Source organism: Stenotrophomonas sp. GW821-FHT01H02A (genome assembly GCF_059422145.1).
In genome coordinates, this window is the sequence record NZ_JBWKWI010000001.1 from 225,467 (window position 1) to 283,137 (window position 57,671).

The window sequence follows — 57,671 nt, forward strand, 5'->3', positions numbered from 1 at the left end:
GGCAGCTGTGCGAGAATCCAGCCTGACCTCTTACACCGGAATGCTCGATGCTCCGTGTTGCCATTGCGGCGCTCTTCGGCGCGCTCAGCCTGTCTGCCTGTGCGCAGCAACCGTCCGCCCCGGCGGCCAAGACCACTGCTGCGGCCCCGGCCACTGCCGGCGATGCCGACCAGCGCGTGCGCACCGCGCTGCAGCAGCTGGACCCCACGTTCAAGCCCGACTTCATCGGTGCGGCGCCGTTCGCGGGTTTCCGTGAAGTGCTGGTCGGCGGCCAGGTGCTGTACGTCTCCGATGACGGCCGCTACCTAATGCAGTCCCAGCCGTACGACATCCAGAACAAGGCGCCGGTCAGCAGCCAGGGCCTGCTCAGCTACCGCCGCAAGCTGCTCGATGGCGTGCCGCATAACGAGCGCATCGTGTTCGCTGCGCCGAACGCCAAGTACACGGTCAGCGTCTTCACCGACATCGAATGCGGTTACTGCCGCAAGCTGCACCAGGACATCGCCGAGCTCAACCGCAACGGCATCACCGTGGAATACCTCGCGTTCCCGCGCATGGGGCTGGGCAGCCAGGACTACACCGACATGATTTCGGTCTGGTGCGCCGCCGATCGCAAGCAGGCCCTGACCGCGGCCAAGACCGGCAAGGCGGTCACCCCGAAGAACTGCACCAACCCGGTGGCCATGCAGTACAAGCTCGGCCAGCAGATGGGCGTCAACGGCACCCCGGCGATCTTCGCCGCCGATGGCACCCAGCTCGGTGGCTACCTGCCCCCGGCCCAGCTCAAGGCCGCGCTGGAGCGCGTCTCGGCAGGCGGCAGCCGCTGAAACAGAACGCCCCGGCCAGGCCGGGGCGTTTTTTTTGCCATCCGCGGGGCAGCGGCCCGCGCGCTGGGTTTACTTCAGGCCATCACTGATCGCTTTGGTCAGGGTGCCCTGCGCATCGTCGCCACTGAACTCCCAGAAGAACGCACCGCCCAGGCCCTGTGTTTTCACATAGCCCATCTTCTCGGTGACCATCGCGGGGGTGTCCACGCTCCAGAACGTGGTGCCGTTGGAGATCCACGTGGCCTTGGCGACACTGTCGGTGTAGACCGGCCAGTTGAGGGTCTTCAGCACCTTCCAGTCTTCGATACCGGCCTCGTAAGTGCCCGGTGCCGCCCCGCTGGCGCTCTTGTAGAGCCCATTGTTGCCACTGGCGACGCCGGTCCAGCCGCGCCCGTAGTAGCCGATGCCCAGGTTCAACTTGCTGGCCGGCACGCCGCGGCTGAGGAAGGCCTCCATCGCATCATTGCTGTTGTAGAACTTCTGGTCGCCCGTGGAGGGATCGGCGGGTGAATCGAACAGCGCCGAGTGATGGTTGGTCTGCGGATCCCAGGCGCCGTGGAAGTCGTAGGTCATCACGTTGATGAAATCCAGGTACGGGTGGTAGCTGGCCGGATCGGTCACGCGGATCTTGTCCACGCCTGCGCCGACCGCGACCGTCAGCAGCAGGCCGGGCCGCACTGCGTCGAGCTGGCGACGGAACTCGGCCAGCAGCGCGGTGAAGTTGGCGTTGTCGGCCGGCGTGCCGCAGCTCAGCCCGCAGGCCACCGGGTACTCCCAGTCGATGTCGATGCCGTCGAACACGCCAAGTGCCGCACCTGTGCCCCCCGCACCATCGGCGACCGGCAGGTTGCCCTTGATGTAGGCGTCGATGCACGAGGCCACGAACGCCTGCCGGTTGGCCGGCTGCGCCGCGCTGGAGAAGCCGCGCGACCAGGTCCAGCCGCCGAGCGAGATCAGCACCTTGACGTTCGGATGTTTGGCCTTGAGCTGCTTGAGCTGGTTCCAGTTGCCACGCAGCGGCTGGTCCCAGGTGTCGGCCGTGCCGCTGACGCTGTCGCCGGCGCCGAAGGATTTGCCGTAATCGGCATAGGCATCGCCACCCACGCCGGTGTTCGGGTCGGAGGCCTGGGTCACGCCCACTTCGCAGCGGTTGTTGCGCACATTGCCGAATGCGTAGTTGATGTGGGTCAGCTTGGCTGCCGAGCCGCTGGTGTCGATGTTCTTGACCTGGTAGTTGCGGCCGTAGATGCCCCACTGGGTGAAGTAGCCGATCACCCGCTTGTTGCCGCCGCCGCCACCGCCGGCGGCCGTGGTCACGCTGATCGAAGCGCTCTGCGCCGAGGCATTGCCGGCGTTGTCACGTGCGCGCACCGTATAGGTATAGGCCGTGCTCGCGGCGAGGCCGCCGTCGGTGTACTGGGTGGCGCTCGGCGAGCCGACCAGGCTGCCGTTGCGGTACACGTCGTAGCCGGCCACGCCGCTGCCGCCGCTGTTGTCGGTGGCCGCGTTCCAGGCCAGGTTCACCGTGGTGGCGGTCCTGGAGGGCGAGGCCAGCCCTCCCGGCACGCTGGGCGGCGTGGTGTCGTTGCTGGGCGCGGTGACGGTCACGCTGACCGTGGCCGAGGAGGTCACCGCATTGTTGTTGTCCGTGGCCACCGCTTTGAACGTGTGGCTGCCGGCCGAGGCATTGCTCCAGACCACGCTGTACGGCGCGCTGGTGTCGATGCCCAGCGAGGTGCCGCCACGGAAGAACTCGACCTTGCTGACACTGCCGTCTGCATCGCTGGCGTTGGCACTGACCGTGATGCTGCTGCCGGCGGTGAAGCTGGCCCCGGCGGTAGGCGAGGTCAGTGAGACGCTGGGCGGCTGGTTGCTGCCGCTGCCATCGCAGGCGCCCAGATTGGTGTAGTAAGGCGCACCGGCCGGGTGGTCCGGCGGGGCGTTCCAGATGTCCTGGTTGGCGCGGTACAGCACGCCTCCCTTCTGCAGGGTCTGGCCGGCCAGATAGATGGCCGCGCCGTTCCATTCGGGCGCCCCGGTACAGTTCGCCGCCTGCACCAGGGTCGGCGTGCCGGCGGCAGCGGCCAAGGCCAGGGCGAGCAGCCAGCGCCGTCGGCGCAGGTTCGGGGCGGGGGAGGAAAACGATGTCACTGCACGGCGCGCAATCGGGTCTGGCATGGTCGGTCTCCGATCAGGTGGGCGCATGCCGCCGGGATGGCGACATGCGTGCAGCAGTTCCGGACGCCGGTGAGAGAGGCCGGCAACGACATGGGGGACGGACGGCACCTGGCCGTGGGCCAGGTGGTGATAACGTTGTCATGGAATCTGCGGCCAATCCGTGAACCAGCGCATGGTTCGGGTGTGAACAGGCCTGGCTGCGGCTCGGGCCGGCCGATCCCCCGGGCCGGGCCGCGGCGGCCGAGTTGGGTACAATAGTGGGCCCCGTTCCCAACCACGGTTCCCCGGACATGATGGTCCTCGAGGGCGCATCCGCCCTTTCGCCGTTCCGCCGCGAACGTCTTGAATCCCGCCTGCAGTCCCTGGCCGCCGATCTGCGCATCACCGGTGCCTGGCATGTCTACTTCATCCAGACCGAGGGCGATGCGGCCCCGGACCCGGCGATCCTGAGCCGGATCCTGGAAGCCCAGCCGGACCTGGCCGGGCGTGAGGACGGGGCGGTATCGCGCTTCGTGGTGCCGCGGTTGGGCACGTTGTCGCCGTGGTCGAGCAAGGCCACCGAGCTGGTCCGTGGTGCCGGGCAGCCGATCCGCCGCGTTGAGCGCGGCCTGCGCATCGACCTGGCGGGCTGGCCGGCCGACGCGGCTGCGCAGGAGGCGGTGATCCGCGTGCTGCACGACCCGATGACCCAGTCCGTGCTGACTGGGACCGGGCAGGCGCAGGCACTGTTCAGCGCCCCGGCGCGCGGCGAGCTGGAACGGATCGCCCTGGATGACCTGGAAGCGGCCAACAGCCGCCTCGGCCTGGCCATGGCCCAGGACGAGATCGACTACCTGCGCCAGCGCTTCGGCGAGCTGGGCCGCAAGCCGTCGGACGTGGAACTGATGATGTTCGCGCAGGCCAACTCCGAGCACTGCCGGCACAAGATCTTCAATGCCAGCTGGACCATCGACGGTGCCGAGCAGTCGCACTCGCTGTTCCGGATGATCAAGAACACCCACCAGCAGACCCCGCAGCACACGTTGAGCGCGTACAGCGACAACGCCGCGGTGGTCGCCGGTTTCCCGGCCGCGCGCTATCGCCCGGACCCCGCCAGCGGCCAGTACCGCAGCGAGGCCGTGGTCGATTCGGCGTTCTGCATCAAGGTGGAAACGCACAACCACCCGACCGCGATCGCCCCGTTCCCGGGAGCGGCCACCGGTGCAGGCGGTGAAATCCGCGATGAAGGCGCGACCGGCCGCGGCGGCAAGCCCAAGGCTGGCCTCACCGGCTTCTCGGTCTCGCACCTGCGCATCCCGACCCTGCCGCAGCCGTGGGAGGCGCCGCGCGCGCTGAACCCGCGCATGGCCCCAGCGCTGGACATCATGCTGGACGGTCCGCTCGGCGGCGCTGCGTTCAACAACGAGTTCGGCCGCCCGAACCTGCTTGGCTACTTCCGCAGCTTCGAACTGCCCGAAGGCGAGGGCCTGACCCGCGCTTACGACAAGCCGATCATGCTGGCCGGTGGCCTCGGCGCGATCGACCAGAACCAGGTCGAGAAGCTGCGCCTGCAGCCCGGCGATGCGGTGATCGTGCTCGGCGGCCCGGCGATGCTGATCGGTCTCGGCGGCGGTGCCGCCAGCTCGGTGGCCTCCGGTGAGAGCGCCGAAGACCTCGATTTCGCCAGCGTGCAGCGCGACAACCCGGAAATGGAGCGTCGCTGCCAGGAAGTGATCGACCGTTGCGTCGCGCTCGGTCTGGACAACCCGATCCGCTGGTTCCATGACGTCGGCGCCGGTGGCCTGTCCAACGCGATTCCGGAACTGCTGCACGACTCCGGCGTGGGCGGCGTGATCGATCTGGGCAAGGTGCCCGCCGATGACCCGTCGCTGTCGCCGATGCAGCTGTGGTGCAACGAATCGCAGGAGCGCTACGTGCTCGGGGTGCCGCAGGCGCGCCTGGCCGAGTTTGCCGCGCTGTGCGCACGCGAGCGCTGTCCGTTCGCCGCGGTCGGTGTCGCCACGGCCGAAGAGCGCCTGGTCGTTGCCTATGGCGCGACCGTGGGCAACACCCCGGCCGATGCCCCGATCGACCTGCCGATGGACGTGCTGTTCGGCAAGGCACCGAAGATGCACCGCGACACCGTGCACCCGCCGGCGCCGCGCTGGCCGGCGCTGAAGACCGCCGGCCTGGATCTGCATGAAGCCGGCCTGCGCGTGCTGGCGCATCCTTCGGTGGCCTCGAAGAACTTCCTGGTCACCATCGGTGACCGCAGCGTCGGTGGCCTGACCGCGCGCGAACAGATGATCGGCCCGTGGCAGCTGCCGCTGGCCAACGTGGCGATCACCCTGGCCGGCTTCGATACCGTTGCCGGCGAAGCGATGGCGATCGGTGAGCGTACTCCGTTGGCCCTGCTGGACGCGGCTGCGTCGGCGCGCATGGCGGTCGGTGAAGCGATCACCAACCTGTGCGCGGCCCCGGTCGATGCGCTGGAAACGGTGAAGCTCTCGGCCAACTGGATGGCCGCGGCTGGCCATCACGGCGAAGACGCGCTGCTGTATGACGCGGTGCGTGCAGTCGGCATGGAACTGTGCCCGCAGCTGGACCTGAGCATTCCGGTCGGCAAGGACTCGCTGTCCATGCAGGCGCAGTGGCAGGCCGACGGCCAGGCGCACAAGTCGGTGTCGCCGGTGTCGCTGGTGATCTCGGCGTTCGCGCCGGTGGCCGATGCCACCGGCCAGCTGACGCCGCTGCTCGACCGTGACGCCGACAGCGAGCTGTGGCTGATCGGCCTGGGGGCTGGCAAGCAGCGCCTGGGCGGCTCGATCCTGGCCCAGGTGCATGCCGACCATTCCGCATTGCCGGCCTTCGCCGGTGCCGTGCCGGATCTGGACGATGCACAGCGCCTGCGCGCATTCTTCGAACTGATCCGCGATGCGCGCCAGGCCGGCCTGCTGCTGGCGTACCACGACCGCAGCGATGGCGGTGCGTTTGCCGCGCTGTGCGAAATGGCCTTCGCCTCGCGTCTGGGCCTGGACATCACCCTGGATGCCTGGGGCGATGATCCGTTCCGCAGCCTGTTCAATGAAGAGCTGGGTGCGGTGGTGCAGATCGCCAAGGAAGACCGCGCGGCCTTCGCCGATCTGGTCGAGCGCCATGCGCTGACCGAATGCGCGCAGCGCATCGCGCGCCCGACCACCGCCCCGGTGGTACGTGTCTCGCTGCAGGGCGAAAGCCTGGTCGAGTGGCGCTGGGAAGCGCTGTTCGATGCGTGGTGGTCGGTCACCCACGCCATGCAGAAGCTGCGCGACAACCCGGACAACGCCGACCAGGAGCGTGCGATCGCGCGCAACTTCAACGCGCCGGGCCTGAAGCCCAAGCTGACCTTCGATCTCAATGAAGACGTGGCGATGCCCTTCATCAACACCGGCGCGCGTCCGCGCGTGGCGGTGCTGCGCGAGCAGGGCGTCAACGGCCAGATCGAAATGGCCAACGTCTTCGAACGCGCCGGCTTCAGCTCGTTCGATGTGCACATGAGCGACCTGATCGAAGGCCGCGTCGCGCTGTCCGATTTCACCGGCCTGGTCGCCTGCGGCGGCTTCAGCTACGGCGACGTGCTCGGTGCCGGCCGCGGCTGGGCTACCTCGGTGCTGGAGCGCAGCGCGCTGCGCGATGCCTTCGCGGCGTTCTTCGCCCGCGAGGACAGCTTCGCGCTGGGCGTGTGCAATGGCTGCCAGATGATGAGCCAGCTCAAGGACATCATCCCGGGGGCCGAGCACTGGCCGCAGTTCCGACGCAACCGCAGCGAGCAGTTCGAAGCGCGCACCGCGTTGCTGGAAGTGGTGGAATCGCCCTCGATCCTGCTGCGTGGCATGGCCGGTTCACGCCTGCCGGTCGCGGTGGCACATGGCGAAGGCCAGGCGGTGTTCGCCAATGCGGTCGATCAGGCGGCGGCGCGCGTGTCGCTGCGTTACATCGATGGCGACGGCAACGTGGCCACCGAGTATCCGTTGAACCCGAACGGCTCGCCCGACGGCATCACCGGCCTGACCACCACCGATGGCCGTACCACGATCATGATGCCGCATCCGGAACGCACCCCGCGTGCGATCAACCACAGCTGGCATCCGGACGAGTGGAACGGCGATTCGCCGTGGCTGCGGATGTTCCGCAACGCAAGAGTATGGTGCGGCTGATACGGCGCACCGCCTCGAATCCAATGCAGTGAAAATCGCGTGAAGAAACCGCCGGCTGGTCCGGCGGTTTTCTTTTGTATGCCCCACAAAATGATCGGCAGCAATGAGTTACATCGCGTTACAACGTGAAAACACGTTATGGCCATTGCTCACATGTATCTAACAACATCACGCGATAACACGTCGTTTTTGTGACGTACTGCGCGGTCATATGAATTTCAATGTCAAAGTCTTGACGTTGTTCAAACTGTACGTTAACACTGCATCCTCATTTCGACAGCGTTCAGTTCCACAGTAAGCGCATGGATGGCGTGCACGCTGTAGGTATCTGCCAGCCATTGCGCACAACGCAGTAAATCAAGCGAAAAACGCCCCCAGGGGACGTTGGACCACGCGGTCCGGCGTTGGCGTCGCTTTGCCTAAAACCAGCCTAATCAGGAGCCGCATCGATGAATCGGATTTATCGCAAGGTCTGGAACAAAGCACTGGGGCAGATGGTCGTCGCCTCGGAATTGGCCAGCAGCCAGTCCTCGGGTGTCGTCATCGATCAGCGCCGAACCTCTGGCGGACGCAACACCGCAGTGCTCTCCGCCGCCATCGCGTTGACGCTCGGGTTGAGCGCGGCAGGCACGCTGCAGACGGCGCACGCGCAGTCGGTGGAAGTCGGCGGCAACGCAAACTGCCTGGTCCTCAACAGCACCCTCGTCGACAGCTGCGTGGTCGATGGCAACGCCACTGCAACGGGCACCAACGCAGTGGCGATCGGCAGCAACAGCACCGCCTCGGCCGCCAACAGCGTGGCGCTCGGCGCAGGCTCGAAGGCCAGCCGTGCCAACACGGTGTCGGTGGGTGATGCAGGCAAGGAGCGCCAGGTGACCAACGTCGCCGCCGGCACCGCCGCTACGGATGCGGTGAACAAGGCGCAGCTGGACAAGGTGGCGGTCGCTGCCGAAGGGGCGACGCGCTATTTCAAGGCCGACGGTGACGGCAACGACGCCGACGCGGCGAAGATCGATGGTGACGGCGCATTGGCCGCCGGCGCCAGCGCCAACGCGGACGGCGACGGTGCCACCGCGCTCGGCAGTGGCAGCCAGGCACTCGCCAACGCGACCACCGCGGTGGGCAACGGCTCGATCGCCGCGGGCCTCGGCGCGAGTTCGTTCGGCCAGGGCAGCATGGCCTTCGGCGATGCCAGCATCGCGCTCGGCCAGAGTGCCGCAGCGTTTGGCCTCGGCGATGTCGCCCTCGGCGCATCGGCAGTGGCGGCCAGTGAAAACGGCGCGGCGACCGCCATCGGCGGCCTGGCCGAAGCCAGCGCCGACGGCGCCACTGCGATCGGCGGTGGTGCGTTGGCCATCGGTCCGGGCAGCACCTCGCTGGGTCGCGGCGCGGCAACGGCCGGCGAAGCCTCGGTGGCCGTCGGTGCGTTCAGCGTCGCGGTGGCGGATTTCAGCGCCACGCTTGGTGCGAATTCGGCGGCCGTGGCCGTCGGGAGCGTCGCGCTCGGTGCCGGTTCGTATGCCGATCGGGTCGACACGGTCTCGGTCGGCAACGCGGAAAACGGCCTGCGTCGCCAGATCACCAATCTCGCCGACGGCACCGAAGAAAACGATGCGGTGAACAAGGCGCAGCTTGATGCAGTCGGCGCGGTCGCCGCCAACACGGACAAGCACTTCCAGGCCACCGGCAGCAGCGACAGCGATGCCGGCGCACTCGCGGCAGGCGACAACGCCACCGCGATCGGTGAAGCGTCCAACGCGCTGGCCAATGGTGCAACCGCGCTTGGCAGCGGCGCCACCGTCACCGCGCAGAACGCTACGGCGGTCGGCTACAACGCCACCGCCACCGGCCAGAACAGTGCAGCCTTCGGTACCAATGCGCAGGCCAATGGCCCGGGCAGCGTGGCCGTCGGCGGCGCCGCGGTGGATGCCGATGGCAACCCGCTGATCACCAATGGCGGGGTGCCGGTCGATACCGGTGCGACCAGCGCCGGTGTGGGCGGCACGGCGGTCGGCGCGAGTGCGGAAGCGTCCGGGTTTGCTGCGTCGTCGTACGGCGTCGGTGCGTACGCGGCCGGTGCGCAGGCCTCGGCGTTCGGTGCGGTCGCCAATGCGACCGGCGACTACTCCACTGCGGTGGGGACGCAGAGTGTGGCGACCGGCAACAGCAGCACGGCCATCGGTGGCCCAGCAGATCTGCTGCCGGGGCTGGGCTTCTTCGTGCAGACCCAGGCCAGCGGCGAAGCCGCTACGGCGGTGGGTGCAGGTGCGATCGCCAGTGGCGATTACGCGGTGGCCAACGGCACCCTGAGCGAAGCCTCGGGTACCGAGGCGACCGCCGTCGGCTATTTCGCCTACGCCCCGGGCGAGGGCGCCACCGCGCTCGGCGCGGAGACCTGGGCCAGCGGTGAGCTGAGCACGGCCGTCGGTTTCTACAGCACCGCGCGCGGCGCCAACAGCGTCGCCCTTGGCGCCAACTCCACCGCCACCCGCGACAACACCGTGTCCGTCGGTGACGTCGGCAATGAGCGCCAGATCACCCATGTCGCTGCGGGCAGCGAAGCGACCGATGCGGTCAACAAAGCACAGCTCGATGCAGTCGCGACGTCGGCGTCGGCGACCTCGGCGCAGTTCAAGGCGAACGGTGCGGCCGGCGGTGCCTTCGTGGACGGCGAGGACGCGCTGGCGGCCGGTGAGGCCAGCAACGCACTGGGTGCCGGTGCCACGGCGGTCGGCGGCGGCGCGACCGCAGTCGGCGACGATACCGTCGCGCTGGGCCGCAACAGCAGCGCCACCGGCAACGGCAGTGTTGCCATCGGTGGGCTGGGCCAGGCCTATGACGAATACAACCAGCCGCTGGTCGATGACCAGGGCAATGCGATCCTGATCGGTGCTACCGCCGCGCCGGACAGCGTCGCCGTCGGTGCCGGCGCGCAGGCCACGGGCACCACCAGCAATGCGTTTGGCAGCGGCGCACAGGCCACCGGCAGCAACAGCCTGGCCAGCGGCTACAAGGCGCGCGCGACCGGCGATTACAGCGTGGCGCAGGGCGACAACGCCTTCGCCAGTGGCGAAGAGACCACGGCGACCGGTGCGTATGCATGGGCGACTGCCGATGGTGCCACCGCCTTCGGTTCCAGTGCATGGGCAACCGAAGCCAACGCGACGGCGGTCGGCCAGTCGGCCTGGGCCAGTGGCACCGGGTCCACCTCGATCGGCTACAACAGCTGGGCGCGTGGCAGCAGCTCCACCGCGCTCGGCCGTGGTGCGTTCGGCTACGGCGACAACAGCGTCGCCGTCGGCTTCCAGGCCCTGGGCAACAGCATCAACAGCATCGCCATCGGCACCAACGTGGTGGCCGGTGGTGAAAGCGCGATCGGCATCGGGGCAGGCAGCAGCGCGACAGCCTCCAATGCGGTCGCGCTCGGTGCGGGTGCGGTGGCCGATCGTGCCTACACCGTCTCGGTCGGCAACGATGGCCGGCAGCGCCAGATCACCCAGGTCGCCGCCGGTACCGACGGCAGTGATGCGGTCAATCTCGATCAGCTGAGCGCCGCCACCGATCGGTTCCAGGCCAGCGGTGACGGTGTTGCCGTCGCCGGTGGCGAGGAAAGTGTCGCTGCCGGTGCGAATGCCGCGACCGCTGGCGACTACGCTACCGCGGTCGGTTCGAGCAGCTTCGCGGCCGGCACCGGCGCATCGGCTGTCGGCAGTGGTGCCTTTGCCTTGGCCGACAACGCCAGTGCCGTCGGCTTCAACGCCGTCGCCAGCGGTGCCAATGCAAGCGCAACCGGTGCCAACGCACAGGCGACCGCCGAATACGCAACCGCCAGCGGTGCCGAAAGCCTCGCCTCGGGTGAGCAGAGCACCGCGACCGGTGCGGCCAGCGTCGCCTCCGGTGCCGGCAGCCTGGCTGGTGGCGCGCTCTCCGACGCGGCCGGTGAAGAGTCGGTGGCCCTGGGCTACTTCAGCAGCGCCAGCGGTGATGGTGCGACCGCGGTCGGCGCGGAAAGCGTGGTCAGCGGCACGCTGTCGGCCGGCTATGGCTTTGCCTCCGAAGCGACCGCCAACTACACCACCGCGATCGGCGGGTATGCGGTGGCCTCGGCCTTCAACGCCACCGCGCTGGGCAGCTTCGCGCAGGCGACCGGCTCCAACAGCGTAGCGCTCGGTGGTGATGCCGAAGCCTCGGGTGCGTACAGCACCGCCACCGGCCAGGGCAGCCTGGCCAGTGGCATCAACAGCGTGGCCGTCGGTGGTGCGCTGTTCGGCCTGCTGCCTACCGAAGCGTCGGGCAACTACTCCACGGCTGTCGGTGGTGGGGCATGGTCGCCCGGCGTGAACAGCACCGCGCTCGGCAATGCAGCGACCTCCACCGGGGCGAACAGCGTGGCGCTGGGTGCGGATTCGATCGCCGACCGCGATGACAGCGTGTCGGTCGGCAGTGCCGACGCGCAGCGCCAGATCACCCACGTCGCCGCCGGTACCGATGGTACCGATGCGGTCAACGTGAACCAGTTGAATGCAGTGGCCGATGCGGCCGCCACCACCAGCAGGTACTTCCAGGCCAGCGGCAGCGCCGACAGCGATGCCGGTGCCTACGTGGAAGGTGATGACGCGCTGGCCGCGGGTGAGGCGTCCAATGCCATCGGCAACGGGGCCACCGCGCTGGGCAGCGGTAGCACCGTGCTCGCCAACGAATCCACCGCACTGGGCTTCAACGCCACGGTTACGGGTGACAACGCCGTGGCGATCGGCAGCAATGCCAGCAGCAGTGCTGCCGGGGCGGTCGCGATCGGCGATCTGAGCGCGGCATCCGGTGCAGCATCCGTCGCCATCGGCGGTGGTTCGCTGTCGCAGGGCTTCGGTGCGGTCGCGATCGGCGCTGGCTCGGAGGCGGCGGGGCTGGCCGCGACGGCGGTCGGGTACGGTGCGTGGGCGCTGGGCCGCGAGTCCACCGCGATCGGCAACTTCGCCACCGCCGACGGCTGGCAGGCCAGCGCGTTCGGTGCCAATGCCAGTGCTGCCTTCTTCGGCACCGCGCTGGGCAGCAACGCACAGGCAGCCGAGGTGGCCACCGCAGTCGGCCAGGGCACGCGTGCGGACATCGCCGGCGCCGCGTTCGGCGTGCAGGCCAATGCCGGCCAATATGGCGTGGCGGTTGGCAACAATGCAGCCACCGCCGAGGATGGCGTGGCCGTGGGCTTCAACGCGTTGGCCGGTGCGGATGCCGGCAGCGTGACCCAGGGCATCCAGACCACCGCCATCGGCAGCGAAGCGTGGGCGACCGAAGACGGTGCCACCGTAGTGGGCTACAACAGCTACGCGCAGGCAGTGAATTCCACGGTGGTCGGCAGCAACACCTGGACCACCAAGGACGCCGACAACAGTGTCGCGCTCGGTGCCGGTTCGCTGGCCGATCGGGCCAACGCCGTTTCGGTCGGCGCCGCACAGGCCTGGACCGATGCAGCGGGCGTGGTGCACGCGGCCATCGATCGCCAGATCACCAATGTCGGTGCCGGTACCGAAGACACCGATGCGGTCAACGTCGCGCAGCTGAAGGAAGTGGCGGCCACCGCCGAAGCCACCGGCAAGTACTTCCAGGCCAGCGGCAGTGATGACAGCGACGCCGGTGCCTATGTGGAAGGTGACAACGCGCTGGCCGCCGGTGAGGCCGCCAACGCCATCGGCAACGGTGCCAGTGCGCTCGGCAGCGGCGCCACCGCCATCGCCGACAACGCCACGGCCGTCGGCTTCAATGCCCTGGCGAGCGCCGAGGGCGCTGCGGCCTTGGGCAGCGACGCGCAGGCGACCGGCGAAGATAGCGTCGCCATCGGCAACGGTGCCAGCGCAAGCGAGATCGGTGCCAGCGCCATCGGTGCGGGCGCGCAGGCAGCGGGTGCGTATGCCACGGCCAGCGGCAGCCAGTCCACGGCAGCCGGCCAGCAGGCGACGGCCAACGGTTTCCGCGCCAACGCGTCGGACGCGGGAGCATCGGCCTTTGGCAGCTACAGCGAAGCGACCGGCCAGCTGTCCTCCGCGCTCGGTTATGGCGCAGTGGCCTCCAATGCCTATGCGGTGGCAGTGGGTGCGGCCTCCAACGCCTCCGGCTCGGGCGCGGTCGCGGTCGGTGAGTACTCCGAGGCCACCGGCGATGAGAGCGTGGCGATCGGTGGCACGACCTTCTTCGGGCTGCTGCCGTCGCGCGCGTCGGGTACGGGTGCCTCCGCCTTCGGCGCCGGTGCCTGGGCGACGGATGACTACGCCACCGCGATCGGCTGGAACTCCTGGGCCGATGCGGGCAATGCCACCGCACTCGGTGCCGGTGCCAGCGCGGAGGCCGTGAACAGCGTCGCGCTGGGTGCCGGTTCGGTCGCCGACCGTGACAACGCGGTGTCGGTCGGCACCGCCACCGCGCAACGGCAGATCACCAACGTCGCCGCCGGTACCGAAGGCACCGACGCGGTCAATGTCGATCAGCTCAATGCCGTTGCCGATGTGGCCGGCACCACCAGCCGCTACTTCCAGGCCTCGGGCAGTGCCGACAGCGATGCCGGCGCCTACGTGGAAGGCGACAACGCACTCGCCGCCGGTGAAGCCGCCAATGCGATCGGCAATGGCAGCACGGCCCTGGGCAGCGGTGCCACGGCGCTGGGCAACTATGCCACCGCGAGCGGCTACGGCAGCAGCGCGACGGCCGATTACGCCGCCGCGTCCGGCTATGGGAGTTCGGCCAGCGGTGACTCCAGCTTGGCCCTGGGGCGCGAAGCCTCGGCGCAGGGGGCGGGCAGCCTGGCGGCCGGTCAACTGGCCAACGCCAGCGGACCGCTGGGCGTGGCCGTCGGCGCACTCAGCCAGGCCGGCGCGAGCAGTTCGGTCGCGGTCGGTACGCTGGCCAGCGTGGGCGAAGACGGCATCAACGGCATCGCGGTCGGTACGCTGTCCGGCGTCAACAGTGGGGCGCAGAACGCCATCGCCGTGGGCACCTATGCAACCTCGACCGATGATCGCGCGATCGCGATCGGTGGCGTCTACGCTGGCGTCGTCGACGGTGCGCTGATCACCCGCAATACCGTCGCCGATGGCGTGGATGCGATCGCCCTGGGTGGCGGTGCGCGTGCCCGTTCGGACAACACCATCAGCCTGGGCGCGATGAGCACCAGCAGCGCCGACGGCGCGGTGGCGGTCGGCTTCAGCAGTGCGGCCACCGCCGCCGACAGCGTCGCCATCGGTACCGCCTCGGTGGCGGACCGCGCCCGCACCGTCTCGGTGGGTGCAGCCGGTTCGGAGCGTCAGATCACGAACGTGGCCGAGGGTGCCGAATCCACCGATGCGGTCAACAAGGCCCAGCTGGACCGGGTCGCCGCGACCGCCGACGCGGTCGGCAAGCACTTCCAGGCCACTGGCAGCGGCGTGGCCACGGCCAGCGGCAGTGATGCGCTCGCCGCCGGGTCCGGTGCCACCGCCAGCGCCACCCGCAGCAGCGCGCTGGGAACCGCCGCCGTTGCTTCGGCGACCGGGGCCACGGCCGTCGGCGCCGATGCCTCGGCACGCGGTGCCAACAGCACCGTGCTGGGCCGCCAGGCCTCGACCAATGCCAGCAACGGGGTGGCGATCGGCAACGGTGCGTTTGCCAGCAACGGCGCCAACAGCATCGCGATCGGCGCCGGCGCGGGTGTTTCCGGCGCCAACGCAGTCGCGCTGGGTGCCGGATCGCGGGCGGTCGAAGCCAACGTGGTCTCGGTCGGTGGCGGCAACGGTACGGATGGGCCGGCTACGCGCCGCATCGTCAACGTGGGTGCCGGTCGCATCGCCGCGGGCAGCACCGATGCGGTGACCGGCGGCCAGCTCAACACCACCAACCAGCGCGTCGGTGCGGTGGAAACCCAGGTGGGTGACATCGATACCCGCATCGGCTCGGTCGAGAACGTCGCCGCCAATGCACTGACCTACGACGACAGCAGCCGTGACACGCTGACCCTGTCGGGTCTGCAGGGCACCACCCTGGACAACGTCGGCAGCGGCTCGATCGCGTCCGGTAGTCGCCAGGCGATCAACGGCGGGCAGTTGTTCCAGTCGCTCACCGATGTCGCCACCTTCCTCGGCGGCGGTGCCAGCGTTGGCATGCAGGGCGTGTTCGTCGCGCCGAACTATGTGATCCAGGGCGCGACGTACAGCAATGTGGGCGATGCACTGGGCGCGCTCGACCGCAAGGTCAGCGATCTGGATCAGCGCGTTGCCGGCGGCAGCAGTGGCGGGGCACGGGCACGCACCGCCGCGCTCGCCACTGCCAGCGTCGCAGCGGAGACCAGTGTCATGAGCGCCAGCAGTGACGACGCCATCGCCTCGGTACAGGGCACGCCCACCGCGGCCAGCGTGGGCGGCAGCCAGCCGCTCAGCGCACCGGCAGCTGCATCCGCGGCAGTCAATGCGGTAGTGATGGGGGACGGCGCCGTGGCCAGTGGCGCGTCGGCCACGGCCATCGGCCAGGGCGCGACCGCCTCGGCGGCCAACTCGGTGGCGCTGGGCCAGGGCTCGGTCGCCGATCGTGCCGATACGGTCTCGGTCGGCAGCGTCGGCAACGAGCGGCAGGTCGCCAACGTGGCGGCCGGTACGCAGGCCACGGATGCGGTCAACAAGGGGCAGCTGGATGGCGGCATCGCCACCGCCAACAGCTACACCGACCAGCGCTTCACCTCGATGGCCGACAGCTTCGACATCTACAAGGGCGAGATCGACCAGCGCCTGCGTCACCAGGATCGTCGCATCGACCGCCAGGGCGCGATGAGCGCGGCCATGCTCAACATGGCCACCAGTGCCGCCGGCGTGCGGACGCAGAACCGCGTCGGTGTCGGCGTCGGCTTCCAGGGCGGCGAATCGGCCTTGTCGCTGGGCTACCAGCGTGCGCTCAGCGATCGCGCCACGGTGACCCTGGGCGGTGCCTTCAGCAGTGATGACAGCTCGGTCGGCGTGGGTGCCGGCTTCGGCTGGTAAGCCGTTCCATGGCGGGGCCGTCAGCGGCCCCGCCACAACGCAATGCAAGGCCTGAGGGGGCGGGTCACGGGAACCCTGGCCAGGGCCGGCCAGGGAGCTCGCATGGAGTGTTGGCCTGTACAGTCGTTTGATCCATGACCTTGAAGAGGACGTCAACGTGACCAGTAAGCAGAACCTTCGCATCAATGTGCTGGCAGCCGCCGTGCTGTCGTTGTCCGCAGGCGCCAGCGCCTATGCCGCGGGCCTGCCGGCCAAGGAGCCGGTGCGCCAGCCGGCTGCCGCCCAGGGCGCAGAGCGCATCATCGTCAAGTACCGCACCGGGAGCGCTGCGGCCACGGATCGCTCGGCCAAGCTGACGGCCGTGCAGTCGGCGGTCGCCCGCGCCAGTGTCGGTGGCTCCGCCGCCGGGCGTGCCAGTGCGGTGAACCCGCAGATCGTGCGCAAGCTCGGCGTCGGTGCCGATCTGATCCGCCTGCAGGGCCGCCTGAGTCCGGCCGAACTGCAGAAGGTGCTGGCCGAAATCAAGGCCGATCCCTCCGTGCAGTACGCCGAAGTCGACGTGAAGCTGCAGCGCACCGATGTGCGCCCGCGTGACGCCACCCCGCAGCTGGTGCCGAACGATCCGTACTACGCGCAGTACCAGTGGCATCTGAACAGCGCCACCGGCGGCATCAATGCACCGGCCGCGTGGGACATCGCCCAGGGCGAAGGCGTGGTGGTGGCGGTGCTCGATACCGGCATCCTGCCGCAGCATCCGGATTTCTCCGGCAACCTGCTGGCCGGTTACGACTTCATCAGCGACGCGGAAACCTCCCGCCGTGCCACCGATGACCGGGTACCCGGCGCACTCGACTACGGCGATTGGGTCGAGAACGATAACGAGTGCTACGCCGGTTCGTTGGCCGAAGACAGCTCCTGGCACGGGACCCACGTGGCCGGCACGATCGCCGAATCCACCAACAATGGTGTCGGCATGGCCGGTGTCGCGTACAAGGCACGCGTACTGCCGGTGCGCGTGCTCGGCAAGTGCGGCGGCTATCTCTCCGACATCGCCGATGCGATCACCTGGGCCTCCGGCGGCACCGTCGCCGGCATTCCGGCCAATGCCAATCCGGCCGAGGTCATCAACATGAGCCTGGGCGGTGGTGGCGCCTGCGACGCGCTGTACCAGGACGCCATCAACGGGGCGGTCTCGCGCGGCACCACCGTGGTGGTCGCGGCCGGCAACTCGGCCTCCAATGCGGCCAACTTCCGTCCGGCCAGCTGCGCCAACGTGGTGGCGGTCGGTGCCACCCGCATCACCGGTGGCATCGCGTACTACTCCAACTTCGGCCCGGTCGTGGATCTGTCCGGTCCGGGCGGTGGTGGCGGCGTGGACGGCAACCCGGGCGGTTATGTCTGGCAGTCCGGTTACAACGGCCTGACCACCCCGACCTCCGGTGCCTACAGCTACATGGGCATGGCCGGTACCTCGATGGCCTCCCCGCACGTCGCGGCAGTGGCTGCGCTGGTGCAGGGGGCGGTCGCCGCCGCAGGCAAGGATCCGCTCACCCCGGCCGCGCTGGAGGCCCTGCTCAAGCAGACTGCCCGCGCTTTCCCGGTCACCATCCCGACCGCTACCCCGATCGGCACCGGCATCGTCGATGCCAAGGCCGCCCTCGACAAGGCGCTGGAAGAAGAGTGCACGGAGAACTGCGGCCCGGTGGCCACCCCGCTGACCAACAAGGTGGCCGTGGGCGGCCTGGGCGGTGCCGGCGGCAGCGAAGTGCTGTACAGCTTCGAGGCCCAGGCCGGCAAGGTGCTGAGCCTGCTCACTTACGGCGGCAGTGGCAACGTGTCGGTCTACGTGAGCCAGGGCAAGGAGCCGACCGCGACCGCGTTCGACGCCAAGTCCACGCGCCCGGGCAACAGTGAAACGGTGCGCTTCACTGCGCCGGTGGCCGGCACGTACTACATCAAGGTCGTCGGCGAGTCCGCGTTCAGCGGCGTGAGCATCCTCGCCAACCAGTAAGGCGGTAAAAGCGCAGCGGGAGTCCGTCATGTGACGGGCTCCCGTTTTTGCGTCTGGAGCGCGCGCAATCCCGCGTACGGTCGCGGTGAACTGCTAAAGTCGCAGCGGTTGCCAGGAGAGCATTCTTGAACGCGGTTGCCCAGGATCCCACTGCAGAATCCACCGCCGAATCCCGTATTGTCGCGGTGTTGCTGGAGAAAGGTCGGCTCAAGGACAGCGACCTGGCCCGCGCGCGTGCGCTGCACCGGGAGTCCGGCGGCAGTCTGCTCGGCCTGCTGGTGCGGCTGGGACTGGTGTCCGAACGCGACCATGCACAGACCTGTGCGGAGGTGCTCGGCCTGCCGCTGCTGGATGCCAGGACGCTGCCGGAAGCACCGCCGGAGGCCCTGCTCGATGGTCTGCCGCTGACCCTGCGTTTCCTCAAGCAGTTCCATGCCTGCCCGCTGGCGCTGCACGACGACGCACTGGACCTGTGGCTGTCCGACCCGCAGGACCCGTATGCGGCCGATGCAGTGCAGTTGGCGGTCGGCCTGCCGGTACGCCTGCATGTCGGCCTGCGCTCGGAGATCGACGATCTGATCGAGCGCTGGTTCGGCCAGGGCCGCAGTGCGATGGGCGCGATCATCGAAACCGCCGATGGCGAAGGCGCGGCGGTCGATGACATCGAACACCTGCGCGATCTGGCCTCCGAAGCGCCGGTGATCCGGCTGGTCAACCTCGTGATCCAGCGGGCGGTGGAGCTTCGCGCTTCGGATATCCATATCGAACCGTTCGAGAATCGCCTGAAGGTGCGTTACCGCGTCGACGGCGTGCTGATCGAAGGTGAAAGCCCGCCGGTCAATCTCACCGCCGCGGTGATCAGCCGCATCAAGATCATGGCGCGGCTCAACATCGCCGAACGCCGCCTGCCGCAGGACGGCCGCATCATGCTGCGCGTGCAGGGCAAGGAGCTGGACCTGCGCGTGAGCAGTGTGCCGACCGCGCATGGCGAAAGCGTGGTGATGCGCCTGCTCGACCGCGACACCGTGGTGTTCGATTTCCACCGGCTCGGCTTTACCGACGCGTTCCTGCCGCAGTTCCGCAAGGTGCTGGAACAGCCGCATGGCATCCTGCTGGTCACCGGCCCGACCGGTTCGGGCAAGACCACCACGCTGTACACCGCGCTGAGCCAACTCAATACCGCCGACGTGAAGATCATCACCGTCGAAGACCCGGTCGAGTATCAGATCGAAGGCATCAACCAGATCCAGGCCAAACCGCAGATCGGGCTGGATTTCGCCAATGCGCTGCGCAGCATCGTGCGCCAGGACCCGGACATCATCATGATCGGCGAAATGCGCGATCTGGAAACCGCGCGCATCGCGATCCAGTCCGCGCTCACCGGCCACCTGGTGCTGTCCACGCTGCACACCAACAATGCCGCCGGTGGCATCACCCGCCTGCTCGACATGGGCGTGGAAGACTATCTGCTGACCTCCACGATCAATGGCATCCTGGCCCAGCGCCTGGTGCGCCGGCTGGAGCCGCAGCATGCACAGCGTTACCTGGCGTCACCCGAAGAAATCGAGAAGTTCGGTCTGCGCCGGCTGCAGCCGGAAGGCGAGATTTTCCTGTATCGCGCGCAGCCCTCGGCGATCGCGCCGACCGGGTACCTGGGCCGGACCACCATCGTTGAATTCCTGGTGATGAACGATGCGCTGCGCAGCGCCGTGATGCGTCGGGCCGGGATGGGCGAGATCGAGCAGATCGCGCGTGCCGCCGGCATGCGCACCATGTACGAGGATGGGCTGTCCAAGGCACTGCAGGGCCACACCACGCTGGAAGAAGTGCTGCGCGTGACGGAGGAATCCTGATGCGTGCAGATGGCCAGCACCCGGTGGGCAGCTGAGCATGCCCCAGTACCGCTACAAGGCCCTCAACGCCCATGGCGAACTGTTCGATGGCCAGATGGAGGCGGCCAGCGAAGCCGATGTGGTCGCACGCCTGCAGGACCAGGGCCACATGCCGATGGAAGCGCGGCTGGCCAGCGAAGGGGTCGCCAGTGCATCGTCGTGGATGGCGCTGCTGCGCAGGAAGCCGTTCGACGGCGGGGCGCTGGTGCAGTTCACCCAGCAGCTGGCCACGCTGCTGGGGGCCGGCCAGCCGCTGGACCGCGCGCTGAGCATCCTGCTGGAGCTGCCCGAAGACGAGCGCACCCGCCGGGTGATCACCGACATCCGCGACATCGTGCGCGGTGGCGCCCCCTTGTCGACCGCGCTGGAACGCCAGCACGGCTTGTTTTCTCGGCTGTACATCAACATGGTGCGCGCCGGTGAGGCCGGCGGCAGCCTGCACGACACCCTGCAGCGGCTCTCGGACTACCTCGAGCGCAGCGCCGAGTTGAAAGGGCGCGTGATCAACGCGCTGATCTACCCGGCGATCCTGCTCGCGGTGGTGGGCGGCGCCCTGTTGTTCCTGCTGGGCTACGTGGTGCCGCAGTTCGCGCTGATGTACGAGAGCCTGGATGTCGCGCTGCCGTGGTTCACCCAATGGGTGCTCACTGCCGGGCTGGTGGTGCGCGAAGGCTGGATCATCATGATCGTGGTGCCGGCAGTGATCGCGCTGGGGGTGGAACAACGGCTGCGGCAACCGGCCTCGCGCCTGGCCGTGGATGGCTGGCTGCTGCAGCGCAAGGGCATCGGCCCGCTGCTGGGCAAGCTGGAGACCGCGCGCCTGGCCCGCACGCTGGGCACGCTGCTGCGCAATGGCGTGCCGCTGTTGTCCGGCCTGGGCATCGCCCGCAACGTACTGAGCAACCGCGCCCTGGCCGCCGACGTCGATGCCGCCAGCGACGAGGTCAAGAACGGCAACGGCCTGTCGGCATCGTTGTCGCGTGGCAAGCGCTTCCCGCGGCTGGCGCTGCAGATGATCCAGGTCGGCGAGGAATCCGGTGCGCTGGACACCATGCTGCTCAAGACCGCGGACACCTTCGAGCAGGAAAGCGCCCGCGCGATCGACCGGCTGCTGTCGGCGCTGGTGCCGGTGATCACGCTGGTGCTGGCCTCGGTGGTCGGCCTGGTGATCGTGGCCGTGCTGGTGCCGCTGTACGACCTGACCAATGCCATCGGCTGACCGGCCGCTGCCAACATTCCCTACGATTCGATGCAAGGAGCCTGCCACATGCAACGCCGCCGCCTGATCCGCTTCTCGTCCGCGCGCCACCAGTCCGGCATGAGCCTGCTGGAAATCATCATCGTCATCGTGCTGATCGGCGCGGTCCTGACCCTGGTCGGCAGCCGCGTGCTCGGCGGCGCTGATCGTGGCAAGGCCAACATCGCCAAGGCCCAGGTGCAGACCATGGCCGGCAAGATCGACAACTACCAGCTCGATACCGGCAAGCTGCCGGCCAAGCTGGAGGATCTGGTCACCCAGCCCAGCGGCAGCGCGGGCTGGCTGGGTCCCTATGCCAAGCCGGCCGACCTCAACGACCCGTGGGGCCATGCGCTGGAATACCGCGTGCCGGGCGAAGGCCAGCCGTATGACCTGATCAGCCTGGGCAAGGATGGCAAGGTCGGCGGCAGCAGTTACGACGCGGACATCCGGTACGAGTAATCCGTCGTGGCAGCGCTGTCGCCCCTGCAGAGCAGACTGCCGCAGCGCGTGCGTACGGGCGCGCATGCGCGTGGCCTGTCGTTGCTGGAGATGCTGCTGGTGGTCGCGTTGATCGCGATCATCGGGGTGGTCACCGCCACCGCCATGAACGGCGGCATTGACGGCATGCGCCTGCGCAGCGCCGGCAAGGAGATCGCCACCCAGCTGCGCTATACGCGTACCCAGGCCATCGCCACCGGCCAGACCCAGCGTTTCCTGATCGACCCACGCGCACGCACCTGGCAGGCCGCCCACGGTCGGCACGGGCAGATCCCGGCCGCGCTGGACGTGCAGTTCCGCGGCGCCGGCCAGCTCGGCACCGCGCCCGGGCAGGGCGCGATCGCCTTCTTCGCCGACGGCGCTGCCAGTGGCGGCAGCATCGAGTTGAGCACGCGCGGCGCAGCGTGGGACATCCACGTGGGCTGGATCACCGGCGAAGTGCGTGCCGGCCCGCGTCGGGAGGGTCGATGAAGCGCCAGCGTGGCTATTCGCTGCTGGAGGTGATCATCGCCTTCGCGCTGCTGGCCTTGGCGTTGACCCTGCTGCTGGGCAGCCTGTCCGGCGCCGCGCGCCAGGTCGGGCAGGCCGACGTGCGCAGCCGCGCGACGCTGTATGCGCAATCGCTGCTGGCCAGCACCGGTGTGGAGGCGCCACTGCAGGAGGGCAGCACGCAGGGGGAGTGGGAGCAGGGCAGATACCACTGGCAATTGCAGGTCGCGCCCTACCAGGAACCACGCAGCAGCACCGGGCCGGTGACCGTGGACGTCGGCGGCCCGGTGCTGGCGCAGATCACGCTGCAGGTCAGGTGGGGCGACGGCAATGGCGAGCAGCTGCAGTGGCGCAGCCTGCGCCTGTTGCCACCGGTACCGGGCGCGCCGCGATGAGATTCCGCGCGCGCCGCGCCGGCGGCTTCACCCTGATCGAAATCCTGCTGGCGACCGCCCTGCTGGTCGGTGGCCTGGCACTGGCATCTGCCACCGTGCGCTCGGCCATGGCGATCAGCCAGCGTGGCGAGCGCATGGCGGCCCAGAACGAACGCATGCGCGCGGTCGAAGGCTTCCTGCGGCGGCGCCTGTCGACCGCACTGGTCATCGCGACCTCGCCGCCGGACCCCACCCGCGATCCGGTGTATTTCGTGGGCGAGCCACAGCGCATGCTGTTCGTCTCGGACCTGCCCGGCTATCTCGGTCGCGGCGGTCCCTATGCACACGAGCTGCAGGTCCGCCACGCCGGGGGGGCGGCGCAGTTGGAGGTCGGGCTGACCCTGCTGCAGAACGGCGAGGCGATCGACGAGGATCCGCCACGCCTGCCGGAGATGCTGGCTGACCAGCTGCGTGATGTGCGCTTCCGCTATCGCGGCACCGATCCGCGCACCGGCCAGCTGACCGAGTGGTTGGACCGCTGGGACGATACCCGCCGCCTGCCGCTGCTGGTCTCGATCGAGGTCATGCCGCTGCAGGGGCCGGCGTGGCCACCGATGATCGCGGCGCTGCCACCGGCACGCGGGGATCGCCCATGAGGTCGGTACGCGGCGCGGCCCTTGTACTGGTGCTGTGGCTGATCGCCCTGCTCACCGCGGTGATCGGGGCGTTCGCGCTGAGCGCACGCGTGGAGCACATGCAGCAGCGCGTGATCGGCGATGATGCCATCGGCCAGGAATACGCGCGCGCAGGGCTGGAATACGCGCTGCATCGCCTGCAGCCGCGCGCCGCGCAGCCGGCGTGGGTGCCCGATGGGCGCCGCTACCGGTGGACGTTCGATACGCGTCGGATCGACCTGGCGATCCTCGACGAGAACGGCAAGATCAATCTGAACCTGGCCGACGCGAGCCTGCTCGGCGCCTTCCTGCGCGCGATGGGGGAGGAGCCTGGGCGCGCCCAGCAGCTGGCCGGTGCCATCGTCGACTGGCGCGATGCCGACGGCCTCAAACAACCCGGCGGCGGCGCGGAGACGCCCGACTACATCGCCGCGGGCCTGCCCTATGGCGCACGCAATGCGCGCTTCGAGACCGTGGGAGAACTGCAGCGTGTCCTGGGCATGGACGCGGACCTGTATGCGCGGATCGAGCCGATGCTGACCCTGTACAGCCGCCAGGCGCGGCCCGACCCGCGCGTTGCGGCTGGCCCGGTGCTGACTGCGCTGGGGTTGGACGCAGAGCGCCTGCTGGCCGAGCGCGAGCGCGCCGCCGCCGCCGATGAGGCCGGTTTGCCGGTCACGCCGCTTGCAGGCGGCAGCGGCACCTATAGTATCGAGAGTCGCGCCACGGACGAACGCGGACGGATATCGGTATTGCGCGCCGTGGTGAGGATGGGGTCGGCAGGCACGCCGGGAACGGCATACACAGTACTTCGCTGGGAACAGGGAATGGCAGCAAGATGACGGCATGGCGTGACAGTCTGGTGCGGGCCCGCGGGCGTCTGTCGCCCGGCGTGGGCAGCAGCCTGCGCTGGTGGCGGCAGTCATTGCTGGCCTGGCTGCCGGTACGCTGGCAATGGGCGATGGGCTGGTCGCGTTCGCGGCTGCTGCTGCAGCGCACAGGGGACGTGCTGCGGCTGCAGCGCCAGACCGGCGACCAGATCGAGGCGATCGCCGAACTGCCGTGGCCGGTAGCACCTGCAGTGCTCGATGGGGTACTGGACGCGCGCCTGCGCAGCCTGCCCCGGCATTGGCTGCTGCCAGCCGGGAGCGTGCTGCGCCGCCCGCTGCGATTGCCTGCGGCCGCCGCCGAGCGGCTGCGAGATGTGGTCGGATTCGAAATTGATCGGCAGACCCCGTTCGATGCCAGCCAGGTCAGCTATGACGTGCGCGAGCTCGGCGCCTTGGCGGACGGCCAACTGCAGGTCGAGCTGGTGGTGATCCCGCGTGTGCAGCTGGAACAGTGGGCGCAGCAGGCCGGACCGTGGGCGCAGGCCGTGGCCGGCGTCGATGCGGTCGACGCCGCCGGCCTGCCGCTCGACGTCAATCTGTTGCCGGTGGCGCAGCGGCAGCCCTATCGCGACCCGATGGCACGCTGGAACGGGCTCCTGGCCGTCAGCACGATCGTACTGCTGGCGCTGGCCGGCCATCAGTTGCTGGACAATCGCCAGGCGGCCGCCGAGCAGCTGCGCGCGCAGGTGGATGACGCCGCGCGTGATGCGCGCCGGGTCGCGGCCGAGCGGCAGCAGTTGCAGGACCTGGTGGAAGGTGCCGCGTTCCTGGAAGGCAAGCGCACCGAGCATGCCAGTACCGTGGAGCTGTGGAACGAGCTGACCCGCCTGCTGCCCGATGGCACCTATCTGGAGAAACTCTCGGTTGAAGGCAACACGCTGCAGTTGATCGGGCTCAGCCGCGAAGCCTCGCAGCTGGTGCCGCTGCTGCAGGATTCGCCGCTATGGCGCAAGGTCAACCTGACCGGCGTACTGCAGGCCGATGGCGCAACCAGCGGCCGTGACCGCTTCACGCTCACCGCCGAGCTGCAGCCGCTGCCCGGTGCGACGCCGGCCGCGAAGGAGGTTGCCGATGGCAGCACAACCGACGCGCCGTGATCGCTGGCTCGCGCTGGCTCTGCTGCTGGCGGTGATCGCCGTGGCGTACCTGCTGCTGGTGCATCCATGGCTGACCCGCCCGCTGCTGGCGATCAATGCCGATGTCGCGGCCGTGCAGGAACGCCAGCAGCGCGTGGATGCACAGCTGGCACAGCGCGGGCAGATCGCCACCCAGCTGCGCGAGGTGCAGGGCGCGCTCGACGGCCGCCCCGGCTTCCTGCGTGAGGCCACCGCCGAATCGGCGGCCGCGGCGCTTTCCAGCCGCCTGCAGGATGCCGTGGCTTCGGCCAGCCCGGGCAACCGCAGCTGCACGATCAGCAACCGCACGCCGCTGCCCGACACCAACCGCGAACCGGCGTTCCCGCGCGTGGCCCTGCAGGTGCGCCTGCGCTGCGGCGTACCGGAAATGGCCGCCGTGCTGCACACGCTGGAGACCGGCAGCCCGCGCCTGTTCGTGGAGAACCTCACTCTGCTCGCGCAGCGCTTCCAGCAATCCCCCAGCGAAACCGGGACGGGGTTGGATGTGTCGTTCGAACTGGTCGGCTACCTCCGCCCGGGCGCCGCGCTGGAACCCGGTGCGCCAATGGCGGCACCCCTCTCATTGCCGCCAGAGCAGGGCGCCGATCCGGGTGCGGCACCGCCTATCGATGCGGCTGAACCCGCGCCTGCGCCGGCCGCCACCGAGGAGCTCGAGCATGAAGCTTGAAGCAGCCGGTCTGCGCACGTGGGCGCTGGGCGGGATCGCGCTGTGGGCGCTGGCGGTCTGGGTTGCCACCTTGTTCGGCCTGGGCAATCGCATCGCCCCGGCCTCGGATGGCGGGATCGGGCCAGCGCCGCTGCCGCAGTTGGCGCCCGCCGCACCCGAGCGCATGGGCACGGCCGGTACCTATGCGCAGATCGGCGCCCGCCCGCTGTTCGCTGAAGATCGCCGGCCGCGACCGTATCTGCTCGGAGGCACCGAGCAGGGCACTGCCAGCACGGTGTCGCTCACCGGTGTGCTGCTCACGCCTGGCTTCGGCATGGCGATCCTCACCACCGACCAACGGCAGTCGCTGCGGCTGCGCTTGAATGGCGAGGCGGTCAACGGCTGGCAGCTGCTCGCACTGGAGCCCCGCCGCGCCACCGTCAGCGGCCCGGGCGGCACCCAGACCCTGGAACTGCCCGTCTTCAACGGCCAGGGCGGCGAACCACCGACGGTGCTGGGGAGCACGCCGCTCACGACGGTTCCCCCCGCCGGGGCAGGCGCCCGCTCGATCAATGGCGCGACGGTTCCGATGCCGGTCCCCCCACCGCCGGCTGCACCGGCGCCGCAGGCGGCGACGCCGTCGAATGCGGCGGGCCCCGCGCAGAACCCGCAAGGCCCCACCGAAGACCAGATGAAGGCGATCCGCGAGCGCATCCAGGCGCGCCGCCAGCAATTGCAGCAGCAACAGCAGTCGCAGCAACCGCCCGCGGGCGGCTCCGGCCATAACCCTTAGAGTGACAGCATGACCCTGCGCCTTTTCCCCGTATCGTTCCTTGTCGCCCTGTTGGTGGGCTGCACCACCGTGCCTGCGCCGGAGGTCCGTCGCGACGCGGTGCTCGACAGCCATCAAGTGGTCGCCGGCGACGGGTCCCACGAGGGCATCGACGCCGAGCCATTGGGCAGCAGCGGCGCGCCGCAGGCGGTGATACGCCGCGGAACCGGCACCATGATCAACCGCAGTGCTGCGGCCGCCGCGCAGCCGTCGCTGGGCAACGCCTCCACCGGCAACGCCACCTTCAACTTTGAAGGCGAATCGGTACACGCGGTGGTCAAGGCGATCCTCGGTGATTTCCTCGGCCAGAACTATGTGATCGCACCGGGCGTGCAGGGCACCGTGACCCTGGCCACGCCCAAACCGGTCTCCTCGGCGCAGGCCTTGAACCTGCTGGAGATGGTGCTGGGCTGGAACAACACGCGCATGGTCTACAGCGCCGGCCGCTACAACATCGTGCCCGCCGACCAGGCCTTGGCCGGGACGGTTTCGCCGAGCACCGCCCCGCCAGCCAATGCGCGCGGCTTCGAAGTGCGCGTGGTGCCGCTGCAGTATATCTCGGCCACCGAGATGAAGAAGGTGCTGGAGCCGTACGCGCGCCCGAATGCCATCGTCAACGTCGACAACGGCCGCAACGTGATCACCCTCGGCGGCACCCGCAGCGAGCTGGAGAACTACCTGCGCACGGTGGAGATCTTCGACGTGGACTGGCTGTCGGGCATGTCCGTGGGCGTGTTCCCGATCCAGTCCGGCAAGGCCGAACAGGTCGCCGCCGATCTGGAGAAGGTATTCGGTGAGGAGAGCAAGACGCCCAGCGCCGGCATGTTCCGCTTCCTGCCGCTGGAGAACGCCAACGCGGTGCTGGTGATCACTCCGCAGGCGCGCTACCTGGACCAGATCCAGCAGTGGCTGGACCGCATCGATAGCGCCGGCGGCAGCGCCCGGCTGTTCTCCCAGGAACTGCGTTACATCAAAGCGCGCGATCTGGCCGAACGCCTCAGCGAAGCCTTTGCCAGCGGCGGTGACCGCAGCGGCTCCAGTCCGGGCTCATTGGCCCCGGGCGCCATCCCGTCCCAGCTGGGCAGCGACGGCGAACGCGGCATGGACGTAGGCAACAGCAGCAGTTTCAACAATTCCGTCGGCGGTGCAGGCAGCTCTGGCGGTGGCAATTCCGGCAGCTTGAACCTGCCGCAACGCCAGTCGGGCAACGTCAGCATCCGCCTGGAAGTGGAGGGCGATCGGGTGGGCGTGTCAGCGGTGGAGGAAACCAATACGCTGCTGGTACGTGCGACACCGCAGGCATGGCGGTCGATCCGCGAGGTGATCGAGAAGCTGGATGTGATGCCGCTGCAGGTGCACATCGAGGCACAAGTGGCCGAAGTCGGGCTGACCGGCGAGCTGAAGTACGGGGTGAACTGGTATTTCGACAATGCCGTGGCAGGCAGGGCGTTGACGGGGGCCCTTGCCGGGGTGACCCTGCCGGCAGCAGCAGGCGGTTCGTGGAACACCTTCGCCGGGGCCCTCACCGGCACCGATGGTGCTGGCTGGGCATTTACCGGCCATAACGGTGCGGCGGTGGTCAGCGCGCTGGACCAGGTCACCGATGTGCGTCTGCTGCAGACGCCGTCCGTGTTCGTTCGCAACAACGCCGAAGCCACGCTGAATGTGGGTGACAAAGTGCCGATCAACACCACCACGGTGAACACCGGCATCGGGACCGGCAGCTACAGTTCGGTGCAGTACATCGACACCGGCGTCATTCTCAAAGTGCGTCCGCGGGTGACTCGCGACGGCACGGTGTTCCTGGATATCGTGCAGGAAGTGAGTAGTGCCTCGGATGTGCCGAAGGACTGCAATCCACAGGAGCGCAACTGCAATCCGCGCATCTCCACCAAGAAGCTGGCCACCGAGGCTGCGGTGCAGAGCGGGGACACCATCATGTTGGCCGGCTTGATCACCGATTCGGCCACCGATGAGAGCAGCGGCATTCCCGGCTTGAGCCGGATTCCGGTGCTGGGCGCGCTGTTCGGCCAGAAAAGCCGCACCAGCCGGCGGTCGGAGGTCATCGTGCTGCTGACGCCCACCATCGTCCGCAACGGGCAGGAAGCACGCAACCTGACCGATGAGTACAGCCAGCGCTTCCGCGCGATGGAGCCACTGAGTCAACCTCGGCCGCCTGGGAAGTAATCTCGGTCGGCTGAGTGATGCCCAGCCGGTGCTACGCTGTGGCGACCGACAACCACGGAGGCGGAATGGGGGCGATCGTGCTGTTGCCGCTGGGCGTGGACGATGCCGCCCTGGACCGTTGCCTGGCCGCGCTCGATGCCGGTACCGCGCCAGGCACGGCGATCTGGCTGGCCGATGATGGGCAGGCCGGGCCGCGTGCCCAGGCCGTGATCGAGCACTGGCTCACGCACACGCCGCTGCAGGCCGAGTACACCCGCCGCGCCCGGGCCATCGGCGAAATCGCCCATCTGGATGAAATGCTGACCGCGTGCGCCGGCGCCGATGTGGTGGTGCTGGCACCGGACGCGATCCCGGCCCCGGGGTGGCTGCAGCAGTTGGAGGCCTGCCTGGCGCGTGACGCCTCGATCGGCTCGGCCACGCCCTGGTGCAATGCTGGCGAGACGGCGGCCTGGCCGCGCCTGGGCGAGATCAATCCGCTGCCCGATGACCTGGATCTGGCCCCGTTGGCGCAGGCCTGCGCGGCGATGCCGCCGCTGCATCCCGAACTGCCCTCGGCGGTCACGCATGCCGTCATGTTGCGCGGCAATGCGCGGCGCAAGGCCGGCGGGCTGGACATGCACAGCTATGCTTCGTGGAATGCGGCGCTGATCGACCTGAGCCTGCGCATGGCCGGGCTCGGCTGGCGCAACGCGCTGTGCGAGACCGCCTTTATCGCCCGCGTCGCCGAAGGGCTGACCGGCGAAGGCGACATGGAGGCGCTTGCCACGCGCTGGCCGGGCTGGCCGCCACGGTTGGCCGGCTTCCTGATGGCCGATCCCCTGCAGCAGGCGCGCCACGACCTGCAGCAGCATCATCGGCAGGCGATAATGCCCAAGGCGCAGGGCGATCTGTTCGCGCCCCCTGTCACTGCTGCCCCGGAGTCGCCCGCTTGAGCCCTGCCATCGCCGCCATCATCGTCAGCTACCAGAGCGCCAGCACGCTGGATGCCTGCCTGCTGCGTCTGCGCGAGGCGCGCGACATCGCCGAGATCCGCGTGGTCGACAACGATTCCACCGATGGCACCCTGGAGATCGTGCAGCGCCATGCCAGCGCCGACCCGCGGGTGCGCTTCATCGCCAATCCGGACAACCCCGGCTTTGCTGCGGCCAACAACCAGGGCGTGGCCGACAGCCAGGCGCCGTGGCTGGCCTTCATCAATCCGGACCTGATGGTCGGCCCGGATACCCTGGCCCTGTTGCGCGAACGCGCGCTGCCGCTGGGTGACTGCCTGCTGGGGGTCGAGCAGGTGGACGAGGATGGCCGCCCCGACGATGCAGTGCGCCGCCGCGATCCGGATTTCGCCGCGATGCTGCGCAGCCCCGGGCAGGGCGGCAAGCTGGCCATCCCGGTGGACCGCAGCCAGCCACTGCAGGTCGTGCCGGCCCTGTCCGGCGCCTTGCTGCTGATGCCGCGGGCGCTGTTCGACCGGATCGGTGGCTGGGATGCGGGCTACCGCCTGCACGCCGAGGATCTGGACCTGTGCCGCCGCGCACGCGAGGCCGGCGCGGTGATCGCGATCGCCAACGACCTGCGGGTCACCCATGTGCGCGGTGTCTCCAGCCGCTCGCGGCCGTTCTTCGTGGAGTGGCACAAGCACCGCGGGTTGTGGCGGTACTTCCGGAAATTCGAGGCAGCGCAGCGTGCCTGGCCGGTGCGCTGCGCGGTATGGGGCGCAATCTGGGCGCATGCGCTGGTGCAGGTCCCGCGCCTGCTCCGCCGCCGCTAGACGCCCGCGCACCCGGGTCCGCACCGGGGGCGATAGGTGCCGTGAACGCATTCCACGTCGAGCCCGCCGGCCGTTGGTCGTACACGGTGGCAGGCGCATAATCTTCAGCATGATCATCCAGTCCCTGCTCGACACTGACCTGTACAAATTCACCATGATGCAGGCGGTGCTGCATCAGTACCCCGGCGCGCAGGTGCAGTACCGGTTCAAGTGCCGGACCCCGGGCATCGACCTGGCGCAGTTCATCGACCAGATCAACGCCGAGATCGATCACCTGTGCAGCCTGCGCTTCAGCGCCGAAGAGCTGGACTACGTGCGCGGCCTGCGCTTCGTCAAACCGGATTTCGCCGATTTCCTCGGCCTGTTCCACCTGGACCGCAAGTACATCGCGCTGCGCCCCTCGACCACCGGCCCGGGCGAGATCGACCTGGACATCACCGGTCCGTGGCTGCACACCATCCTGTTCGAGGTGCCGCTGCTGGCGATCATCAACGAGGTCTGGTTCCGCAACACCACCGATTCGGACTTCAGCGAGGGCGAGCGCCGCCTGCAGGCCAAGACCGCGCTGCTGCGCGATACGCCCGGTTTCGAGCTGTGCCGGATCGCCGACTACGGCAGCCGCCGCCGCTATTCGCGCGAGTGGCACGGGCGCATGTTGCCGATGCTGCGCGACGCGCTGGGGACGCAGTTCGTGGGCACCAGCAACGTGCATTTCGCGCGGCTGTACGGCATGACGCCGCACGGGACCATGGCCCACGAATACCTGCAGGCGTTCCAGGCACTCGGCCCGCGGCTGCGCGACTCGCAGGTGGCGGCGCTGGAATCCTGGGCTCGCGAGTACCGCGGCGACCTGGGCATCGCGCTGTCCGATGTGGTCGGGCTGGAAGCATTCCTGCGTGACTTCGACATGTACTTCTGCAAGCTGTTCGATGGCGTCCGGCACGATTCCGGCGACCCCTTCACCTGGGGCGACCGCATGCTGGCCCACTTCCACAGCCGCCGCGTGGACCCGCGCAGCAAGGTGCTGGTTTTCAGCGACGGGCTGAACATCGAAAAGGTCATGCAGCTGTTCGATTACTTCCGCGGTCGCTGCCAGGTTGCCTTCGGGGTGGGCACGCACCTGACCAACGATCTGGGTCCGACCCCGCTCAATATCGTCATCAAGATGGTCCGCTGCAACGGCCAGCCGGTCGCCAAGCTGAGCGACTCGCCGGGCAAGAGCATGTGCGATGACCCGGGCTACCTGGCCTACCTGCGGCAGGTGTTCGAGCTGCCGGCCGAGGCCTGATCGCCGCGCCGGGTGGCACCCTTGGCCGCCGTCCGGCTCCGGCGCCGGGGCGGCCCGGTACGCACATCCGTTCAGCGAAGCGGTGGCGGGTGACGCGGCGGGTCAGGAAGCGACGCAGGGCGCTCGCTATGCAGGAAAGCCAGATGTGCCACAATATTGTGAGGCGTAGTTCACACTTTTGACCGACATCGATGCCGGTAATTGCCCGTATACCGCCTCTGCATCGGGGGTCGTCTAGGCTTTCCCACATGAAGTCATCAGCATTGCTCGATTACTACCGGACCCACGCGTGCTCACGCCAGTGGCGCGGCTTCCTGCTGGCGCTCTGCGAAGAGTTCGACAGTGCGTTGCCCGATGCCGAACTGTCGCGGTTGATGGCGCGTATCGGTGAGCGCTTCGGCCGTGACCATGCGCTGCCGGCGGTCGCCACACTGGAGGAACTGCAGCAGGCGGCCAATGCGGTGTGGTCCTCGACGGAATGGGGGCAGGTCGTGTTCGAGGAAGCCCCCGAACAGGTCCGCATCCACCACGCCGCCTCGCCGCTGTCAGCCGTCCTCGGCGCCGGGGACGGGTGGGACACTGGGTTTCTGGAAGGTGTGTACCGCCAGTGGTTCCGGGCCGCCGGGATGATGTCGGTGCTGGATGTGCGCTATCTGCAGAGTGATCATCCCGATGTAGCTACCTACACGCTGTCGCGTGTGTTCTGACCCTCTCCCCCTTTCGATGGTGCCATGAGCAAGTTTCAGCAACCTGCCGATGCCGAGAGCCACGACGACGTGGCTGGTCTCTTCAACCGCCTGGGGGATCGCGATGACACGCGCGCTTACCGGGATTTCTCCCACAGCCAGTCCCGCGTGAGCACGGTGGCCAAGCCGCGCGATGAGGTGCCGCCGCCGATTCCGGCCGCGACGAACCTGCCGCTCTCGGTCAGTCTCGCGCCGGTGGCCACGCCGGTGACCACGCCGGTCCAGGCGACCACCGTGGAGACGCCGGCCACGGCCGCACCGGGGCGCAAGACACCGCTGGAGCAATTGTTCCAGCGCCTGGCGGAGGCACGTAGCGCCACGCCGGGGCACAGCCCGCTGAGCCGGCTGCGCCAGGGTTGAAACGTAGTCGGTGATCGTCCGTCGCGCCCAGCGGGGTGCGGCAACGGGACCGGCTGATGCAAGGGGATGCCGCGATCTGCGGCCGTGTTGGGGGGAACATCATGAGCAAGTCATCCACCCCGAGAGGGGATGCCATTCTGGCCCGCCTGGCGCTGCTCGCGCTGGCGGTCGGCTGCGCCGTGCTGCTGGCCTTTGTGGTTACCATCCCGATGGAGATCGGCCAGCAGTTCCTGTTCTCGGCCGTGGTGTTCCTGATCGCCCTGTGCCTGCGCAACCGCGAGAACCGGTTGATCCCGCTGGTGCTGATGGGGCTGTCGCTGGTGATGTCCACGCGCTACATGTACTGGCGCCTAACCGACACCATGGGCATGAGCAGCTTCGTCGACCTCACCCTAGGCTTGGGCCTGGTGGCCGCCGAGGTGTACTCCTTCATCGTGCTGGTGCTGGGCTACTTCCAGGTGGCATGGCCACTGCACCGCAAGCCGATGCCGCTGCCCGAGGACCAATCGTTGTGGCCCAGCGTGGATGTCTTCATCCCCACTTACAACGAACCGCTCTCGGTGGTGCGCACCACGGTGCTGGCGGCGACCGTGCTGGACTGGCCCGCCGACAAGCTCAACATCTACCTGCTCGATGACGGCCGCCGCGAAGAATTCCGTGAATTCTGCGAAGAGGTCGGGGTGCAGTACATCACCCGGACCAACAACAACCACGCCAAGGCCGGCAACATCAATGCGGCGCTGAAGAAGACCACGGGCGAGTACGTGGCGATCTTCGACTGCGACCATATGCCGACCCGCTCGTTCCTGCAGATGTCGATGGGCTGGTTCCTGCACGACGAGAAGATGGCGGTGGTGCAGACCCCGCACTACTTCTTCTCCGCAGATCCGTTCGAGCGCAACCTGGGCAACTTCGGCCGCGTGCCCAACGAGGGCGAGCTGTTCTACGGGCTGCTGCAGGACGGCAACGACCAGTGGAACGCCACCTTTTTCTGTGGCTCCTGCGCGGTGATCAAGCGCGGCCCGCTGGAAGAGGTGGGCGGTGTGGCGATCGAGACGGTGACCGAGGATGCGCACACCGCGATCCGCCTGCACCGTGCCGGCTACCGCAGCGCCTACATTCCGGTGCCGCAGGCCGCTGGCCTGGCCACCGAAAGCCTCTCGGCGCACGTCGGGCAGCGCATCCGCTGGGCGCGTGGCATGGCGCAGATCCTGCGGGTGGACAACCCGATGTTCGGCAAGGGCCTGAGCTTCGTGCAGCGGCTCTGCTACACCAACGCGATGTTGCACTTCTTCTATGGCCTGCCGCGGATCATCTTCCTGACCGCGCCGCTGGCCTTCCTGTTTTTTGGTGCGCACGTCATCCACGCCTCGGCGCTGATGATCCTCGCCTACGCGCTGCCGCACATCGTGATGGCCAACCTGACCAACCTGCGCGTGCAGGGCAAGCACCGTCATCTGCTGTGGAACGAGGTGTACGAGACCACGCTGGCCTGGTACATCCTGCGCCCGACGTTGATGGCGGTGATCAACCCCAAGCTCGGCAAGTTCAACGTCACCGCCAAGGGCGGCCTGGTGCAGCGCAGCTATTTCGATGCACAGATTGCCCGCCCGTACCTGTTGCTGCTGCTGTTGAACCTGGCCGGCGTGATCGCCGGCATCGTACGGATGGTGATGGCCGAGACCAGCGGCGAGGTCAATACGATCTGGTTGAACCTGGGTTGGACCGTTTACAACATGATCATGCTGGGCGCGGTGATCGCCACCTCCAGCGAACAGCGCCAGATCCGCCGCGCGCACCGCGTGCCGCTCAACATGCGCGCCGTGCTGCACCTGCCCGATGGCCAGGTATTACCGTGCCGCACGCTGAATTTCTCCACCGGTGGCATGGCGATCCGCCTGGACCAGGCCCAGCCGGTGCAGCCGGGCACGCGCGTGGAGGTTGAGCTGGCCCATCGCCAACGCAGCCAGCGCTTGCCGGCCGAAGTGCGGCATGACCGCGACGACCAGGGCATCAGCATCCAGTTCGGTGAGCTCACCCTGGAACAGGAGCGCTGGCTGGTCACCTCCACCTTCGCCCGCGCCGATATCTGGGTGAAGCTGTGGGGTCGCCACGACCGCGACACCTTCCTGCGTTCCACCACCGACGTCCTCAAGGCCAGCATGCGCGGCTTCCACCGCCTGGGCCAGTTCGTTTTCGCGGGCGGCCGCAAGGATGCCCCCACGCCGCCGCGCACCGGAGATTCCGCATGACCCGTCGTCACCGTTCCCTGTTCCGCCCGGTGCGCCTGCCGCGCCCGTCCGCCGCAGCGGTGGCGTTCACCCTGACTTTGCTGTGCGGGGCCGTCTACGCGCAGAGCCCGCCCGTGCCCACGGCGGCAGCGGCCGCTGAACCGATGGCCGCACCTGCCGACGCCGCGCCCGCCGCCGTGCTGCCCACCGCCCCGGCCGCGGGGACCCGGCAGAGCCGCTCCACACTCAAGCAGCTCGGCATCGATTACGAGATCACCCTGCGCGGCATCCAGGGTACGGCCGGCGTGCCGTTCTCGATCCGCAACGACCAGGTGGTGGATCGGGCCTCGCTGCACCTGAAGTACAGCTATTCGCCCGCGCTGCTGCCGGACCTGTCTCACCTGAAGGTGACCGTCAACGACGTCACCGTGGCGACCTTGCCGACCCCGGTCGACCAGGCTGGGCGGATGATCGAGCGCGATATCGATATCGATCCGCGCATGATCATCGACTACAACCGGATCAACCTGCAGTTGATCGGCCACTACACGCGCGAGTGCGAAGATCCCGATCACACCAGTCTGTGGGCGAACATCGACAGCGCCAGCTACCTGGAGCTGGGTTGGGCGCCGCTGCAGCTGACCAATGATCTGTCGCTGCTGCCGGTACCGTTCTTCGATGCCCGCGACACCAACCGGCTGGAACTGCCGTTCGTGTTCACCGGGCAGCCGGGGCAGGGCCTGCTGCAGTCGGCCGGCATCGTGTCGTCGTGGTTCGGCGCGCTGGCCGGTTACCGCGGTGCGCTGTTCCCCGCGTCGATCGACACCGTGCCGCTGGAAGGCAACGCAGTGGTCGTGGCCACCCCGCGCAATCCGCCTGCCGGTCTGGTGCTGCCCGACATCAGCGGGCCGACCCTGGCCGTGATTGCCAACCCCAATGATGCCAACGGCAAGCTGCTGCTGGTGCTCGGCCGCGACGATGGCGAACTGCGCATCGCCGCTACCGCACTGACCCTGGGCGCGCCGCTGTCCGGCCCGACCGCGAGCATCGGCGACTTCAAGGAGATCGCGCCGCGCAAGCCGTACGACGCGCCGAACTGGATTCCCAGCGATCGGCCCGTGCGCGTGTCCGAACTGGTGCGGCAGACCAGCGAGTTGAACGTGGTTGGCTACCACCCGGACCTGATCCGGATCGGCCTTCAGCTGCCGCCGGACCTGTTCGTGTGGCGCCGCGACGGCATTCCGCTGGACCTGCGCTACCGCTATACGCTGCCCGAAGGGGCGGACAAGTCGGCGCTGAACATCAGCATCAACGATGCCTTCGTTACCACGCTACCATTGAACGGTCGACCGGCACCGCGTTCGGTGTCGGACATGCTGTGGAACAAGCTCAAGGCACCGGGTGCGATGCCGATCCAGCAGAAGGTGATGCTGCCCACCGGGCCGTTCTCGTCCAACAGCCAGCTGCGCTTCCACTTCTTCTTCGACCGCCCGCAGGCGGCCGAGTGCAAGAACACCTTCCCGGATGTCTCCGCGGCGATCGATGGCGACACCAGCATCGACCTGAGCGGTTTCGACCACTACATGGCGATGCCCAACCTGGCCGCCTTCGGCAATGCCGGGTATCCGTTCACGCGCCTGGCCGATCTGTCCGAGACGGTGCTGATCCTGCCGGACAACCCCAACGCCGATGATGTCGGCAACGTGTTGACCCTGCTCGGCCGCATGGGCGCCTCGACCGGTTATCCCGCACTGCGCAACCGCATCATCGCCGCGCGCCAGGTTGGCGAGCATGCCGACCAGGACCTGGTGGTGCTCGGCTCGCGCCGCAGCCAGCCGCTGTTCGGCGAATGGGCCGCGCATCTGCCGATCGGCGAGGCGGGGCAGTCGCGCCGTGTCCAGCTCTCGGACTGGGTGTTCGAACGCATGCCCTCGTTCCTGTCGCCGGATGCGCGCCGCACCGATCTGCCGACCACCGCCGAAGTCTCCGTGCGCCCGGATGCCGGTGACGTCGTGCTGATGGGCTTCGAGTCGCCGCTGCGCAAGGGTCGCAGCGTGATCGCGGTGATGGCCGACGACCCGGCCCAGGTGAACCGCCTGTTTGAAGCGTGGTTCGATCCGGACCGCCTGCGCGATTTCCAGGGCAGTGTGGTGCTGCTGCAGAAGGACAAAGTGCGCAGCCTCGCCGGTAACCAGAGTTACTACGTCGGTCACCTGCCGCCGCTGACCTGGTTGCGCTGGTATTTCTCGCAGAGCCCGCTGCTCCTGGGGGCGTTCGTCGGCCTGGCCTGCCTGTTGCTGGCGCTGATCGCGCGGTGGCTGCTCAAGCGCAATGCCAAGGCCCGCATCGGGATGTCCGGCTGAGCATGCGCGACCCGTCCGTCCCCGTGCTGGCGCCCGCGCGCAGGCGCTTTCTGCAGGCGATGGCGGCGGCCGGTGCCGCCGCCGTGCTGCCGCTCACTGCCCTGGCACAGGCCTGCGGCACGCCTTGGCGCGAGTGGCGCGCGTTTGTCGATCGGCATATCGAGCCGGACGGCCGCGTGGTCGATCATCTCAATACCGACCTGCGCAGCACCTCCGAATCGCAGTCCTACGGGTTGTTCTTCGCCCTGGTGGACAATGATCCGATCCTGTTTGATCGGATTCTGGCCTGGACCCGCCGTCATCTCTGCCGTGGCCGTGCCGATCTCAATCTGCCGGCGTGGCTGTGGGGCCGGGCAGCCGATGGCCAGTTCCGCTTGCTCGATACCAACACCGCCTCCGACGGTGAGCTGTGGATCGCCTACGCACTGCTTGAAGCCGGACGGTTGTGGAAGCGCCCCGGCCTGGTCGAAGCCGGCCGGCAGACGCTGGCGCTGATGCGTACGGCCGAAGTCGTCGAGCTGCCCGGCTTCGGACCGATGCTGCTGCCAGGAAACCGCGGCTTCGTCCATGCCGACCGCTGGACGCTCAACCCCAGCTACCTGCCGCTGTTCGTGCTGCGCCGCTTTGCCGCCGTTGATGCGCGCGGCCCGTGGGCGCGGCTGGCCGAACGCAGCGTGGCGATGACGCGGGCCAGTGCACCGGTTGGTTTCGCGCCGGACTGGATCGCCTGGAACGGCAAGGCCTTCGTGGTCGACCCGGGCAAAGGCGCGAACGGCAGCTACGATGCCATCCGCTGCTATCTGTGGGCGGGGATGACCGATCCGGCCGATCCATTGCGGCGCACGCTGCTGGACGGCTTGTCCGGCCCGGCATCTCTGCTGCGTGCACAGACCGGCTTTGCCGAGAAGATCGATACGCGTCGCGGCGTCGGCACCGGCGCACCGTCGCCGGGCTTTGCCGCCGCGCTGCTGCCCTACCTCAGTGCCCTCGGGCAGCCCGCGCTGGCCAAGGCGCAGCTGGCGCGGATTCCCGCGGCCGGCACCCTCAACTATTACGATCGTGCCCTGGTGCTGTTCGGCAAGGGCTGGATGGATCGCCGCTACCGTTTTTCTGCCGATGGGCGACTGCTGCCCGCGTGGAGTTCGCCATGTTCCGCAAGACCCTGACCCCCCTTTGCCTGGTCGGCCTGTGCGTGCTGACCGTGCCGGCCTTCGCGCAGAACGCGTCGTCGACGCAGCAGCTGGTCAGCCAAGGCAACTACTGGCAGGACCAGGGCCGCGAGGATCTGGCCGCCGATGCCTGGCGCAAGCTGCTGGCCACCGACCCCAACCAGGCCGATGCACTGCTGGGCCTGGGCCTGATCGACCTCAACCAGGGCCGCCGTGCCGAGGCGCAGAAGCGGCTGCAGCAGTTGCAGGCACGTCATCCGTCCTCGGCGCAGACCACGCGCCTGCGCATGGCGCTCGGCGGTGGCGGTGGTGGCAACCAGCTGCAGACCGCGCGTCGCGCGGCGGCGGCCGGTCGCTATGTCGAAGCGGTGCGCGCCTACGACGAAGCGTTCGGTGCGGGCGGCCCGCCCAATGATCTGGCGCTGGAGTACTACCAGGTACTGGCTGGCACGCCGGAAGGCTGGACGCGTGCGCGCGATGGCCTGCGCCGCATCGCCACCGGCAACAACAACCCGGCCAAGCTCGCGCTGGCGCAGGTGCTGACCTACCGCGAGCCGACCCGCCGCGAAGGCATCGCCCAGCTGCGCACGCTCAGCCAGGCCAACGACACCGCCGGCCCCGCACGCGCGGCCTGGCGCCAGGCGCTGCTGTGGCTCAACGCCACCACCGCCGATGCGCCGCTGTACCAGGCCTTCCTGGAGGTGGTGCCGAATGACCGCGAGGTGGCGGCCAAGCAGGCGCAGCTGCGCGAACAGGCCATCGCCAACCGCCCGGTGCCGCAGGACCCGAACCAGCGACTGCTGGGCGAAGGCTTCCGTGCTTTGGACGGCAACAACCTGGCCCAGGCTGAAGCCCGTTTCGCCCAGGTGCTGCGCGCGCGTCCGCGCGATGCCGAGGCACTCGGTGGCCTGGGCTCGGTGCGCCTGCGCCAGGAGCGCTTTGGCGAGGCCAATGAACTGCTGCGCCCGGCGGCTGCGATCAACGGCAAGTGGCGAAGCGCGGCCGATGCCGCGCGCTACTGGCTGACCCTGCAGGAGGTGCGTCGCCAGCCCGGCGCCGATGCCATCACCCGCGTGCAGCAGGTCATCGCGCTGCAGCCCAAGGAACCGGCCGGCTATGTCGCGCTGGCCGACCTGCAGAGTGGCAGCGATCCGGCTGCGGCCGAACGCAGCTACCGCAAGGCGCTGGAACTGGATGCCGGCAACGCCGGCGCCCTGCAGGGCCTGGTCGGTCTGCTGGGTCGCCTGGGCCGCGCCGATGAGGCGGCCGCGCTGTTCGACCGCCTGACTCCGGCCCAGCAGGAAAGCGCCGGTGGCCAGTCCGTGCTGCGCGCCAACCTGGCCCGTGCCCGCGCGCAGCAGGCGCTGGCCGAGGGCAGCATCGAGATGGCGCAGATCGAGCTGGAAGATGCATTGCTGGTACAGCCGCGTGATCCATGGCTGCGATTGGAACTGGCGCGGCTGTACAAGCGTGCCGGCCGCCCCGACCAGGCCAACGGCGTGATCGAAGGCCTGCGCGCGCTGGATGACAGCTCGGCGACCTCGCTGTATGCCCAGGCCCTGTTCGTCCAGGAAAACAGCGACTGGCCGCGCGCGTATGCGTTGCTGGAACGCATTCCCACCGCTTCGCGTGATTCGGAAATGACCGCGTTGCACGACACCGCGTGGGTGCAGGTGCAGGCCGCCCAGGCGCGTTCGCTCATGCAGCGCCAGCGCAGCGGCGAAGCGCAGCTGTTGCTGGCCCGCGCCGAAGCCGCCCTTGGCGACCGGGTCAAGAACCCGGCCATCGTGGCCGCGTTGGCCGGTGCCTACGCCGACATCGGCAGCCAGCAGCGCGCCCTGGTGCTCGCGCAGCACCTGATCGAAGGCGGTTCGTCCAGCGTCGACAACCGCCTGGAATATGCCTCGGTGCTGCTGCGCGCCGGTCGCGATGGCGAGGTCGCCGCGATCCTGCGCCAGCTCGCCGACGTGCCGCTCTCGGCCAGCCAGCAGACCCGCTTGAACGATCTGCGCAGCGGTTACGTGCTGCGGCAGGTCGATGCCCTGCGGGAGCTTGGCAATCTTGAAGGCGCATACGCGGTGTTGGCCCCGGCATTGGCCGAGCGCCCGCAGGACCCGCGCAACATCGCGGCTCTGGCGCGCCTGTATGCCGCCGCAGGCGACAACGGCCAGGCCCTGGCGCTGTACCAGCAGCAGTTGCAGCTGGCCCCAGGCGATCTGGATGCGATGGTTGCCGCTGCCGGCAGTGCCGCGGCAATGCGCGACATGGACCTGGCCGAACAGTATCTGGAGCGCGCGCTCAAACAGGCGCCGGAGTCGCCGGAGGTGCTGGCCGCCGCAGGACGTGTGTATCGCGCCGCGGGCAAGAACCGCCGCGCCGAAAGCTACTTCCGCGCGTCGCTGGCCGCCGCCGCGAAGGGCAGCGGCCAGCTCGACAATGGCTACCCGCAGGCCAGCACCGCGATGCTGGCCAGCGGTGGCAGCTTCAATCCGTTCGCCGGTCTCAACCGTGGCGGTGGCACCCGTACCGCAGCGCTGCGCGATGGTGGTCTGCCACTGCCGGCCGCGACTGCCCGCCTGGCTGCCGAACCTCTGCCGATGTACGCCGGCCCGGCGATGGGCATGAGCCGGGCCCCGGCAAGCGTCGCCCCGGTAATCGATGCCGATGACCTGCCGGAACCGGTCATGGCCACGGCCGCGGCCAGCGGCGGTGTCGCCCTGCCGTTGCCGGTGCCCGGCTCGCGCCAGGTGCCCAGCCAGGCGAGTGCGCCGCGCGCCTCGCGCAATACCGCGCTTGGTCCGCTGCCGCCGGCCACCACCGGCAACGGCGTGCTCGATGAACTGCGCGCGCTCAAGGCCGAGAACAGCAGCAGCCTGGCGGTCGGCGCGGCGTATCGCACCCGCGCTGGCGAAGCCGGCATGGGCCAGCTCGATGACCTGCAGGTGCCGCTGGAAGGGCAGTTCGCGGTCGGCGACGGCAAGCTCAAGGTGGCCATCACCCCGACCGTGCTCGATGCGGGGCGCCCGGATCCCGAGTACACCAGCGCCAGCCGCTTCGGCGGTGGCCCGCAGGCCGCCCTGGCCGGGGCGCTGGCCGCTGACCGCATGCCGGTCGATGATCTGGTTGGCTCGTCGCTGTACCAGACGCTGTTGACCCGTGGCGAAAGTAACGCGACCCGCAATCTGATCTACGACCGCGCGCTGGACAACGGCCGCTACCAGGAACTGTTCAACCAGACCGACGGTTCGCTCACCCAGGCAGAACGTGCCGCTGCCGCACGTGCGCTGCTGTTCGCCGATCCGCTGCCGAGTTACATCCTCAGCCGCGATCTGGCCAATACTCCGATCAGCGACATCGCCACCCAGGTACTGGGCAATGCCGGCCTGGTGCGCGGGCTGAGCGCGGCCGAGCAGGCCCAGCTCAAGACCCTGGCCCAGGGCGGCGGTGGCTCACAGACACCGCAGGCGTTCCAGGACACTTTGTACGCGATGGTGGCCAATGCCGCCGGCGCGCGCCGCATGAGTTCCCAGGATGCCAGCGGCGCCGGTGTCTCGGTGGGCTATGAGCGGGGTGGCTTCCGTGCCGATGTCGGCAGCACGCCGCTCGGCTTCGATGACACGCAGATCGTCGGCGGCATCGGCTACCGCGGTCAGATCGGCGACGCGCTGACCTGGTCCGGCGAAGCCTCGCGCCGCGCGGTGACCGACAGCCTGCTGTCCTTCGCCGGCGTGGAAGACGGGCGCAACGGGCTGCGCTGGGGCGGGGTGACCGCGAGCGGCGCCAAGCTCGCCGCGACCGTCGACAACGGTCAGTTGGGCGGCTACGCCAGCGCGTCCTGGCATCGCCTGGAAGGCGAGAACGTGGCCGACAACGATCGCCAGGAAGTCGGCGTGGGCGTCTACGTGCACGCCCTGGAGACCGACAACCAGTCGCTGACCGCCGGCCTCAACCTGACCGCGATGCAGTACGACCGCAACCTCAGCGGCTTCACCTACGGACATGGCGGTTACTTCAGCCCGCAGCGCTATGTGGATGTCGGCTTCCCGGTGCACTGGAACGGGCGTACTTCCAGCGGCCGCGTGGCGTGGCAGCTGGATACCAGCGTCGGCGTACAGCACTTCAAGGAAGACGCCGCGCCGTACTTCCCGACCGATCCGGCGATGCAGCAGGCTGCCTACGAGGCCGCCTCGATGGCTGCGTTGTTGGGACTGACCACCGCGTACGTGGACCCCGTCTATACCGGCCAGACCAAGACCGGCGTGTCCTACAACCTCAGCGTCGCGGCCGAATGGCAGCTATCTTCGCAGCTGTTCCTGGGCGGGCGCATGGAGTTCAACAACGCGCGTGACTACCGGCAGTTCGGCACCAGCCTGTACCTGCGCTTCCTGCTCGACCGCCTCGGCGCCGGGCTGGGCAAGCAGCCGCAGCCGCTGCGCTCGCCGTACGCGTCGGGTGAATGATTACCGTCATGCGTTGATGACCGGCCCGCTGCCAGGCTTTACCTGGCAGCGGGCGTCCCGCAGGCTTGCCAGGTTCCTGCTGCGAAGAGGCTGATGTCCGTGACTGAGTCCCCATCGTTCCATCGGATGCGCCGCCGCCTGTTGCAGGCGCTGGCCGTTACTCCGCTGCTGGCCTGCTCGGCCAACGGCCCGGCGCGCGGGCCCGGCCCGTGGACGGCCTGGCAGGTGATGCGTGCCTCCAGCGTGACCCCGGACGGGCGCATGGTCGACTACAACAACGCCGACCAGCGTTCGACCTCCGAAGGCCAGTCCTACGCGCTGTTTTTCGCGCTGGTGGACAACGACCAGCCGCTGTTCGATCGCCTCCTGCGCTGGACCGAGAACAACCTCGCCGGCGGCAGCATGGCCCAGCGCCTGCCGGCCTGGCTGTGGGGGCGCGACACCACGGCCAATGCATGGAAGGTGCTCGACGACAATCCCGCCAGCGACTCGGATGTCTGGCTGGCCTATACCCTGCACGAGGCAGCGCGGTTGTGGAAACGGCCGGCGCTGCGGCAGACCGCCGAGGCGATGCTGGCGGCGATCCAGGTGCAGGAGCTGGTCGATGTGCCGGGCCTGGGCACGATGTTGATGCCTGGGCCCAAAGGATTTGCGACGGAAGACACGTGGCGGTTCAACCCCAGCTACCTGCCGTTGCCGCTGCTGCGCCGCTTCGCCGCGCTTGATCCGAGCGGGCCGTGGACCACCGTGATCGGCAACAGCGTCCGCCTGCTGCGCGATACCGCACCCCACGGCTTTGTGCCGGACTGGACCGCGTGGCGCGACGGCGGCTACATCGCTGATCCGGACAAGGGTCCGCTCGGCAGTTACGACGCCATCCGCTGCTATCTGTGGGCAGGCATGACCGCCGTGAACGATTCCAGTTTCCGCTCGGTTCTGGATGCGCTGCACGGCCCGCTGAGCACCCTGCGCGAGGGCCAGCCGATGCCGGAGAAGGTCAACACGCTCACCGGCATACGCGAAGGCACCGGCAACTACGGTTTCCAGGCGGCCCTGGTGCCGTACCTGCAGGCGCAGGGCGAGGCCGAACGCACCAAGGCAATGGTCGCTGCGCTGCCGACACCGGAGCAGCAGCGCGCCGCGCCGCCGCGCTATTACGAGCAGGTGCTCAGCCTGTTTGCCATCGGTTGGTACGAAGGCCGTTATCGCTTCGCCGCAGACGGCCAGCTGCGGCCGTCCTGGGCCTGATCGGCGTGTCGATCACTCCAGCGCGTAGCGCAGCACGAACAGCCCCGCCACCAGCCATACCGCCGGATGCACTGCGCGCCAGCGCCCGGTGCCGGCCTTCAGCACCGCATAGGCGATGAAGCCGAAGGCCAGGCCATTGGCGATGGAGTAGGTGAACGGCATCGCCAGCGCACACAGTGCGGCCGGCACTGATTCGGTCAGGTCGCCCCATTCCACATCGACCAGCTCGCGCAGCATCAACCCGGCCACGAACAGCAGGGCAGGGGCGGTGGCATAGCCGGGCACCATCGCCGCCAACGGCGAGAACAGCAACGCGGCCAGGAACAGTGCCGCCACCACCAGCGCGGTCAGTCCGGTGCGGCCACCCGCCTGCACGCCTGAAGCGCTTTCAGCGAATGCGGTGGTGCTGCTGGTCCCGAGCAGGGAGCCGGCCACGATCGCGGTGCTGTCGGCCAGCAGTGCCCGGCCGAACCGCTTCTGCGCGCCCGGCAGCTTCAGCAGGCCGGCGCGATCGACCACGCCGTACAACGTGCCGGTGGCATCGAACACTTCCACCAGTACGAAGACCAGCACCACCTGCAGCAGCACCGCGATCGGTGCGCCGCCGTCGTGATGCAGCAGGCCGGGCAGGTCCAGCTGCAGGAAGGTCGGCGCCAGGCTCGGCGGCAGCGAGATCAGGCCGTGGAACTGCACGTCACCGAGCAGCCAGGCCGCACCGGTGACGGCCAGGATCCCGATCAGGATCGCGCCGCGCACGTTGCGGGCCTCGAGGATCGCGATCAGCAGGAAGCCGGCCAGCGCCAGCAGCGGCGGCGCGGTGTTGAGCGGACCCAGCGCGACCAGGGTGTCGGTGTTGGCGATGATCACGCCGGACTTCTGCAGCGCGATGATCGCCAGGAACAGGCCGATGCCGGCCACGATCGCCGCCCGCAGCGAGGCGGGAATGCCCGCCACCAGCCAGGCGCGCACGCCGGTCAGTGACAGCACCAGGAACACCAGTCCCGATATGAAGACGGCCGCCAGTGCCTGCTGCCAGGGCAGGCCGGCCGCACCGACCACGGTGAAGGCGAAGAAGGCATTCAAGCCCATGCCCGGGGCCATGCCGACCGGGAAGTTGGCCGCGAACGCCATCACCAGCGAGCCCAGTGCGGCAGCCAGGCAGGTGGCGACGAACACCGCGCCCGGGTCCATGCCGGTAGTACCCAGGATGTCCGGGTTGACGAAGACGATGTAGGACATCGTCAGGAAGGTGGTCAGGCCGGCCAGCAGTTCGGTGCGCACGGAGGTACCGTGCTGCTGCAGCTGGAACAGGCGCTCGGGGAGGGACATCGCGAAATCTCAAACCGTTGGTGGTGGGTACCGACCGTTGGTCGGTACGCTTCAAAGCGTCACCACCAACGGTGGTGACCTACCGAAATGAGAAAGGCCGCGCGAGCGCGGCCTTTCCGGTTGCCTTACTTCAGCGCCTTGAAGCGCAGGCGCTTCGGCGCGGCGTCGTCGCCCATGCGGCGGCGCTTGTCTTCTTCGTACTCGCGGTAGTTGCCCTGGAAGAACTCCACGTGCGAGTCGCCTTCGAACGCCAGGATGTGGGTCGCGATGCGATCCAGGAACCAGCGGTCATGCGAAATCACGAAGGTGTTGCCCGGGAACTCCAGCAGCGCATCTTCCAGCGCACGCAGGGTTTCGATGTCCAGATCGTTGGACGGTTCATCGAGCAGCAGCACGTTGCCACCCTGCAGCAGGGTCTTGGCCATGTGCAGGCGGCCACGCTCACCACCGGACAGCGAACCGACCAGCTTCTGCTGATCCTGGCCCTTGAAGTTGAAGCGGCCGATGTAGGCGCGCGACTGGATCTCGATGCCGTTGATGTTGAGGATGTCCAGGCCGCCGGCGATTTCCTGGAACACGTTGTGGTTGCCCTCCAGCGCGTCGCGGCTCTGGTCCACGTAGGACAGCTTGACGGTCGGGCCGACGGTGATTTCGCCCGAATCCGGCTTTTCCTGGCCGGTGATCATCTTGAACAGGGTCGACTTACCGGCACCGTTGGGGCCGATGATGCCCACGATCGCGCCACCCGGCACCAGGAAGCTCAGCTCGTCGAACAGCAGACGGTCGCCGAACTTCTTGGAGACGTTCTTGAACTCCATCACCGAGGCGCCCAGACGCTCGCCCGGCGGGATGAAGATTTCATTGGTCTCGTTGCGCTTCTGGTAATCCACCGACTGCAGCTCTTCCAGGCGGGCCAGACGGGCCTTGCCCTTGGTGCGGCCGCCCTTGGCGTTCTGGCGCGACCACTCCAGTTCCTTCTGGATCGCCTTCTGGCGGGACTTCTCCTGGTTGTCTTCCTGCTTCAGGCGCTCGTCCTTCTGCATCAGCCAATCGGTGTAGTTGCCCTTCCACGGAATGCCGCGGCCGCGGTCCAGTTCCAGGATCCACTCGGCGGCGTTGTCCAGGAAGTAGCGATCATGGGTGACCGCCACGACGGTGCCGGTGTAGCGCGCCAGGAACTGTTCCAGCCATTCCACCGACTCGGCGTCCAGGTGGTTGGTCGGTTCGTCGAGCAGCAGCATGTCCGGCTTCTGCAGCAGCAGGCGGCACAGCGCCACGCGGCGCTTTTCACCACCGGAGAGCTTGCCGATCACGGCATCCCACGGCGGCAGGCGCAGCGCATCGGCGGCCACGTCCAGCTGGTTTTCCAGGGTGTGCGCATCGCCGGCGGCGAGGATCGCCTCCAGGCGCTCCTGTTCCTTGGCCAGCTTGTCGAAGTCGGCCCCTTCCTCGGCATAGGCCAGGTAGACGGCATCCAGCTGGGCCTGGGCCTGCAGCACCTCGCCGACGCCTTCCTCGACCGCTTCACGCACGGTCTTGGTCGGGTCCAGCTCCGGTTCCTGGGCCAGGTAGCCGACCTTGATGCCGGCCTGCGGGCGGGCTTCGCCCTCGAAATCGGTGTCCACGCCGGCCATGATCTTGAGCACCGTGGACTTGCCGGCGCCGTTCAGGCCCAACAGGCCGATCTTGGCACCCGGGAAGAACGACAGCGAGATGTCCTTGATGATCTGCCGCTTGGGCGGGACCACCTTGCTGACGCGGTTCATGGTGTAGATGTATTGCGAGGACATGAGGTCTCCGAAGGCGCAACCCTGCGCCCGTTCCAGACGGAACAGGAACAGATGGAAGAAAAGGATGGTCCGATTATAGCCGGAAGCGGTCCGTGCCGCCGGGCGTCCCGGACCGCAGGGCTTGCCGCCGCCTGAATGCGGGGTCAAAGGCGTTGAATTGGAAACCGTTTCCAGCCGGAGAGCGTTCAGATGGCGTGCGCATGATGGAGCCATCAATCCATCGAGCGAGGCCAATCATGCGCATGAATCGATTTGTGGTCGGGGCCGTGGCCTCGCTGCTGGCCTTGGGCACCGCGGCCCCGGCCTTCGCCGATGACCATCGTGGCCGCGGCCATGACCGCCGTGAGTGGCGCGATGACCGTCGGGATGACCGGCATGATCGCCGGCACTGGCGCGACGACCGCCGCGAAGTCCGCCATGACCGTCGCTACGACCGCCGTTATGACAACCGGGGCTACTACCGTCCGGCACCGGGCTATGGCTCCTACGGCTGGGCCCGTGGCCATCGCTACCGTGAGTACTACGGTGGCCCGGTGTACGTGGTCAACGATTACAGCCGCTACTCGGTACGCCGCCCGCCGCGCGACCACCAGTGGATCCGCGACGACCGCGGCAACCTGCTGCTGGTCGCCATCGCCACCGGCATCATTGCCGACTACGTGATCAACCGGTAACGCGGCCACCGCGCGGCCTGTTCCTGGACGGCGTCCCTCGGGGCGCCGTCGTTCGTTGCGGAGGCGGGCGCCCGGATCACCCGCAGGCGTACCGGTCGCGAATCCGCAGCATGGCCCCTGCATTGGTCAGCCCCGTGCCCGGGGACTACAATCCAAGGCTCGCGCTGTACCCCCTCTGCCTGCCTGGAGTAACCGATGTTCTCGCGTGACGTCCGCATCGAAACCTACGATCCCGAACTGGCCAAGGCCATCGCCGCCGAAACCCAGCGCCAGGAAGACCATGTCGAGCTGATCGCCAGCGAGAACTACACCAGCCCGGCGGTGATGGAAGCCCAGGGCAGCCAGCTGACCAACAAGTACGCCGAAGGCTATCCGGGCAAGCGCTACTACGGTGGCTGCGAATACGTGGATATCGCCGAGCAGCTGGCCATCGATCGCCTCAAGCAGCTGTTCGATGCCGACTACGCCAACGTGCAGCCGCACAGCGGTTCGCAGGCCAACCAGGCCGTGTATTTCGCGCTGCTGCAGCCGGGCGATACCATCCTGGGCATGAGCCTGGCCCACGGCGGTCACCTGACCCACGGTGCCAAGGTCAATGCCTCGGGCAAGCTGTTCAACGCCATCCAGTACGGCGTGAACGAAGCCGGCCTGATCGACTATGACGAGGTCGAGCGCCTGGCCCTGGAGCACACGCCGAAGATGGTCGTGGCCGGCTTCTCGGCCTACTCGCAGGTAGTGGACTGGGCACGCTTCCGCGCCATCGCCGACAAGGTCGGTGCCTACCTGTTCGTGGACATGGCGCACGTGGCCGGCCTGGTCGCCGCCGGCGTCTACCCGAGCCCGCTGCCGCACGCCCACGTGGTCACCTCCACCACCCACAAGACCCTGCGCGGCCCGCGTGGCGGCATCATCATCGCCAAGGGCGCCAGCGAAGAGCTGCAGAAGAAGCTGCAGTCCATCGTGTTCCCGGGCATCCAGGGCGGCCCGCTGATGCACGTCATCGCCGGCAAGGCCGTGGCCTTCAAGGAAGCACTGGAGCCGGGCTTCAAGGCTTACCAGCAGCAGGTGGTGAAGAACGCCCAGGCGATGGCCGACACGCTGATCGCGCGCGGCTACAAGATCGTCTCCGGCGGCACCCGGAACCACCTGATGCTGGTCGACATGATCGGCAAGGATGTCTCCGGCAAGGATGCGGAAGCCGCGCTCGGCCTGGCCCACATCACCGTCAACAAGAACTCGGTGCCGAACGACCCGCGTTCGCCGTTCGTGACCTCGGGCCTGCGCCTGGGCACCCCGGCGGTCACCACGCGTGGTTACCTGGAGCAGGACTGCGTGGACCTGGCCAACTGGATCGCCGACGTGCTCGACGCCCCGGCTGACGAGGCCGTGATCGCCCGCGTGCGCGATGCCGTCAGCGCGCAGTGCCGCAAGTACCCGGTCTACGGTTGACATGGACGAGGGCCGGCAACGGCGTACTTACGCCGTGCTGGCCCTGGTCTGCGGCATCGTGGGGATGGCTGGCGGTGGCACCTTCGCCGCCATCGGGGTCTGGGTCGCATTCGTCGAGCCGGCCTATCTGGACCGGGCCTCGCGCCTGGTGATTGGCGGCTGGGGGGCGGCCGGCCTGATCGGGATCGTGGGCTGGCTGTGGTTGAGTTGCCGCTACCTGCGTCATGGCCGCGACGGGCTGCGCGCGAGTGGCCCTTGGGCGTGGACCGCGCTGTGGATAGGCATGCTTGCTTCGGTGCCGGTCGTGGGGATGGCGTTCTGGCACGCCACTGCGGGCCCGATGGGGCTGATCCTGCTGCTGGCCGGGCCGCCGATGGCATGGCCTGCTGTCCGGCTGGTGCAACTGCGGCGGACCCCGGGAACCTGACCGGATGGCGCCTCACCATCGACAGCGGCGCTCGATGCTGCTGCACCTGGGCTTGTTTGGTGTCCCGCATGCCGTGGCGGTCTGTACCGTGGTCGGGCTGTGCCTGCGCGACGTGCTGCATCAATACGGTGGGCCGGGCGACATGCCTGGCTGGGCGGTTGCCTGGTTCGCCAGCGTCAGTCTGCTGGTTGTCGCGTGGTGCGCGCTGGTGGCGCGGTGGCGCCGGGGCGCTGCGCGCGTGCCCGGCGGGATGGGCCTTCCTGTTGCTCGGCATCGTGGCGACGGCCGTGACCTGGGGCGGCATGCTGCAGGCGCTGTTTCACCTTGATGTCGCCGCACCGTCGGCGCTGGCTGCCGCCCTGATCCTGCTGCTGCCCGGCATTCCGATGCTCTCCTGCGCGGCGCACCTGCTGTGGGTGCGTTGGCAGTCCACCTAGACGGGGCTGGCCTCTGGCCCCCGCCATTTGCTGTAGCCGGTCCCTCTCAGGTACCGTTGCGACGCTGCCGTGACCACGGTATGACGTTTTCCTGATGCAAGGCGTTCCATGTACTGTCCGTTCTGCCAGCATGCCGACACCCGTGTGATCGATTCGCGCGTCTCTGAAGACGGCGCGACGATCCGGCGTCGCCGCGAGTGCGAGGCCTGCAACGAGCGCTTCAGCACCCTGGAAACCATCGAACTGAAGCTGCCGGCGATCGTCAAGAGCGACGGCAGCCGCGAGGCCTTTGACGCCCGCAAGGTCCGCAGTGGCTTTGATCGTGCGCTGCAGAAGCGCCCGGTCCCCGAAGACAAGATCGAGTTGGCGGTGCGCGCGGTGATGCAGCAGGCGCGCATCTGTGGCGAACGCGAAATTCCGTCGATCAAGGTCGGCGAGTTCGTGATGAACGAACTGCGCAAGCTCGACCATGTCGGCTACGTGCGCTTTGCCTCGGTGTACCGCAGCTTCGAAGACGTGGCCGATTTCCGCGAGGAGATCGAGAAGCTTGAACGCGAACTGCCCTCCAGCACCGAACAGCTGCAGCTGCTGGGCGATGTGATCGCGCTGACGAAGAAGAAAAAGGGCTGAGCCCCGCCGCATCGCGGCCAGCCCGGCTGGGCTACCATCGCGGCTGCACGACTGTCGCCAGATGAGCTTCGCCATGACCGAATTTTCCGCCCTCGACCACCAGCACATGGCGCACGCATTGCGCCTGGCCGAATGTGCCGCGTACACCGCGCGGCCCAATCCGATGGTCGGCTGCGTGATCGCCCGTGATGAGGTCGTGGCCGGCGAGGGCTGGCACCAGCGCACCGGTGGCCCGCACGCGGAAGTGTTCGCGCTGCGCCAGGCCGGCGAACAGGCCCGCGGTGCCACCGCCTACGTCACCCTGGAGCCGTGCGCGCACCACGGCCGCACACCGCCGTGTGCACTGGCCCTGATCGACGCTGGCGTCAGCCGCGTGGTCGCAGCGATGCGCGATCCCTTCCCGAAGGTCGATGGCGGCGGGTTCGTGTTGCTGCGCCAGGCCGGCATCGAGGTGGCCGAAGGGCTGATGGCCGCGCAGGCGCGTGAACTCAACCACGGCTTCCTCTCCCGGATCGCGCGTGGTCGCCCGTGGGTACGGGTGAAGCTGGCTGCCAGCCTGGACGGGCGCACGGCGATGGCCGATGGCCGCTCCAAATGGATCACCGGCGCGGCCGCGCGCGAGGACGTGCAGCACTGGCGTGCACGTGCCGGCGCGATTCTCACCGGTGCGGCCACGGTGCTGGCCGACGATCCGATGTTGACCGTGCGCCTGGCCGATACCGAGGTGCTGCCGCCGCTGCGCGTGGTGCTCGATGCGCGGCTGCGCTCGCTGCAATGCGCCCGGGTGCGCGAGGGTGGGGCGCCGACGCTGTATGTGCATGACGCCGCGGTCAGTCCACCGGATGCGGCCGATGCCGACTTCGCCAGCGTGCCCAGCGTGGAGGGTCGCCTGGACCTGGGTGCGGTGCTGGCGCTGCTGGCCGAGCGCGGCATCAATGAGGTGCACACCGAAGCCGGCGCGACCTTGGCCGGCGCGCTGCTGGCCGGCGGCTGGGTCGACGAACTGCTGCTCTACCAGGCCCCGACGCTGCTCGGCGAGCATGGCCTGCCGCTGCTGTCCGGCCTGGGCATCCACGCGATGAAACAGCAACGCCGGCTGCGGGTGGTGGACCAGCGGCAGGTGGGGACGGACCTGCGTCTGGTGTTGCGCCCATAAAAAACGGGCCCCTTGCGGGACCCGTTCGATCATGGCGCGGCGCGGGGCCGCGGCCCGATCAGTAACCGACGCACGCACCTGCCAGCCAGGAGGCGCCGTGGTCAGGTGATGATCTTAACACTTATTTAACTTAAAGCCCCCAGTCAGGGTGCCCTGCTACACTAGGCGGGCCGGTTCGCCGGTACACAAACGTCTTCAGGGCGGGGTGCGATTCCCCACCGGCGGTAGGTGCGCAAGCACGAGCCCGCGAGCGCTTCCCGTTTCTCCGGGAGGGTCAGCAGATCCGGTCCGATGCCGGAGCCGACGGTATAGTCCGGATGAAAGAAGACGGTGCGGCCGGGCCTGGTGCCCGGCGTGCGCCTATATGCCTTGCGGCGTTTTTCGCTCACTTTCCGCGGAGAACGTTACTTGTTTACTGGAATCATCGAAGGCGTCGGCCGTCTGGCCGCACGCGAGACCCTTGGCGGCGATGTCCGCTTCACCTTCAACGTGGGCACCCTGCCGTTCGAGAACGTGCAGATGGGCGAGAGTATCGCCATCAACGGGGTCTGCCTCACCGTCATCGCCCATGACGCCGCCAGCTTCCAGGCTGACGCCTCGACCGAGACCCTGGGCCTGACCACGCTGGGTCAGCTGGCCGACGGCGCCGTCATCAACCTCGAACGCGCCATGCGTCCCACTGATCGCCTGGGCGGGCATCTGGTCAGTGGCCATGTCGATGGCCTGGGCCAGGTGCTGTCGGTGCATGACGACGCGCGTGCCCAGCGCTGGCGTTTCGCCGCGCCGGCCGCGTTGCTGCGCTACATCGCCAAGAAGGGCTCGATCTGCGTGGACGGGGTCAGCCTGACGGTCAACGAGGTGGACGAGCAGGGCTTCGAGGTCGCCCTCATTCCGCAGACTGCCGCCAACACCGCCTTCGCCGCCACTGTCGTGGGCAGCACGGTCAATCTTGAAATCGATCTGGTTGCCCGCTACGTTGAACGTTTGCTGGGTGCAGGAGCACGCGCATGAATTTCGCCCCCATTCCCGAGATCCTCGAGGACATCCGCCTCGGCCGCATGGTCGTCATCGTCGATGACGAAGACCGCGAGAACGAAGGCGACCTGATCATGGCTGCCGCGCTGGTCAAGCCGTCGGACATCAACTTCATGGTCACCCACGGCCGTGGGCTGGTGTGCCTGCCGCTGACCCGCGAGCGTGCGGCCGACCTGGGCTTGGCCCCGATGGTGCAGGCCAATACCGCGCAGTTCCAGACCAACTTCACGGTCAGCATCGAGGCCGCCGAAGGCGTCACCACCGGCATCTCGGCATATGACCGTGCGCACACCATCCGCACTGCGGTGAAGCCGGCCGCCAAGCCGGTCGACCTGCATCGGCCGGGCCACATCTTCCCGCTGATCGCCCAGCCGGGCGGCGTGCTGACCCGCGCCGGGCATACCGAAGCCGGCGTCGATCTGGCCATGCTGGCCGGACTGGAGCCGGCCGGCGTGCTGGTGGAGATCCTGAATCCCGACGGCAGCATGGCGCGCCGCCCGGAGCTGGAAGTGTTCGCCCGCGAGCACGGCCTGAAGATGGGTTCCATCGCCGACCTGATCGCTTACCGCCTGGCCACCGAGAAGACGGTTGAGCGGGTGGACGAGCGCGAGATCGAGACCGAATTCGGCCCGTTCACGCTGGTGACCTACCGCGATCGGATTGCCCATGACCTGCATTTCGCGCTGGTCCGCGGCACCCCGGATACCGAGCCGACCTTGGTGCGGGTGCAGGTCGAAAACCCGCTCGCCGATCTGCTGCACTGGCGCCGCGACGATTTCGAGGCCTCCACCGATGCACTCCGCGCGATCGCGGCGGCCGAGCGTGGTGTGATGGTGGTGCTGTCGGCCCCGCGCGACACCGACAGCCTGCTGGCCCGCCTGCGCCAGCAGCCGCAACCGGTGGTGCCGGGCAAGGACAAGGATGTGAGCCAGTGGCGCCGCCACGGTGCCGGGGCGCAGATCCTGTCCGACCTGGGCCTGGGCAAACTGCGCGTGCTGGGCACCTCACGCTGCCAGATCGGTCTGACTGGGTATGGGCTGGAAGTGGTCGAGACGGTGGAGAACACGTCATTGCATGCGCGCTGACGCCGCACGATCTGCTTCGCAAACCGCGGGCCCCTCTTACCATCCTCCTGGCCCCCGCCGCTTCGCGGTAGCCCCCTGACTCAGGGGGCTTTTTCACCCGACCCGTCCCGTAATGCGCGGTGACCGGCTGCACGCGGCCATGCGCTAGAATATTCACCTACTAAATGGACCCCACGCCGAACATGAGCCATTACGAAGGCGACCTCCGTACTCCGGAAAAGGCCCGTTTCGCCATCCTCGCCAGCCGCTGGAATGCCCGCATCACCGATGTGCTGGTGGCCGGCGCGCGCCAGAGCCTGGCCGGCAACGGGATCGACGAGTCCGCCATCGACGTGATCCGCGTGCCCGGCGCGTGGGAACTGCCGCTGGTCGCCGCGCGTCTGGCGGCGGCCCATCAGCATGCCGCGATCATCACCCTGGGCTGCGTGATCCGCGGCGATACCCGCCATTACGAACACGTGGCCGACCGCTGTGCCGAGGGCCTGATGCGCGTGCAGCTGGATTTCGGCGTGCCGGTGCTCAATGGCGTGCTCGCGGTGGAGCGGGTCGAGGATGCCGAAGCCCGCGCGGGTGGCAGTCACGGCAACAAGGGTGAGGAAGCCGCACTGACGGCGTTGGAAATGGTCAATCTTCTGGAGCAGCTGCCATGAACAAGTCAAACCAGGGCAAGCTCTCCGGTAAGCCCGTCCGCCGTGATGGCGTCGACCCGGTGCTGCGCTCGCGCGCCCGTCGGCGCGCGCTGCAGGCCATCTATGCGTGGCAGATCTCCGGCGGCAACGCGCAGAGCGTGATCGCCCAGTTCGCCCACGAGCAGGCCCGCGAAATCGCCGACCTGGCCTACTTCGAAGCGCTGGTGCACGGCGTGCTCGACAACCGCAAGGACCTGGATGCGGCGCTCGACCCGTATCTGGATCGCGGCATCGAGGAAGTGGATGCGATCGAACGCGCTGCGCTGCGCGTGGCTGCCTATGAAATGCGTTACCGCTTGGACGTGCCGTACCGCGTGGTGATCAACGAAGCGATCGAATCGGCCAAGCGCTTCGGCTCCGAGCACGGCCACACCTACGTCAACGGCGTGCTGGACCGTGCCTCCGTCGAGTGGCGCAAGGTCGAAAACGGGGGCTGATCGGCCCCATGTCCCTGGCCGAATTTGATCTGATCGACCGCATCCGTGCGCGCACCACCGTGCGCGCCGATGTCGTGCTCGGCATCGGCGATGACGCCGCGTTGCTGCAGCCGCGCGCTGGCGAACAGCTGGTGATCACCGCCGATACGCTCAACAGCGGCGTGCATTTCCCGGCGGAAACCCCGGCCTTCGACATCGGCTGGAAAACCCTGGCGGTGAATCTGTCCGACCTCGCCGCGATGGGCGCCCGCCCGGCGTGGTGCACCTTGGCGCTGTCCTTGCCGCAGGCCGACGCGGACTGGATCGAAGGGTTTGCCGATGGCTTTTTCGCACTGGCCGACGAGCACGACATCGTGCTGGTCGGTGGCGACACCACGCGTGGCCCGCTGTCGCTGTCGGTGACCGCGATGGGTCAGGTCGCGCCGGGCCAGGCCCTGCGCCGTGACCGGGCGCAGGTCGGCGATGACATCTGGGTCAGTGGGACCCTGGGTGATGCCGCCGGCGCCCTGCGCCTGTGGCAGCAGAACCGGTTGAAGGTGGCGGTCGCCACGTTGCTCGGCGACGACGAAACACTGCGCCAGCGCCTGCTGCGTCCCACCCCGCGGGTGACCCTGGGCCTGCGCCTGCGTGCCTACGCGCATGCGGCCGTGGACGTCTCCGACGGGTTGCTCGCCGACCTCGGCCACATCGCCGCGTGCAGCGGCGTACGCGCCGAAGTGGATGCCGATGCCTTGCCGATCTCGAGCGCGCTGCGTGCGTTGCTCGGGCGCGATGGCGCCCGTGACTGCGCGCTGGGCGGTGGCGACGATTACGAACTGTGCTTCACCGTCGCGCCATCGCAGCGCGAGGCGATCCAGGCATTGTCGCCGTCGCTGGGCCTGCCGCTGACCCGCATCGGCCGGATCGTGGAAGGGCAGGGCGTGCATTGCGCCGATGTGGCCGCCACCGATGGTGGCTACGAGCACTTCGCCGAACGCCGGTAGGGTCAGTTCACACCGAGGGCAGCACTTTACCCGGATTGAGAATCCCATCCGGGTCCAACGCACCCTTGATCGCGCGCATCGCCGCCAGCGTGGCCGGGCTGAATGCCTGCGCCATAAAAGCCCGTTTGGCCAGGCCGATGCCGTGCTCGCCGGACAGCGTGCCGCCCAGGGCCAGGGTCAACGCGAACACCCGCGGCAGCGCTGCGTGTGCGCGTGCGTTCTCGCCGGCATCGTCCGGGTGGTAGAGGATGTTGACGTGCAGGTTGCCGTTGCCGGCATGGCCAAAGGTGACGATCGGCAGATCGAACTCCGTCGACAGCGCCTGCACCCCGGCGACCAGCGCGGGAATGCGCGAGACCGGGACCACGACGTCTTCGTTGATCTTGCCCGGCGCGATGCTGCGCAGCGCCGGTGACAGTGCCTTGCGCGCCGCCCACAGGGTCTCGCGCGCGCGGCCCTCCATCGCCACGTCCAGCGCGATCAGGCCATCGCCTTCGGCGGCCGCGGCCAGGGCCTGCAGCAGATAGGGCAGCGTGTCGTGGTCGCCATCGGCCTCCACCAGCAGCATCGCGCCGGCCTCGGGCACCTCAGCACCATTGCGACGCAGCAGCTCCAGGCTGCGCGCGTCCATGAACTCAAGGCGCGTGGGCACCACCGGCTGCGCCATCAGCCGCGAGACCGCCTGCGCCGCGGCGTCCGCGTCGCGGTACAGCACGCGCAATCCTGCCTGCGACACCGGCAGCGGCGTGAGCTTCAGGGTGGCCTCGACGATCAGCGCCAGCGTGCCTTCGCTGCCCACCAGCAGATGGGTCAGGTCGTAACCGGTGGCGTCCTTCGTGTACGGCCCGCCGCACGTGATCAGCTCACCGGCGCCGGTC

At 68.4% G+C, this 57,671-nt stretch carries 40 protein-coding genes and 1 riboswitch (1 of these 41 cut by a window edge); of the genes, 36 read left to right on the forward strand and 4 right to left on the reverse strand.

Annotated features, from left to right (window positions below):
- Positions 1-47 precede the first annotated feature (47 nt).
- Positions 48-827 carry a thioredoxin fold domain-containing protein gene (locus AC07WC_RS01060; protein WP_495208415.1) on the forward strand — a complete coding sequence of 260 codons (780 nt, stop codon included), beginning with the start codon at positions 48-50 and terminating at the stop codon, positions 825-827.
- 69 nt (positions 828-896) lie between these two features.
- On the opposite strand, the gene AC07WC_RS01065 is transcribed toward AC07WC_RS01060, so the two are convergent.
- Positions 897-3,005, reverse strand: coding sequence for a glycosyl hydrolase family 18 protein (locus tag AC07WC_RS01065; protein ID WP_495208416.1), 2,109 nt, complete (start codon positions 3,003-3,005; stop codon positions 897-899).
- Between the two features lie 290 nt (positions 3,006-3,295).
- Here AC07WC_RS01065 and purL point away from each other — a divergent pair, with 290 nt between their 5' ends.
- The 24 genes from purL to bcsZ (AC07WC_RS01185) all read left to right on the forward strand — a co-directional run bounded on the left by purL (position 3,296) and on the right by bcsZ (AC07WC_RS01185) (position 44,672).
- Positions 3,296-7,180, forward strand: coding sequence for a phosphoribosylformylglycinamidine synthase (gene purL / locus AC07WC_RS01070; protein ID WP_495208417.1), 3,885 nt, complete (start codon positions 3,296-3,298; stop codon positions 7,178-7,180).
- A gap of 449 nt (positions 7,181-7,629) precedes the next feature.
- The gene (locus tag AC07WC_RS01075) at positions 7,630-16,173 is read left to right on the forward strand and encodes an ESPR-type extended signal peptide-containing protein (protein ID WP_495208418.1); all 8,544 of its coding nucleotides are present in this window, start codon (positions 7,630-7,632) and stop codon (positions 16,171-16,173) included.
- Positions 16,174-16,330: 157 nt separating this feature from the next.
- Positions 16,331-18,184: a S8 family peptidase gene (locus AC07WC_RS01080; protein ID WP_495208419.1), complete on the forward strand. Its 1,854-nt coding sequence runs from the start codon at positions 16,331-16,333 to the stop codon at positions 18,182-18,184.
- A 125-nt stretch (positions 18,185-18,309) separates the two neighbouring features.
- Positions 18,310-20,037: a type II secretion system ATPase GspE gene (gspE, locus tag AC07WC_RS01085; RefSeq protein WP_495208420.1), complete on the forward strand. Its 1,728-nt coding sequence runs from the start codon at positions 18,310-18,312 to the stop codon at positions 20,035-20,037.
- Positions 20,038-20,074: 37 nt separating this feature from the next.
- Positions 20,075-21,295: a type II secretion system protein XpsF gene (gene xpsF, locus AC07WC_RS01090; protein WP_495208421.1), complete on the forward strand. Its 1,221-nt coding sequence runs from the start codon at positions 20,075-20,077 to the stop codon at positions 21,293-21,295.
- Between the two features lie 48 nt (positions 21,296-21,343).
- On the forward strand, positions 21,344-21,775 hold the full coding sequence (gspG, locus tag AC07WC_RS01095) for a type II secretion system major pseudopilin GspG (RefSeq protein ID WP_495208422.1): 432 nt from the start codon (positions 21,344-21,346) through the stop codon (positions 21,773-21,775).
- A 90-nt stretch (positions 21,776-21,865) separates the two neighbouring features.
- Positions 21,866-22,285 (forward strand): type II secretion system protein XpsH, encoded by a 420-nt coding sequence (xpsH, locus tag AC07WC_RS01100; protein ID WP_495208756.1) that lies wholly within the window; start codon positions 21,866-21,868, stop codon positions 22,283-22,285.
- Positions 22,282-22,698, forward strand: a complete 417-nt coding sequence (gene xpsI / locus AC07WC_RS01105) for a type II secretion system protein XpsI (RefSeq protein WP_495208423.1) — start codon at positions 22,282-22,284, stop codon at positions 22,696-22,698. The genes xpsH and xpsI overlap by 4 nt, the downstream gene beginning before the upstream one ends.
- A complete protein-coding gene (locus AC07WC_RS01110) occupies positions 22,695-23,333 on the forward strand; it encodes a type II secretion system protein J (RefSeq protein WP_495208424.1) in 639 nt (212 codons plus the stop codon). Before xpsI ends, AC07WC_RS01110 begins: the two co-directional genes overlap by 4 nt.
- Positions 23,330-24,193, forward strand: coding sequence for a type II secretion system minor pseudopilin (locus AC07WC_RS01115; protein ID WP_495208757.1), 864 nt, complete (start codon positions 23,330-23,332; stop codon positions 24,191-24,193). The genes AC07WC_RS01110 and AC07WC_RS01115 overlap by 4 nt, the downstream gene beginning before the upstream one ends.
- Positions 24,190-25,338: a PilN domain-containing protein gene (locus AC07WC_RS01120; protein WP_495208425.1), complete on the forward strand. Its 1,149-nt coding sequence runs from the start codon at positions 24,190-24,192 to the stop codon at positions 25,336-25,338. Before AC07WC_RS01115 ends, AC07WC_RS01120 begins: the two co-directional genes overlap by 4 nt.
- Positions 25,313-26,044, forward strand: a complete 732-nt coding sequence (gene gspM, locus AC07WC_RS01125; RefSeq protein ID WP_495208426.1) for a type II secretion system protein GspM — start codon at positions 25,313-25,315, stop codon at positions 26,042-26,044. The genes AC07WC_RS01120 and gspM overlap by 26 nt, the downstream gene beginning before the upstream one ends.
- Positions 26,034-26,816 (forward strand): type II secretion system protein, XpsN-like, encoded by a 783-nt coding sequence (locus AC07WC_RS01130; protein ID WP_495208427.1) that lies wholly within the window; start codon positions 26,034-26,036, stop codon positions 26,814-26,816. The genes gspM and AC07WC_RS01130 overlap by 11 nt, the downstream gene beginning before the upstream one ends.
- 9 nt (positions 26,817-26,825) lie before the next feature.
- The gene (gene gspD, locus AC07WC_RS01135; protein WP_495208428.1) at positions 26,826-29,042 is read left to right on the forward strand and encodes a type II secretion system secretin GspD; all 2,217 of its coding nucleotides are present in this window, start codon (positions 26,826-26,828) and stop codon (positions 29,040-29,042) included.
- A 65-nt stretch (positions 29,043-29,107) separates the two neighbouring features.
- Entirely contained in the window at positions 29,108-29,974 is an 867-nt protein-coding gene (locus AC07WC_RS01140) for a glycosyltransferase family 2 protein (RefSeq protein WP_495208429.1), read from the forward strand.
- The gene (locus AC07WC_RS01145; RefSeq protein ID WP_495208430.1) at positions 29,971-30,807 is read left to right on the forward strand and encodes a glycosyltransferase family 2 protein; all 837 of its coding nucleotides are present in this window, start codon (positions 29,971-29,973) and stop codon (positions 30,805-30,807) included. The genes AC07WC_RS01140 and AC07WC_RS01145 overlap by 4 nt, the downstream gene beginning before the upstream one ends.
- A gap of 109 nt (positions 30,808-30,916) precedes the next feature.
- Positions 30,917-32,095, forward strand: coding sequence for a nicotinate phosphoribosyltransferase (gene pncB / locus AC07WC_RS01150; RefSeq protein WP_495208431.1), 1,179 nt, complete (start codon positions 30,917-30,919; stop codon positions 32,093-32,095).
- A 248-nt stretch (positions 32,096-32,343) separates the two neighbouring features.
- Positions 32,344-32,802, forward strand: coding sequence for a cellulose biosynthesis protein BcsD (gene bcsD, locus AC07WC_RS01155; protein WP_495208432.1), 459 nt, complete (start codon positions 32,344-32,346; stop codon positions 32,800-32,802).
- 24 nt (positions 32,803-32,826) lie between these two features.
- A complete protein-coding gene (locus tag AC07WC_RS01160) occupies positions 32,827-33,201 on the forward strand; it encodes a hypothetical protein (RefSeq protein WP_495208433.1) in 375 nt (124 codons plus the stop codon).
- Positions 33,202-33,302: 101 nt separating this feature from the next.
- Positions 33,303-35,453 (forward strand): UDP-forming cellulose synthase catalytic subunit, encoded by a 2,151-nt coding sequence (bcsA, locus tag AC07WC_RS01165; RefSeq protein ID WP_495208434.1) that lies wholly within the window; start codon positions 33,303-33,305, stop codon positions 35,451-35,453.
- The gene (gene bcsB / locus AC07WC_RS01170) at positions 35,450-37,795 is read left to right on the forward strand and encodes a cellulose biosynthesis cyclic di-GMP-binding regulatory protein BcsB (protein ID WP_495208435.1); all 2,346 of its coding nucleotides are present in this window, start codon (positions 35,450-35,452) and stop codon (positions 37,793-37,795) included. Before bcsA ends, bcsB begins: the two co-directional genes overlap by 4 nt.
- 2 nt (positions 37,796-37,797) lie before the next feature.
- Complete coding sequence (bcsZ, locus tag AC07WC_RS01175; protein ID WP_495208436.1) at positions 37,798-38,961, forward strand: cellulose synthase complex periplasmic endoglucanase BcsZ; 1,164 nt, start codon at positions 37,798-37,800, stop codon at positions 38,959-38,961.
- The gene (locus AC07WC_RS01180) at positions 38,943-43,424 is read left to right on the forward strand and encodes a cellulose biosynthesis protein BcsC (RefSeq protein ID WP_495208437.1); all 4,482 of its coding nucleotides are present in this window, start codon (positions 38,943-38,945) and stop codon (positions 43,422-43,424) included. The genes bcsZ (AC07WC_RS01175) and AC07WC_RS01180 overlap by 19 nt, the downstream gene beginning before the upstream one ends.
- A 126-nt stretch (positions 43,425-43,550) precedes the next feature.
- Entirely contained in the window at positions 43,551-44,672 is a 1,122-nt protein-coding gene (gene bcsZ / locus AC07WC_RS01185; RefSeq protein WP_495208758.1) for a cellulose synthase complex periplasmic endoglucanase BcsZ, read from the forward strand.
- A gap of 12 nt (positions 44,673-44,684) precedes the next feature.
- On the opposite strand, the gene AC07WC_RS01190 is transcribed toward bcsZ (AC07WC_RS01185), so the two are convergent.
- Complete coding sequence (locus tag AC07WC_RS01190; protein ID WP_495208438.1) at positions 44,685-46,001, reverse strand: NCS2 family permease; 1,317 nt, start codon at positions 45,999-46,001, stop codon at positions 44,685-44,687.
- Between the two features lie 125 nt (positions 46,002-46,126).
- Positions 46,127-47,791: an energy-dependent translational throttle protein EttA gene (gene ettA, locus AC07WC_RS01195; RefSeq protein ID WP_346472138.1), complete on the reverse strand. Its 1,665-nt coding sequence runs from the start codon at positions 47,789-47,791 to the stop codon at positions 46,127-46,129.
- A 236-nt stretch (positions 47,792-48,027) separates the two neighbouring features.
- Between ettA and AC07WC_RS01200 the strand changes: the two genes are divergently transcribed.
- The 11 genes from AC07WC_RS01200 to thiL all read left to right on the forward strand — a co-directional run bounded on the left by AC07WC_RS01200 (position 48,028) and on the right by thiL (position 56,793).
- Positions 48,028-48,465 (forward strand): RcnB family protein, encoded by a 438-nt coding sequence (locus tag AC07WC_RS01200; protein ID WP_495208439.1) that lies wholly within the window; start codon positions 48,028-48,030, stop codon positions 48,463-48,465.
- Between the two features lie 195 nt (positions 48,466-48,660).
- Positions 48,661-49,914: a serine hydroxymethyltransferase gene (glyA, locus tag AC07WC_RS01205; RefSeq protein ID WP_495208440.1), complete on the forward strand. Its 1,254-nt coding sequence runs from the start codon at positions 48,661-48,663 to the stop codon at positions 49,912-49,914.
- Between the two features lies 1 nt (position 49,915).
- Complete coding sequence (locus tag AC07WC_RS01210; protein WP_495208441.1) at positions 49,916-50,341, forward strand: hypothetical protein; 426 nt, start codon at positions 49,916-49,918, stop codon at positions 50,339-50,341.
- Positions 50,342-50,529: 188 nt separating this feature from the next.
- Positions 50,530-50,778, forward strand: coding sequence for a hypothetical protein (locus tag AC07WC_RS01215; RefSeq protein ID WP_495208442.1), 249 nt, complete (start codon positions 50,530-50,532; stop codon positions 50,776-50,778).
- Between the two features lie 108 nt (positions 50,779-50,886).
- A complete protein-coding gene (nrdR, locus tag AC07WC_RS01220) occupies positions 50,887-51,408 on the forward strand; it encodes a transcriptional regulator NrdR (RefSeq protein WP_019182518.1) in 522 nt (173 codons plus the stop codon).
- Positions 51,409-51,481: 73 nt separating this feature from the next.
- Entirely contained in the window at positions 51,482-52,564 is a 1,083-nt protein-coding gene (gene ribD / locus AC07WC_RS01225; RefSeq protein ID WP_495208443.1) for a bifunctional diaminohydroxyphosphoribosylaminopyrimidine deaminase/5-amino-6-(5-phosphoribosylamino)uracil reductase RibD, read from the forward strand.
- A gap of 187 nt (positions 52,565-52,751) precedes the next feature.
- Positions 52,752-52,897, forward strand: a riboswitch (FMN riboswitch).
- 75 nt (positions 52,898-52,972) lie between these two features.
- Complete coding sequence (locus tag AC07WC_RS01230) at positions 52,973-53,575, forward strand: riboflavin synthase (protein ID WP_495208444.1); 603 nt, start codon at positions 52,973-52,975, stop codon at positions 53,573-53,575.
- A complete protein-coding gene (ribB, locus tag AC07WC_RS01235; protein ID WP_495208445.1) occupies positions 53,572-54,684 on the forward strand; it encodes a 3,4-dihydroxy-2-butanone-4-phosphate synthase in 1,113 nt (370 codons plus the stop codon). Before AC07WC_RS01230 ends, ribB begins: the two co-directional genes overlap by 4 nt.
- Positions 54,685-54,866: 182 nt before the next feature.
- Positions 54,867-55,334 (forward strand): 6,7-dimethyl-8-ribityllumazine synthase, encoded by a 468-nt coding sequence (gene ribH, locus AC07WC_RS01240; protein WP_019182514.1) that lies wholly within the window; start codon positions 54,867-54,869, stop codon positions 55,332-55,334.
- Positions 55,331-55,810 carry a transcription antitermination factor NusB gene (nusB, locus tag AC07WC_RS01245; RefSeq protein WP_495208446.1) on the forward strand — a complete coding sequence of 160 codons (480 nt, stop codon included), beginning with the start codon at positions 55,331-55,333 and terminating at the stop codon, positions 55,808-55,810. The genes ribH and nusB overlap by 4 nt, the downstream gene beginning before the upstream one ends.
- Before the next feature lie 14 nt (positions 55,811-55,824).
- A complete protein-coding gene (thiL, locus tag AC07WC_RS01250; protein WP_495208759.1) occupies positions 55,825-56,793 on the forward strand; it encodes a thiamine-phosphate kinase in 969 nt (322 codons plus the stop codon).
- A gap of 7 nt (positions 56,794-56,800) precedes the next feature.
- Here thiL and AC07WC_RS01255 read toward each other — a convergent pair whose 3' ends face one another.
- On the reverse strand, positions 56,801-57,671 hold the 3' portion of the coding sequence (locus AC07WC_RS01255) for an FAD-binding oxidoreductase (protein ID WP_495208447.1). Its footprint extends 515 nt past the window's final position; only the last 871 of its 1,386 coding nucleotides appear in the window; the start codon falls outside the window, past its right edge; its stop codon occupies positions 56,801-56,803.

Bases quoted from the DNA above. Each gene is read 5' to 3' on its own strand.
- bcsD (WP_495208432.1), top strand. From the start codon at position 32,344: ATGAAGTCATCAGCATTGCTCGATTACTACCGGACCCACGCGTGCTCA.
- ribB (WP_495208445.1), top strand. From the start codon at position 53,572: ATGAATTTCGCCCCCATTCCCGAGATCCTCGAGGACATCCGCCTCGGC.
- ribH (WP_019182514.1), top strand. From the start codon at position 54,867: ATGAGCCATTACGAAGGCGACCTCCGTACTCCGGAAAAGGCCCGTTTC.
- glyA (WP_495208440.1), top strand. From the start codon at position 48,661: ATGTTCTCGCGTGACGTCCGCATCGAAACCTACGATCCCGAACTGGCC.
- pncB (WP_495208431.1), top strand. From the start codon at position 30,917: ATGATCATCCAGTCCCTGCTCGACACTGACCTGTACAAATTCACCATG.
- xpsI (WP_495208423.1), top strand. From the start codon at position 22,282: ATGAAGCGCCAGCGTGGCTATTCGCTGCTGGAGGTGATCATCGCCTTC.
- bcsZ (WP_495208436.1), top strand. From the start codon at position 37,798: ATGCGCGACCCGTCCGTCCCCGTGCTGGCGCCCGCGCGCAGGCGCTTT.
- AC07WC_RS01065 (WP_495208416.1), bottom strand. From the start codon at position 3,005: ATGCCAGACCCGATTGCGCGCCGTGCAGTGACATCGTTTTCCTCCCCC.
- AC07WC_RS01140 (WP_495208429.1), top strand. From the start codon at position 29,108: ATGGGGGCGATCGTGCTGTTGCCGCTGGGCGTGGACGATGCCGCCCTG.
- bcsA (WP_495208434.1), top strand. From the start codon at position 33,303: ATGAGCAAGTCATCCACCCCGAGAGGGGATGCCATTCTGGCCCGCCTG.
- ettA (WP_346472138.1), bottom strand. From the start codon at position 47,791: ATGTCCTCGCAATACATCTACACCATGAACCGCGTCAGCAAGGTGGTC.
- nusB (WP_495208446.1), top strand. From the start codon at position 55,331: ATGAACAAGTCAAACCAGGGCAAGCTCTCCGGTAAGCCCGTCCGCCGT.
- AC07WC_RS01120 (WP_495208425.1), top strand. From the start codon at position 24,190: ATGACGGCATGGCGTGACAGTCTGGTGCGGGCCCGCGGGCGTCTGTCG.
- bcsB (WP_495208435.1), top strand. From the start codon at position 35,450: ATGACCCGTCGTCACCGTTCCCTGTTCCGCCCGGTGCGCCTGCCGCGC.
- AC07WC_RS01180 (WP_495208437.1), top strand. From the start codon at position 38,943: ATGTTCCGCAAGACCCTGACCCCCCTTTGCCTGGTCGGCCTGTGCGTG.
- AC07WC_RS01130 (WP_495208427.1), top strand. From the start codon at position 26,034: ATGAAGCTTGAAGCAGCCGGTCTGCGCACGTGGGCGCTGGGCGGGATC.
- AC07WC_RS01200 (WP_495208439.1), top strand. From the start codon at position 48,028: ATGCGCATGAATCGATTTGTGGTCGGGGCCGTGGCCTCGCTGCTGGCC.
- gspM (WP_495208426.1), top strand. From the start codon at position 25,313: ATGGCAGCACAACCGACGCGCCGTGATCGCTGGCTCGCGCTGGCTCTG.
- AC07WC_RS01060 (WP_495208415.1), top strand. From the start codon at position 48: ATGCTCCGTGTTGCCATTGCGGCGCTCTTCGGCGCGCTCAGCCTGTCT.
- bcsZ (WP_495208758.1), top strand. From the start codon at position 43,551: ATGCGCCGCCGCCTGTTGCAGGCGCTGGCCGTTACTCCGCTGCTGGCC.
- xpsF (WP_495208421.1), top strand. From the start codon at position 20,075: ATGCCCCAGTACCGCTACAAGGCCCTCAACGCCCATGGCGAACTGTTC.
- AC07WC_RS01115 (WP_495208757.1), top strand. From the start codon at position 23,330: ATGAGGTCGGTACGCGGCGCGGCCCTTGTACTGGTGCTGTGGCTGATC.
- purL (WP_495208417.1), top strand. From the start codon at position 3,296: ATGATGGTCCTCGAGGGCGCATCCGCCCTTTCGCCGTTCCGCCGCGAA.
- AC07WC_RS01190 (WP_495208438.1), bottom strand. From the start codon at position 46,001: ATGTCCCTCCCCGAGCGCCTGTTCCAGCTGCAGCAGCACGGTACCTCC.
- gspD (WP_495208428.1), top strand. From the start codon at position 26,826: ATGACCCTGCGCCTTTTCCCCGTATCGTTCCTTGTCGCCCTGTTGGTG.
- AC07WC_RS01210 (WP_495208441.1), top strand. From the start codon at position 49,916: ATGGACGAGGGCCGGCAACGGCGTACTTACGCCGTGCTGGCCCTGGTC.
- gspG (WP_495208422.1), top strand. From the start codon at position 21,344: ATGCAACGCCGCCGCCTGATCCGCTTCTCGTCCGCGCGCCACCAGTCC.
- AC07WC_RS01110 (WP_495208424.1), top strand. From the start codon at position 22,695: ATGAGATTCCGCGCGCGCCGCGCCGGCGGCTTCACCCTGATCGAAATC.
- AC07WC_RS01075 (WP_495208418.1), top strand. From the start codon at position 7,630: ATGAATCGGATTTATCGCAAGGTCTGGAACAAAGCACTGGGGCAGATG.
- AC07WC_RS01160 (WP_495208433.1), top strand. From the start codon at position 32,827: ATGAGCAAGTTTCAGCAACCTGCCGATGCCGAGAGCCACGACGACGTG.
- ribD (WP_495208443.1), top strand. From the start codon at position 51,482: ATGACCGAATTTTCCGCCCTCGACCACCAGCACATGGCGCACGCATTG.
- xpsH (WP_495208756.1), top strand. From the start codon at position 21,866: ATGCTGCTGGTGGTCGCGTTGATCGCGATCATCGGGGTGGTCACCGCC.
- nrdR (WP_019182518.1), top strand. From the start codon at position 50,887: ATGTACTGTCCGTTCTGCCAGCATGCCGACACCCGTGTGATCGATTCG.